The 55207-nt window shown below is 54.5% G+C and carries 64 protein-coding genes, 2 tRNA genes and 1 other annotated feature (2 of these 67 running past the window's edge); of the genes, 46 read left to right on the top strand and 20 right to left on the bottom strand.

Annotated elements, in window-relative coordinates:
- From FGQ86_RS02225 to FGQ86_RS02240, 4 genes are all read left to right on the top strand, one after another.
- Positions 1-551: the final stretch of a threonine/serine exporter family protein gene (locus FGQ86_RS02225; RefSeq protein WP_033125658.1), read on the top strand. The gene continues 688 nt to the left of window position 1, outside the view; only the last 551 of its 1239 coding nucleotides appear in the window; the start codon falls outside the window, past its left edge; the stop codon is at positions 549-551.
- 127 nt (positions 552-678) lie between these two features.
- On the top strand, positions 679-1413 hold the full coding sequence (gene truA / locus FGQ86_RS02230) for a tRNA pseudouridine(38-40) synthase TruA (RefSeq protein ID WP_033125659.1): 735 nt from the start codon (positions 679-681) through the stop codon (positions 1411-1413).
- A 21-nt stretch (positions 1414-1434) separates the two neighbouring features.
- Positions 1435-2187, top strand: a complete 753-nt coding sequence (xth, locus tag FGQ86_RS02235) for an exodeoxyribonuclease III (RefSeq protein ID WP_033125660.1) — start codon at positions 1435-1437, stop codon at positions 2185-2187.
- Positions 2188-2234: 47 nt separating this feature from the next.
- A complete protein-coding gene (locus tag FGQ86_RS02240; protein ID WP_138302848.1) occupies positions 2235-2774 on the top strand; it encodes an isochorismatase family protein in 540 nt (179 codons plus the stop codon).
- 43 nt (positions 2775-2817) lie between these two features.
- Here FGQ86_RS02240 and FGQ86_RS02245 read toward each other — a convergent pair whose 3' ends face one another.
- Genes FGQ86_RS02245 through FGQ86_RS02255 form a run of 3 tightly spaced genes read right to left on the bottom strand, consistent with a single transcriptional unit; the run spans position 2818 to position 5034 of the window.
- A complete protein-coding gene (locus tag FGQ86_RS02245) occupies positions 2818-3564 on the bottom strand; it encodes an SDR family oxidoreductase (protein ID WP_138302849.1) in 747 nt (248 codons plus the stop codon).
- 59 nt (positions 3565-3623) lie between these two features.
- Complete coding sequence (locus tag FGQ86_RS02250; RefSeq protein WP_138302850.1) at positions 3624-3824, bottom strand: hypothetical protein; 201 nt, start codon at positions 3822-3824, stop codon at positions 3624-3626.
- Positions 3811-5034 (bottom strand): MFS transporter, encoded by a 1224-nt coding sequence (locus FGQ86_RS02255; protein ID WP_207742237.1) that lies wholly within the window; start codon positions 5032-5034, stop codon positions 3811-3813. The genes FGQ86_RS02250 and FGQ86_RS02255 overlap by 14 nt, the downstream gene beginning before the upstream one ends.
- A gap of 115 nt (positions 5035-5149) precedes the next feature.
- On the opposite strand from FGQ86_RS02255, the gene FGQ86_RS02260 reads away from it, so the two are divergent.
- Both FGQ86_RS02260 and FGQ86_RS02265 read left to right on the top strand, forming a co-directional pair.
- Positions 5150-6040, top strand: coding sequence for an AraC family transcriptional regulator (locus FGQ86_RS02260; RefSeq protein ID WP_138302851.1), 891 nt, complete (start codon positions 5150-5152; stop codon positions 6038-6040).
- A gap of 174 nt (positions 6041-6214) precedes the next feature.
- Positions 6215-6751, top strand: coding sequence for an HD domain-containing protein (locus FGQ86_RS02265; RefSeq protein WP_033125665.1), 537 nt, complete (start codon positions 6215-6217; stop codon positions 6749-6751).
- 120 nt (positions 6752-6871) lie between these two features.
- On the opposite strand, the gene FGQ86_RS02270 is transcribed toward FGQ86_RS02265, so the two are convergent.
- From FGQ86_RS02270 to FGQ86_RS02310, 8 genes are all read right to left on the bottom strand, one after another.
- Positions 6872-7645 (bottom strand): ABC transporter permease, encoded by a 774-nt coding sequence (locus FGQ86_RS02270; protein ID WP_138302852.1) that lies wholly within the window; start codon positions 7643-7645, stop codon positions 6872-6874.
- On the bottom strand, positions 7620-8591 hold the full coding sequence (locus tag FGQ86_RS02275; protein ID WP_138302853.1) for an ATP-binding cassette domain-containing protein: 972 nt from the start codon (positions 8589-8591) through the stop codon (positions 7620-7622). The genes FGQ86_RS02270 and FGQ86_RS02275 overlap by 26 nt, the downstream gene beginning before the upstream one ends.
- Before the next feature lie 109 nt (positions 8592-8700).
- Complete coding sequence (locus FGQ86_RS02280) at positions 8701-9342, bottom strand: TetR/AcrR family transcriptional regulator (protein ID WP_138302854.1); 642 nt, start codon at positions 9340-9342, stop codon at positions 8701-8703.
- Between the two features lie 113 nt (positions 9343-9455).
- The gene (locus FGQ86_RS02285) at positions 9456-9788 is read right to left on the bottom strand and encodes a hypothetical protein (RefSeq protein WP_138302855.1); all 333 of its coding nucleotides are present in this window, start codon (positions 9786-9788) and stop codon (positions 9456-9458) included.
- 31 nt (positions 9789-9819) lie between these two features.
- A complete protein-coding gene (gene bcp, locus FGQ86_RS02290; RefSeq protein ID WP_033125667.1) occupies positions 9820-10272 on the bottom strand; it encodes a thioredoxin-dependent thiol peroxidase in 453 nt (150 codons plus the stop codon).
- An 84-nt stretch (positions 10273-10356) separates the two neighbouring features.
- Positions 10357-10965: a helix-turn-helix transcriptional regulator gene (locus FGQ86_RS02295; protein WP_052084008.1), complete on the bottom strand. Its 609-nt coding sequence runs from the start codon at positions 10963-10965 to the stop codon at positions 10357-10359.
- A 313-nt stretch (positions 10966-11278) separates the two neighbouring features.
- A complete protein-coding gene (locus FGQ86_RS02305; protein ID WP_138302856.1) occupies positions 11279-11644 on the bottom strand; it encodes a helix-turn-helix transcriptional regulator in 366 nt (121 codons plus the stop codon).
- 113 nt (positions 11645-11757) lie between these two features.
- Positions 11758-12573, bottom strand: coding sequence for a DUF3658 domain-containing protein (locus FGQ86_RS02310; protein ID WP_243127123.1), 816 nt, complete (start codon positions 12571-12573; stop codon positions 11758-11760).
- Between the two features lie 362 nt (positions 12574-12935).
- Between FGQ86_RS02310 and FGQ86_RS02315 the strand changes: the two genes are divergently transcribed.
- Positions 12936-13745 (top strand): hypothetical protein, encoded by an 810-nt coding sequence (locus tag FGQ86_RS02315; protein WP_138302858.1) that lies wholly within the window; start codon positions 12936-12938, stop codon positions 13743-13745.
- Here the strand turns inward: FGQ86_RS02315 and FGQ86_RS02320 are convergent.
- From FGQ86_RS02320 to FGQ86_RS02330, 3 genes are all read right to left on the bottom strand, one after another.
- Positions 13714-14190 (bottom strand): GNAT family N-acetyltransferase, encoded by a 477-nt coding sequence (locus FGQ86_RS02320; RefSeq protein WP_138302859.1) that lies wholly within the window; start codon positions 14188-14190, stop codon positions 13714-13716. The genes FGQ86_RS02315 and FGQ86_RS02320 overlap by 32 nt on opposite strands.
- The gene (locus FGQ86_RS02325) at positions 14187-14516 is read right to left on the bottom strand and encodes a hypothetical protein (RefSeq protein ID WP_033125671.1); all 330 of its coding nucleotides are present in this window, start codon (positions 14514-14516) and stop codon (positions 14187-14189) included. Before FGQ86_RS02325 ends, FGQ86_RS02320 begins: the two co-directional genes overlap by 4 nt.
- A 240-nt stretch (positions 14517-14756) precedes the next feature.
- On the bottom strand, positions 14757-15101 hold the full coding sequence (locus FGQ86_RS02330; protein WP_033125721.1) for a TIGR04076 family protein: 345 nt from the start codon (positions 15099-15101) through the stop codon (positions 14757-14759).
- A gap of 145 nt (positions 15102-15246) precedes the next feature.
- On the opposite strand from FGQ86_RS02330, the gene FGQ86_RS02335 reads away from it, so the two are divergent.
- The 21 genes from FGQ86_RS02335 to FGQ86_RS02425 all read left to right on the top strand — a co-directional run bounded on the left by FGQ86_RS02335 (position 15247) and on the right by FGQ86_RS02425 (position 34974).
- The gene (locus tag FGQ86_RS02335) at positions 15247-15798 is read left to right on the top strand and encodes a Crp/Fnr family transcriptional regulator (RefSeq protein ID WP_243127124.1); all 552 of its coding nucleotides are present in this window, start codon (positions 15247-15249) and stop codon (positions 15796-15798) included.
- Entirely contained in the window at positions 15767-15916 is a 150-nt protein-coding gene (locus tag FGQ86_RS16390; protein ID WP_243127126.1) for a helix-turn-helix domain-containing protein, read from the top strand. The genes FGQ86_RS02335 and FGQ86_RS16390 overlap by 32 nt, the downstream gene beginning before the upstream one ends.
- A 257-nt stretch (positions 15917-16173) precedes the next feature.
- Positions 16174-17100 carry a DUF1848 domain-containing protein gene (locus FGQ86_RS02340; protein WP_033125674.1) on the top strand — a complete coding sequence of 309 codons (927 nt, stop codon included), beginning with the start codon at positions 16174-16176 and terminating at the stop codon, positions 17098-17100.
- Between the two features lie 23 nt (positions 17101-17123).
- Complete coding sequence (locus tag FGQ86_RS02345) at positions 17124-17927, top strand: protein-ADP-ribose hydrolase (protein WP_138302860.1); 804 nt, start codon at positions 17124-17126, stop codon at positions 17925-17927.
- A 157-nt stretch (positions 17928-18084) separates the two neighbouring features.
- Positions 18085-18342: a binding site (T-box leader), on the top strand.
- 100 nt (positions 18343-18442) lie between these two features.
- Positions 18443-21106, top strand: a complete 2664-nt coding sequence (locus FGQ86_RS02350) for a valine--tRNA ligase (RefSeq protein ID WP_138302861.1) — start codon at positions 18443-18445, stop codon at positions 21104-21106.
- A gap of 72 nt (positions 21107-21178) precedes the next feature.
- The gene (locus tag FGQ86_RS02355) at positions 21179-23392 is read left to right on the top strand and encodes an LTA synthase family protein (protein ID WP_138302862.1); all 2214 of its coding nucleotides are present in this window, start codon (positions 21179-21181) and stop codon (positions 23390-23392) included.
- A 2-nt stretch (positions 23393-23394) separates the two neighbouring features.
- A complete protein-coding gene (locus tag FGQ86_RS02360; protein WP_138302863.1) occupies positions 23395-24756 on the top strand; it encodes a folylpolyglutamate synthase/dihydrofolate synthase family protein in 1362 nt (453 codons plus the stop codon).
- Positions 24750-24893 carry a hypothetical protein gene (locus FGQ86_RS16190; protein ID WP_164488608.1) on the top strand — a complete coding sequence of 48 codons (144 nt, stop codon included), beginning with the start codon at positions 24750-24752 and terminating at the stop codon, positions 24891-24893. The genes FGQ86_RS02360 and FGQ86_RS16190 overlap by 7 nt, the downstream gene beginning before the upstream one ends.
- A 44-nt stretch (positions 24894-24937) precedes the next feature.
- The gene (locus FGQ86_RS02365; RefSeq protein ID WP_052084011.1) at positions 24938-26266 is read left to right on the top strand and encodes a hypothetical protein; all 1329 of its coding nucleotides are present in this window, start codon (positions 24938-24940) and stop codon (positions 26264-26266) included.
- A gap of 107 nt (positions 26267-26373) precedes the next feature.
- On the top strand, positions 26374-26685 hold the full coding sequence (locus FGQ86_RS02370; RefSeq protein WP_033125678.1) for an anti-sigma factor antagonist: 312 nt from the start codon (positions 26374-26376) through the stop codon (positions 26683-26685).
- Position 26686: 1 nt separating this feature from the next.
- Positions 26687-27154 (top strand): anti-sigma F factor, encoded by a 468-nt coding sequence (gene spoIIAB, locus FGQ86_RS02375; protein ID WP_138302864.1) that lies wholly within the window; start codon positions 26687-26689, stop codon positions 27152-27154.
- On the top strand, positions 27133-27846 hold the full coding sequence (gene sigF / locus FGQ86_RS02380; RefSeq protein ID WP_033125680.1) for an RNA polymerase sporulation sigma factor SigF: 714 nt from the start codon (positions 27133-27135) through the stop codon (positions 27844-27846). The genes spoIIAB and sigF overlap by 22 nt, the downstream gene beginning before the upstream one ends.
- A 79-nt stretch (positions 27847-27925) precedes the next feature.
- Positions 27926-28126 (top strand): hypothetical protein, encoded by a 201-nt coding sequence (locus FGQ86_RS02385; RefSeq protein WP_033125681.1) that lies wholly within the window; start codon positions 27926-27928, stop codon positions 28124-28126.
- Positions 28096-28782 carry a stage V sporulation protein AA gene (locus tag FGQ86_RS02390; protein WP_138302865.1) on the top strand — a complete coding sequence of 229 codons (687 nt, stop codon included), beginning with the start codon at positions 28096-28098 and terminating at the stop codon, positions 28780-28782. The genes FGQ86_RS02385 and FGQ86_RS02390 overlap by 31 nt, the downstream gene beginning before the upstream one ends.
- Positions 28742-29164, top strand: a complete 423-nt coding sequence (locus tag FGQ86_RS02395; protein WP_138302866.1) for a stage V sporulation protein AB — start codon at positions 28742-28744, stop codon at positions 29162-29164. The genes FGQ86_RS02390 and FGQ86_RS02395 overlap by 41 nt, the downstream gene beginning before the upstream one ends.
- A gap of 94 nt (positions 29165-29258) precedes the next feature.
- Entirely contained in the window at positions 29259-29732 is a 474-nt protein-coding gene (locus tag FGQ86_RS02400; RefSeq protein ID WP_033125684.1) for a SpoVA/SpoVAEb family sporulation membrane protein, read from the top strand.
- The gene (locus tag FGQ86_RS02405) at positions 29729-30763 is read left to right on the top strand and encodes a stage V sporulation protein AD (protein ID WP_207742238.1); all 1035 of its coding nucleotides are present in this window, start codon (positions 29729-29731) and stop codon (positions 30761-30763) included. The genes FGQ86_RS02400 and FGQ86_RS02405 overlap by 4 nt, the downstream gene beginning before the upstream one ends.
- A gap of 1 nt (position 30764) precedes the next feature.
- The gene (spoVAE, locus tag FGQ86_RS02410) at positions 30765-31121 is read left to right on the top strand and encodes a stage V sporulation protein AE (RefSeq protein WP_033125685.1); all 357 of its coding nucleotides are present in this window, start codon (positions 30765-30767) and stop codon (positions 31119-31121) included.
- Between the two features lie 161 nt (positions 31122-31282).
- Positions 31283-32002, top strand: a complete 720-nt coding sequence (locus FGQ86_RS02415; protein ID WP_138302867.1) for an ABC transporter ATP-binding protein — start codon at positions 31283-31285, stop codon at positions 32000-32002.
- Positions 31986-33530, top strand: a complete 1545-nt coding sequence (locus FGQ86_RS02420; protein ID WP_138302868.1) for an NEW3 domain-containing protein — start codon at positions 31986-31988, stop codon at positions 33528-33530. Before FGQ86_RS02415 ends, FGQ86_RS02420 begins: the two co-directional genes overlap by 17 nt.
- Complete coding sequence (locus FGQ86_RS02425) at positions 33499-34974, top strand: ABC transporter permease (protein ID WP_138302869.1); 1476 nt, start codon at positions 33499-33501, stop codon at positions 34972-34974. The genes FGQ86_RS02420 and FGQ86_RS02425 overlap by 32 nt, the downstream gene beginning before the upstream one ends.
- A gap of 37 nt (positions 34975-35011) precedes the next feature.
- On the opposite strand, the gene FGQ86_RS02430 is transcribed toward FGQ86_RS02425, so the two are convergent.
- The gene (locus FGQ86_RS02430) at positions 35012-35278 is read right to left on the bottom strand and encodes a hypothetical protein (RefSeq protein ID WP_033125689.1); all 267 of its coding nucleotides are present in this window, start codon (positions 35276-35278) and stop codon (positions 35012-35014) included.
- A 394-nt stretch (positions 35279-35672) separates the two neighbouring features.
- Here FGQ86_RS02430 and FGQ86_RS02435 point away from each other — a divergent pair, with 394 nt between their 5' ends.
- The 15 genes from FGQ86_RS02435 (at position 35673) to FGQ86_RS02505 (ending at position 49250) form a co-directional block, all read left to right on the top strand.
- Positions 35673-36188 (top strand): isochorismatase family cysteine hydrolase, encoded by a 516-nt coding sequence (locus tag FGQ86_RS02435; protein WP_033125690.1) that lies wholly within the window; start codon positions 35673-35675, stop codon positions 36186-36188.
- Positions 36189-36281: 93 nt separating this feature from the next.
- Positions 36282-36806, top strand: a complete 525-nt coding sequence (locus tag FGQ86_RS02440; RefSeq protein WP_033125691.1) for a cob(I)yrinic acid a,c-diamide adenosyltransferase — start codon at positions 36282-36284, stop codon at positions 36804-36806.
- Positions 36807-36969: 163 nt separating this feature from the next.
- Positions 36970-37620, top strand: a complete 651-nt coding sequence (locus tag FGQ86_RS02445) for a GTP pyrophosphokinase family protein (protein ID WP_033125692.1) — start codon at positions 36970-36972, stop codon at positions 37618-37620.
- 87 nt (positions 37621-37707) lie between these two features.
- Complete coding sequence (locus tag FGQ86_RS02450; RefSeq protein WP_033125724.1) at positions 37708-38595, top strand: YitT family protein; 888 nt, start codon at positions 37708-37710, stop codon at positions 38593-38595.
- A 285-nt stretch (positions 38596-38880) separates the two neighbouring features.
- The gene (locus FGQ86_RS02455; protein ID WP_138302870.1) at positions 38881-39798 is read left to right on the top strand and encodes a substrate-binding domain-containing protein; all 918 of its coding nucleotides are present in this window, start codon (positions 38881-38883) and stop codon (positions 39796-39798) included.
- 33 nt (positions 39799-39831) lie between these two features.
- The gene (gene pstC / locus FGQ86_RS02460; protein ID WP_138302871.1) at positions 39832-40725 is read left to right on the top strand and encodes a phosphate ABC transporter permease subunit PstC; all 894 of its coding nucleotides are present in this window, start codon (positions 39832-39834) and stop codon (positions 40723-40725) included.
- Positions 40718-41578: a phosphate ABC transporter permease PstA gene (gene pstA / locus FGQ86_RS02465; protein WP_138302872.1), complete on the top strand. Its 861-nt coding sequence runs from the start codon at positions 40718-40720 to the stop codon at positions 41576-41578. Before pstC ends, pstA begins: the two co-directional genes overlap by 8 nt.
- A 14-nt stretch (positions 41579-41592) precedes the next feature.
- Entirely contained in the window at positions 41593-42342 is a 750-nt protein-coding gene (gene pstB, locus FGQ86_RS02470; RefSeq protein ID WP_138302873.1) for a phosphate ABC transporter ATP-binding protein PstB, read from the top strand.
- A gap of 3 nt (positions 42343-42345) precedes the next feature.
- Complete coding sequence (gene phoU, locus FGQ86_RS02475) at positions 42346-43002, top strand: phosphate signaling complex protein PhoU (RefSeq protein WP_138302874.1); 657 nt, start codon at positions 42346-42348, stop codon at positions 43000-43002.
- A gap of 23 nt (positions 43003-43025) precedes the next feature.
- Complete coding sequence (locus FGQ86_RS02480; RefSeq protein ID WP_033125698.1) at positions 43026-43700, top strand: response regulator transcription factor; 675 nt, start codon at positions 43026-43028, stop codon at positions 43698-43700.
- Positions 43701-43708: 8 nt separating this feature from the next.
- Positions 43709-45019: an ATP-binding protein gene (locus FGQ86_RS02485; RefSeq protein WP_138302875.1), complete on the top strand. Its 1311-nt coding sequence runs from the start codon at positions 43709-43711 to the stop codon at positions 45017-45019.
- Positions 45020-45505: 486 nt separating this feature from the next.
- On the top strand, positions 45506-46726 hold the full coding sequence (locus tag FGQ86_RS02490; RefSeq protein ID WP_138302876.1) for an FprA family A-type flavoprotein: 1221 nt from the start codon (positions 45506-45508) through the stop codon (positions 46724-46726).
- Positions 46716-46961 (top strand): TM1266 family iron-only hydrogenase system putative regulator, encoded by a 246-nt coding sequence (locus FGQ86_RS02495; RefSeq protein WP_138302877.1) that lies wholly within the window; start codon positions 46716-46718, stop codon positions 46959-46961. The genes FGQ86_RS02490 and FGQ86_RS02495 overlap by 11 nt, the downstream gene beginning before the upstream one ends.
- A 200-nt stretch (positions 46962-47161) precedes the next feature.
- A complete protein-coding gene (dapF, locus tag FGQ86_RS02500) occupies positions 47162-48004 on the top strand; it encodes a diaminopimelate epimerase (protein WP_033125702.1) in 843 nt (280 codons plus the stop codon).
- Positions 48005-48035: 31 nt separating this feature from the next.
- Entirely contained in the window at positions 48036-49250 is a 1215-nt protein-coding gene (locus FGQ86_RS02505) for an LL-diaminopimelate aminotransferase (RefSeq protein WP_138302878.1), read from the top strand.
- Between the two features lie 39 nt (positions 49251-49289).
- Here the strand turns inward: FGQ86_RS02505 and FGQ86_RS02510 are convergent, their stop codons facing one another.
- The 5 genes from FGQ86_RS02510 to FGQ86_RS02530 form a co-directional block, all read right to left on the bottom strand.
- Positions 49290-49868 (bottom strand): hypothetical protein, encoded by a 579-nt coding sequence (locus FGQ86_RS02510; protein WP_191493329.1) that lies wholly within the window; start codon positions 49866-49868, stop codon positions 49290-49292.
- A 241-nt stretch (positions 49869-50109) separates the two neighbouring features.
- A tRNA-Pro gene (locus tag FGQ86_RS02515) sits at positions 50110-50183 on the bottom strand.
- Between the two features lie 54 nt (positions 50184-50237).
- Positions 50238-50308: transfer RNA gene (locus FGQ86_RS02520), tRNA-Gln, on the bottom strand.
- 360 nt (positions 50309-50668) lie between these two features.
- Positions 50669-51772 carry an aldo/keto reductase gene (locus tag FGQ86_RS02525; protein ID WP_138302879.1) on the bottom strand — a complete coding sequence of 368 codons (1104 nt, stop codon included), beginning with the start codon at positions 51770-51772 and terminating at the stop codon, positions 50669-50671.
- 18 nt (positions 51773-51790) lie between these two features.
- Positions 51791-52408, bottom strand: coding sequence for a TetR/AcrR family transcriptional regulator (locus tag FGQ86_RS02530; protein WP_033126292.1), 618 nt, complete (start codon positions 52406-52408; stop codon positions 51791-51793).
- A 265-nt stretch (positions 52409-52673) separates the two neighbouring features.
- On the opposite strand from FGQ86_RS02530, the gene FGQ86_RS02535 reads away from it, so the two are divergent.
- The 3 genes in view from FGQ86_RS02535 to FGQ86_RS02545 are tightly spaced (at most 5 nt apart) and all read left to right on the top strand, a layout consistent with a single transcriptional unit that may run on beyond the window.
- A complete protein-coding gene (locus tag FGQ86_RS02535) occupies positions 52674-53012 on the top strand; it encodes an SCP2 sterol-binding domain-containing protein (RefSeq protein ID WP_033126293.1) in 339 nt (112 codons plus the stop codon).
- A gap of 5 nt (positions 53013-53017) precedes the next feature.
- Positions 53018-53962, top strand: a complete 945-nt coding sequence (locus FGQ86_RS02540; RefSeq protein WP_138302880.1) for an alpha/beta hydrolase — start codon at positions 53018-53020, stop codon at positions 53960-53962.
- Positions 53959-55207, top strand: the 5' portion of a protein-coding gene (locus FGQ86_RS02545; RefSeq protein ID WP_347562468.1) for a condensation domain-containing protein. The gene runs 158 nt beyond the window's last position; only the first 1249 of its 1407 coding nucleotides appear in the window; the start codon lies at positions 53959-53961; its stop codon lies beyond the right edge, outside the window. Before FGQ86_RS02540 ends, FGQ86_RS02545 begins: the two co-directional genes overlap by 4 nt.

Below are 55207 nucleotides of genomic sequence, written 5' to 3' on the forward strand. Positions count from 1 at the left end.
CTGTCCTGGGAGCGGCGGGCATTGCCTTTGGCATCGCCATCGCCATGCAGCTTCTTGGGGAGGGCGCCTACGACGGCTTCACGCTGAACCACAGCGTGCCCATCCAGCTCATCTCCTGTACCGTAGCCTGCGTGGGATTTGCCATGTGGTTCAAGATCCAGGGGAAGCAGGTGCTCTTTTCCGGCATCGGTGCTTTTTTCACCTGGGCTATCTACTGCCTGGTGTATGCGGTCTGGCCCAGCAACTTTGTGGCCACTATGGCAGGAGCTGTCTTTGTAGCGGCGTTTGCCTTCATCATGGCCAGGGTCAACAAGGCGCCGGCGACTATTTTCCTGACTGCGTCAGCCTTTCCGCTCATTCCCGGACCGAATCTCTACTATATGATGTACGGCTGGGTGAGCGGCGACAGTGTCCTGGCAAGCCAGGAGACAAGCGTGCTGCTTGAGACCTGCCTTGGCATTGCCCTGGGTTTCCTGATCGTGGACGTGGTGTCCAGGTGTGTCCTTTACGCGGTGAAGCGAGAGGGCTTCCGGGGAGAAAATATCATCTGACCCGGTGAGAAATAAATTGCGCATCCTACTGGAAAGTGCTATGATAAAAGAGGAAGCATATACAGCTTCTTCTTTTTTGATATGCAAATTTATTTTCAAGTTTTACAGATAGATCGGGTGTGTGTATATGAGAAACTATAAATTGACCATTGCCTATGACGGAAGCCGCTACCAGGGGTGGCAGCGGCAGGCCACGACGGACAATACGATCCAGTATATTATAGAGTGGAGCCTTGGAAGAATTGTGGGCTACCGGGTGCAGGTGGACGGCTCCGGACGGACGGACAGCGGCGTCCACGCCAGAGGGCAGGTGGCCAGCGTGAAGCTGTCCGGCCTCTACGACCCGGAGGAGCTGAAGGCTGCGCTAAACCGCTACCTCCCGGAGGATATCCGCATTCTCAAGGTGGAGCTGGTAAAGAATAATTTTCATGCGAGAAAAAGCGCCAAGGGAAAGAAATACGAGTACTATATAGACTGCAGGGAGAAGCCGGATGTGTTTTCCCGGCGCTACTGCTACCACTATCCGGAGAAGCTGGATATAGAGGCCATGCGGGATGCGGTGAAATACCTCATCGGCGTCAAGAATTTTGCCAGCTTCACGGACAACAAAGAGACAAACGATACAGTCCGCAGGATCTACAATATCAAGATCGTGCGTTCCGGGGAGAAGGTCAGGATCACCTACTACGGGTCCGGCTTCCTCTACCACATGGTCCGCATCCTGACAGGGACTCTGATCGAGATCGGGACAGGCAGGCGGGACGCCAGCAAGCTGCCGGTGGTCATCGCAGCGGAGGACCGCAGCCTGGCGGGATTTCTGGCGCCGGCCAGAGGGCTGTTCCTGCGGAAAGTGTATTATTAGACGACAAGGAGAACAGAGTATATGAAATTCATTTCCTGGAATGTGAACGGCCTGCGGGCCTGTGTGCAGAAGGGCTTTACAGACTTTTTCAAAGAGGTGGATGCGGATATTTTCTGCATCCAGGAGACAAAGCTGCAGGAGGGGCAGATCGACCTGGAGACGCCGGGCTACCATCAGTACTGGAACTATGCGGTGAAAAAGGGCTACTCCGGCACGGCTGTGTTTACAAAGGAGGAGCCTCTTAGCGTGTCCTGCGGCATCGGTATGGAGGAGCACGACCAGGAGGGGCGGGTCATCACCCTGGAGTACCCGGAATTTTACTTTGTCACTGTGTACACGCCCAACTCCCAGAACGAGCTGGCCAGGCTTTCCTACCGGATGCAGTGGGAGAGCGATTTCCTGGCCTACCTTAAGAGGCTGGAGGAGAAAAAGCCGGTGATCTTCTGCGGGGACCTGAATGTGGCCCACAGGGAGATCGACCTGAAAAATCCCAAGACGAACAGAAAGAACGCGGGATTTACAGACGAGGAGAGACAGAAATTTACGGAGCTTCTGGAGGCTGGGTTTATCGACACCTTCCGGTACTTCTACCCCGACAGGGAGGGGATTTATTCCTGGTGGTCCTACCGGTTCAAGGCCAGGGAGAAGAACGCAGGGTGGCGTATCGACTATTTCTGTGTGTCCAGATGTCTGGAGGACAGGCTGGAGGACGCCAAAATACTGACCGATGTGATGGGATCCGACCACTGTCCCGTGGAGCTGGATCTGAAATAGCAGGGAAAAGAGAGAAAAAGAAAAGTAAGGGAAAGAGGCGGGCGAATATGAGGATTGAGAGAGAACACGCGGCGGCAGTTGTCATTGATTACCAGGAGAAGCTGATTCCTGCCATGGACAGGAAGGAGACGCTCATAGAGAACTCCTCCATCCTGCTGGCGGGTCTTCGCGCGCTGGGCATCCCCATGGTGTTCACCCAGCAGTACACAAAGGGGCTGGGCAGTACAGTGAGGGAGCTGACCCAGGCTGCGGGGACGGAAGAATTTGTGGAGAAGATCCGCTTCAGCGCCTGGCAGGATGTGGTCAGCAGCCATCCCTGGATACAGGGGAAAAAGTACATTATCCTCTGCGGCGTGGAGTCCCATATCTGCGTGCTGCAGACCCTGATAGATCTGCGTGCCGCAGACTTTGTGCCCGTGCTGGTGACAGACTGCGTTTCCAGCAGGAAGAGGACAGACTATGAGACGGCTCTGATCCGGGCCAGGCAGGAGGGGGCTATCCTCACCACATACGAGGCGCTGCTCTTTGAGCTGCTTGAGAAGGCCGGTACAGAGGAGAGCAAGAAGATCCAGCGGCTTGTGAAATAGGAAAGACAAAAGAAAAGGGAGGGTATATCTGATCTGTTCCGGATCAGATATACCCTCCGTCTATTCCGATGATTTGCCCGGTCATGTAGGCCGGGGCATGGGCGGTCTGCCACACAAGGTCCGCTGCCTCCCGGGGCGTCCCGAACCTTCCGGCGGGGATCTCCTCCTCCAGCGCCTCCCGCTCCACGGGGGAGAGCCAGGAGTTCATAGATGTGTCGATGACCCCGCAGGCGATGGCGTTGACCTGGATGTTGCTGGGGGCCAGCTCCTTTGCCAGGGCCCGGGTCAGGCCGTGGATCCCGGACTTGGCGGCCGAGTAGGCGGCCTCGCAGGAGGCGCCCACTGTCCCCCACATGGAGGAGATGTTGATGATCCGCCCTTTTTTGCGCGTCACCATGGGCGGGACGGCGCTGCGGCAGCAGTAGAAGACAGAGGACAGGTTGGTGTCCAGCATTCTCTGCCACTCCAGGTCCGTCATGTCGGTGAGGAGCCCGGTGTGGGAAATGCCGGCATTGTTCACCAGCACGTCCAGACAGGGACAGAGCTGATAAATTTTCTTAAAGATCTGCCGGACCTCCTCCGGGTTTCCCACGTCCCCGGGGACAAGCGTGCACTGGCCGGGGAGCTGCTCCTGGATTTCCTGCCAGACCTTCTCCAGCTCCTCCAGCGAGGAGCGGCAGTTGAGAAAGACGTGCCACCCCTCCTCGGCAAAGCGGAGGGCGCAGGCGCGGCCGATGCCCCTGGAGGCTCCTGTGACGAGTACGTATTTTACAGACTGTGTTGCAGACATGAACATTCTCCTTTTGTCTTTATCGTTTCTCCCATTTTACACCAGAGTATATCTGCTGTCTACCTGTCCGGGCAGGCGCGTATTTTCAGTCCGCTTTCTTCTGTGCATACAAAGCAGCTCTCGTACATGCCGCCAATGTTTTTAGGTTCATAGAGAACGTCCAGACCTGTTTCTATCATGTCAATGGTCAGCGCATTTACCTCCTCTGTGCTTTCTACAGAAAATACGATAAAAATAAATCCATCCTTACGCTTTTCCAAGGACAGCATCCCTTTCATTGCTGCATTTCACCTCCGGCCTTTTTGCAAGCACGATCCCTGCTGACAGAAGGAGCGGGAACAGTACGCCTGCTAAAATACCTATTTTCAGATCGTTATCCATAGCGTCTGAGACAAGGCCCACCAGCGTGGGGCCTCCTGAGCATCCGATATCCCCGCCAAGGGCCAGCAGCGCAAACATAGCTGTCCCGCCTTTTGGAAGAGAGGCGGCCGCCTTGCTGAAGGTACCCGGCCACATGATCCCCACAGACAGGCCGCAGACAGCGCAGGCGGCCAGACTGAGCTGGGGAACCGGAAGGAGGGAGATCCCCAGGTAGGATACAATACACAGAAGCCCGCTTGCGGCCATAAAGCGCTCCAGGTTGATCCGGTGTCCGTATTTTCCGTAAAACAGACGTGACAGCCCCATCAGCAGGGCAAATGCCATCGGGCCGGCCAGGTCCCCGGCGCTTTTGGAGATGCCTAGGCCCTTCTCGGCAAATACGGATGCCCACTGGCTCACCGCCTGTTCACTTGCCCCGGCGCACACCATCATGACAAGCAGGACCCAGAACAGCTTGTTTTTAAAAAGTGAGCCCGGCGTCATTTCGCTTTCACCGTCCTCAAGCAGGGGAGCCATGGGAACCCTTGTAAAGGCGAAAGCGTTGCAGATGGGCAGAAAAGCCCAGGCCAGCGCCAGGAACTTCCAGTTTTCCATGCCCGCCAGATGGAAAAAGAGGGTGGATACGAGCACGACTCCCGCATAGCCCCAGCAGTAGAAGGAATGCAGCATACTCATGGTTTTTTCTTTGTGGCCGGTGGGGCAGGCTTCCACGACTGGGCTGACAAGTACTTCCAGCAGCCCGCCGCCGACTGCGTAGACCATGACGGAGATCAGTATGCCGGCAAACGGTACCGGCAGCAGGTCCGGCAGAACGGTGAGAAGGATCAGGCCTGCGGCTGAAAAAATGTGTGCCGCAACCATGGAGGCCCGGTATCCTATCCTGTCTGCGAATCTGACGGACAGAAGATCGACCAGGAGCTGTATCCCGAAATTAAAAGTTACAAGCAGCGTGATCTGAGAGAGGGGGATATGATAGGTTTCCTGAAACAGTAAAAAAAGAAGCGGCGCGAAATTATTGACAACAGCCTGGACGATGTAGCCCGTGAAGCAGGCTGCAATGGTTTTGTTATACTGATTTTTTATTCTCATTTTGTCTCCTCCTGTTCTGAATATGGATTATATCATATAGAGAATGCCAAATCATTGAATATAATTGCTTTTATATGGTACAATATCACAAAATGAGATGAATCGGAGGATGAGTATGGATCATTGCGTGACAGTTACGGACGAAACGCTCCGGGAAACGGCAGTCCATGGAAGCAGCGGTTATCCGTTTGCCTATTATCCGGAAAATATCTGGCAGTTTGACTTCCACCGGATAGACTGGCACTGGCACCATGAGGTGGAATTTATATATTTTTCTGAAGGAAGTGTATTCTGTTTTGCCGGGGAAGACCGGATAGAGATGCGGCAGGGAAGCGGGATCTTTATCAACAGCGGCGTGCTGCACCGATTTGAAGCGCAGGAGAGCGCATGGGCGCCCAACATCGTCTTTTCCCCGTATCTTCTTGCGGCAGAAGACACTTTTGTCTACCATAAGTACATCATGCCTGTCATCAGCTCATCTGTCCCTTACCAGGTTCTGGAGCCGCAGACAGGCTGGCAGGAACAGATCCTGCAGATCCTCCTGCAGATTTTTGATCTTCAGGAGACAGGGGAGGACTGCGAATTGTCCACTGTGAGAATGCTTCTGGAAATATGGGAGCTGCTGGCAGGGAATATGGATCTGTCGGCGGGCGGTTCCCGGCTTCGCCGCCTGACCCACAAACAGGCTAAACTGCAGACCATGATGCAGTTCATCCACGATCACTATATGGAAGAAATAACGCTTGAACAGATTGCCGCGTCTGCCTCTTTGAGCAAAAGCGGCGCCCTGCACATTTTCCGGTCAGGAATACATATATCCCCGGTGGCTTATCTCATCCGCCACAGGCTGGCACAGGCGGCAGAGCAGCTTCAGGCAACCCAGAAGTCCATATCTTCCATTGCCGCGGATACGGGATTTTCGGATGCCGGCTATTTTTGCAGGAAATTCAGGCAGCAGTATCATATGAGCGCCAGTGCGTACCGACAGAAAAAATGGGGAAAATGACTGCGTCAGGGAAAATCTGGAGGAGGGGTTTAAATTTTACAAGGGAGTTGCTATTTCTGTCCACTGATGCTATGATGTAGGCATGATTCAGACAAGCGATATTTGCCGAGAGAGGAGATTTTAAAGGAAATTATCATTAGCGATGGAAGCAGAGGATGAAAAAGAGGTATGAATATGATCGACAGGGCAATTGAATTTGCGACGAAGGCTCATGAAGGGCAGTTCCGGAAGGGGACAAGGCGTCCCTATATCGTGCACCCCATTGAGGTGAAGGAGATCGTGTCCACTATGACCCGGGATGAGGAAGTGATCAGCGCCGCGGTACTCCACGACACAATTGAGGACTGTAAGGGAGTGACCAGGGAGGTGCTGGCGCTGGAGTTCAGTCCCAGGGTGGCGGCCATGGTGGCCGGAGAGAGCGAGGATAAGTCCAGGACCTGGATGGAGAGGAAGACCGCAACGATCCAGTCCATTGGGAACGCTCCCAGGGAAGTGCAGATGATCGGGCTTGCAGATAAATTGTCCAATATGCGTGATATCGACCGGGATTACCCCAAGGTGGGCGAGGAGCTCTGGAACCGCTTCCGGATGAAAGATAAGAAAATGATCGGCTGGTACTACAAGGGTGTCCGGGATGCCCTTGCGAAGGACTTTCAGAAGGAACCGGTATTCCAGGAGTACTGCCGGCTGATCCGGAAGAATTTCGATTAGAAGCATAGCAAGAGGGCCGGATATGCGGGATGTGACGCCTGCATATCCGGCCCTTTCGCTCTATCTGTGGAGTTCTGTCTGTCGGGCTCTATCTGTCAGGGTTTTCTATTCTCAGCTCCGCTATCCCAATAGCCTCCTTTTAAGGAAAAGTACAGAGGCGGCGCAAAAGACAGCCGTCAGAAGGGCGCACCACAGAAGGGCGGCACCGAGAGTCCCGGCGTCCGCAGGGCTGCCCGACAGGGCGTCTCGCATGGCGTCGATGACAGGTGTCATGGGCTGATAGCGGGCAAACGTCCGCAGCAGCGGCGGCAGATGCTCTGTGGGTACAAAGCCGGAGCTCAGGTAGGGCAGGACGATGGCCAGGGAGGAGAGAGAGCTGGCGCCCTGGGCGCTCTTTGACAGGATCCCTACAGCGACGGCCAGCCAGGACAGCGCCAGGATCATGCCTGACAGAAGAAGGAAGGTGATGCCAAGGCCGGTCAGGGTAAGGGCCGGGCGGAAGCCAAGGAGCAGCGCGATGACAAGGACCACAGCGGAGGTCACAAGGTTCCGCGCACAGGCCTCCAGCACATGGCCGTAAAGGAGCGCTCCCTGACGGATGGGGAGAGTGGAAAATCTGCTCAGGATCCCGCTGGTGATATCCTGATTGACCATGATGGCCGTGGTGGAGGAGCCCTGGGCCGCGCACTGGATGAGGACGCCGGGGACGATATAGGCTGTGTAGGAGGTGCCGTCCACGCGGATCAGGCTGCCAAAGAGGGAGACAAAGAGCAGCATCATGAGGGCGGGCAGCAGGATGCTGGTGAGAAAGGTCTCCGGGTTCCGGCAGGACAGGAGCAGGCAGCGCCAGGCGATGGTGAAGGTGTCGCTATAGCTTTGTTTTGTTGTTTCCATATGATTTTTCCTCCTTGATCATAGTTAAGAACACATCCTCCAGGGAGGGGGACTCCTCTGAGAATTCCCGGACAGAAACAGAGCCATCCCGGAGACAGCAGAAGAGCTCCCCCAGGGTGTCTGCCCTCCCGTCTGTAAACACAGTCAGAGCGCACTCCTCCGGCAGGCAGCTGGTCCGCCATTTTCCCGCAGGGGCTCCCAGAAGAGAGGCGGCCTGCTCCAGATCCTCCGGGCTGTGGAAGGCAAACCGCACGGCGCCCCGGGGAAGGAGGGACTTCAGCCGGGCGGGGGTCCCCTCTGCCAGGATTTTCCCTTCGCTCAGGATACCGATCTGGTCAGCCAGCTGCTCGGCCTCCTCCAGATACTGGGTGGTGAGGAGGACGGTCATGCCGCCGTCCCGTAGCCTTCGGACGATCTGCCACATGGCCAGGCGGCTCTGGGGGTCCAGTCCGGTGGTGGGCTCATCCAGGAATAGGACATCGGGACTTCCCACAAGGCTCATGGCGATGTCCAGCTTCCTCTTCATCCCTCCCGACCAGCCGGAGACCCTTCTGTGCGCATCGGGGGAGAGGCTAAAGGAAGCCAGGAGCCGGACCGCCGATTTCTCCGGGGCTGCCAGGTGCCGCAGCCGGCCCATGAGGAGAAGATTTTCCATTCCCGTCAGACTTTCATCCAGGGCGGAGAACTGTCCAGTCACGCTGATGACCTGGTGGACCTTCTCCGGCTCCCTGATCACATCAAAGCCCCGGATCCGGGCAGCTCCCCCGTCAGGGCAAAGCTGGGTGGTCAGTATGCGGACTGTGGTGGTCTTCCCGGCGCCGTTGGAGCCAAGAAGAGCGTAGATGGTCCCTGTGGGGACTGAAAAGGTGACGTTTCTTAGGACCTCTCTGTCTTTGTAGCGTTTCTTCAGCGAGGAAACGCAAATCGATACATTGTTTCCTTCCATGGGTTACCTCCTTTTTGTGAGCTGTGGCGCATGTTTTCTTTTTTTTGATTATTAATACCGAACGAAGGTATGTATATGTTTAATATAAAATTGCCTCTGAAAGGCAATTTTATGAGTCCTGCTGCAGGGCAGGGTGGTTTCTGATCAGGTCAGCCGCCTTTTCATCATAGATGGGAAGCCCCATCCTGGCGAGCACCTCGCAGCTGCACTGGTACCTGCGAATAATCTCCTCAGAGCTGCCGGGAAAGACAGATGGGATCAGCCAGACATCCAGGAGGATCAAAAGCTCGGACAGCTCCTTTGGATAGTCTGTCTGGATGGAGCCGTCCCGCCTGCCCTCCTCGATGAGCTCCAGCCAGCGGGGGCACAGAGTGCGGCGGTTTGTCTCCAGCATCCCTGCCAGGATCCGGGGATTTTTAAGGAGGGGGACAGCCTGAGCGGAAAAGGCTGTCTGCTCTTCGTTGGACTGGTTCAGCAGGATGGCCAGCTTCATCTTTTCCAGGCCACTCAGATCCGTCCGCTTTTTTACCTCCTCAAAGGGATTGTTCCTGGCAAAGAGCCTGTCCCCCAGGGCGTTCAGGATGTCCTCCTTTGACTTGAAGTGGTGGTAGATGGCGCCCTTGCTCAGGCCCCCCAGCTCGTCCACAATGTCCTGGATCGTTGTCTTGTCGTATCCCTTTTCCAGAAAAAGCCGCTGTGACACATCCAGTATCTTCTCCACAGTGACCTCCGGATATTTGTTTCTGGCCATGGTATCCTCCTACATACATTCGTTTGGTATGTATATAGTATAACGAGCAAAACGCAAGGTGTCAATGATTTTCATACTAAAAGGGTGAATGGCAGAGCTGGCTCCAGGCTTCCTTAATCCCGCCGCTTTTCATAGACAGCCCTGAAAACACACCCCAGTCCAAGCCCCATATATCCGTCCGCCAGGTACCAGAGGGCGTGGGAAAGGGCAGTGGCATTGTAGTGGATGGGAACTGTGGGCAGAAACAGGGCGCACACGAGAAGCGGATAGGCATACTTGAAAGGCGTCCGGGACAGAGCACCCAGAAGAAGAGACAGAAGAAAGGAGGAGAACAGCAGGACAACCACCAGTCCCATCATATCAGTGGGGCCGGCGGTCAGGGGAAACAGATAAAACATGACAGCCTGTATCGCAGTGATCACAAGCTCTTTCCTGTACTTTTTCATTGTCCTGCCCTCCTTTCCGGGACGGGGGAGACTACAGCTCTGCCAGCATCTGGGCCGGATTGTCGGCTGCCTTCACCTTTCCGAAGGCTTTGACGATGGTGCCCTCCTCATCGATCAGGTAGGTAGTGCGCACCACGCCCATGGTCTTCCTCCCGTACATATTTTTCTCCTTCCACACATCGTAGGCCTGGATGCAGGTGAGCTCCGGGTCAGAGAGCAGTGTGAAGGGAAGGCCGTATTTTTCCTCAAATTTCTTGTGGGAGGCCACGCTGTCCTTGCTGACGCCAAGGACGACAGCGCCCTTTTCGGCAAACTGGGGATAGAGATCCCCGAAGCCGCAGGCCTGCTTGGTACAGCCGGGAGTGTTGTCCTTGGGATAAAAATAGAGGATGACCTTCTTTCCCCTGTATTCCTCCAGCGTGTGCATGTCTCCGTTCTGGTCCGGCAGAGAAAATGCCGGCGCCTTTGTTCCGATTTCTAACATAGTGGTTCCTCCTTTAGTCTGAAATTTTATTCTGAAATGAAAGGAATCCCTCAGCTTGCGCAGGGAAGGTGTCCATGCGAAGCCTTATGATCCTATGTCTGTATCCCTTTCTTTTTCAGGAGCGGTGTTTTCCTCTCTGACGAGACTGACCCGCAGAAAGCTTTCTTTTACTTTGGCGGCATACTGCAGCTCATAGAACGTCTTTCCCTCCAGCATGGCCTGTGAGATAGCTTCTGTCTCCCTCTGGACATCCGCCCCGTGGGCATACCAGCCGAGCATGGTTCTGTTCTCGCCCCAGAAGGAGGAGCTGTCCACTCCGAAAAGGGCAAAATGAGGTACGTCCGGGCGGGTGGACACACGCATGGACATTACCTTATAGCAGTTGACCAGCTGTTTGCCGTCATGGCTGCGGATCATGATCTTGCCCGTGGACACTGGTGTGGGGGCGGGCTGTGACTGACCATCAGGAGCGGTGCCTGGATGCTCCGGGCTGTCAGACTGGTCTGAAACAAGATAGTCCAGGGAGACCTTCAGTATCCGGGAGAGGGATATCATTTTCTCCATCTCCGGGTATCCGTTTCCCTGCTCCCAGCGGGAAATAGCCTGCCTGCTGACGTGTAGCTGCTCGGCCAGCTCCTCCTGGGAAATCTTTCTTTCTTTTCTTACTGTGCGAAGATTTTCACCAAAGCTCATAGGGGTGCCTCCTTATATGTATGATATGCTGTCAGAGCCGGCCGCTTCCATGTGCGGCTGGCATTCGTGGTATGCCTGGATTATAGCGGAAATGCCCTGAGCAGGCCACCAACCCTGGCTTGCAGAAGCGCAACCTGGGGTTGCATCTTATATATCAGAGGCATATCAGAGGTATTTTGATCCCTCCCGGATGCTCAGACTGTCCATCTTCGCCTTATAGGTGCGGATAAAGTCTCTCACCCACTCAGGATCCGTCTGTCCTCCTGTCCCTCAAATTTCTTTTTGATGGCGAGATATTTTTCCGTGTTCCGGTTCATTTCTGCACCTCCCGCAGCAGATCCTCTGGCTCCACTCCAAACAGCTTTGCCAGGGCAATGAGGTTGGTGGTGGTGGGCTCTGAGGTTCCATTTTCCCATTTGGACACAGCCTGCCTGCTGATGCCCAGCGCCTGGGCCACGAATTCCTGGGTCATTCCCCTGTCCGTGCGGTGCTTCTTCAGCACTTCGCCAAGAGATTTTCTTGTCCTGGCCGTTTCCGGGTTCACATTGCCGGACCGGATGTATTTCCTCAGGGCCTTCACGACTAAAATAAAGAGATAGACGCCGCCCACAAAGCTCCCAAGGATAAAAATGAGATTAAAAAATGCAATGACAACAGATAATGAGGATAAAATTTCCATATATGCTCCCTCCTTTTGATAGAAACAGCATAGCATGTATGTGCAGTTGTCTCTATCAACCCGGGCGCAACTTTGCGGTTGCGCGCAAAATTTCTGTGTCCTTGGCCTCCGGGTCAGGCTCTGCAGATTGTCCTTGCGTACTTTTTTTCGGAGTCTTGGGTTACCCTTATCTTTCCCTGTTCTATGAATGTGTCAATCCTTTGGGCATACCACCAGTCGTAGGTCCCCACCGGGTATTTCCCCAGGATATTCCCGATGAGAAAGGCCTGCTTTAGGGGCTTGTCGGTGAGCTCCCTCCATATAAGAAAATCATAGAACTCTTCAGGGACGCTGAGCAGGTTCCCGTTGATGACAGCGCGAAGAGGGGCGTTTTCCCCTCGCAGGTCTTCCCACAGCAGCGCGTACATTTCCCGTTCTGAAGAGGAAAGCGGTCTTTCCAGAGGCAGAAAGTGCCGGAATTCATCGTGGGACACCTCAGCCCAGCTCCGGCAGGATACAATGCGGCTGCCGTTTGTCCTGTATCTTGGAAGCTCCACTGCGGAGACGGGATTTTTGTAAGACTTCATCCAAGCGCAGAGAAAGCAGAGACCGCAGAGGGAGTAGGGGCTGTGACTGTACCAGATCCTAACAGCCCGGCCCTGCCTTAGATATTCTTCCAGCCGGGCCAGCCCGCGGATGTAAGAGGCGCCGGCTTTCATTAGCTCCCGGCAGGCAGCCTCGTCATGCCCATCCTGGTCCTGGCTGTACATGGAGAAGATCAGCTCCTGCCGGTAGGAGCTGTCCATCGCTTCCTGGATATCGCCGATGTCCAGCATGAAGGCAAGGCATATGACCGTGTCCGGTTCGCCCTCCTCTGCCGGGAGTGCGCAGATGGTTTTGGCATATTTCATGCAGGCAGCCTCGCTCTCGCCAAACAAAATGTCAATCATGATCTGCCTCCTCTTTCGTATCCTTCTCATTGCCTGTAGTATTATCCATAGTGTATCATCTCTGCCCCTCAGTGTCTATTATTTCCACAAAATCGTTTTCATAAATTTGTGCAATGTGTCCTATTGCCATCCGCGTCTGTTTTTTATATAATGAAAACCATCTACAGAGAAAATCTTTTCTCTGAGGCTGCCTGGCAGCCATTCTTATTTATGATCATCCGGCGTTTGTCCGGGGCGGGTTCCGCCACATGAAATTCCTTTTTTGAAGTCTGCAGACAGGTGAAAAGGTTGCAGTCCGTTGTTTTTATGTCTATAATGGAGGTGTGACATCTTTATGTGCATGACGAAAAAAGTAAATATGGATGACTCAGAATATCCCACTGCTGACCGGGAGTACAAGAAATGTGCTCTATCTTTCCATGAAAAATGACATTTCCTTCCTTGTCAGCGGCACCCTGAACTTATATGAGCATCAGAGCACCTACAATCCCAATATGCCCATGCGGGGCGTGCTGTACTTTGCAAGGCTGTACGGGAAGATCATTGCCCGGGACAACATCAATATCTACAGCTCCAGCCCCAAAAAGTTCCCCCTTCCCCAGCACATCGTGTTTTACAATGGGACGAGAGACCAGCCGGACCGGACAGTCCTGCGGCTCTCCGACCTTTTTGAGAGGTGTGGGGAGGGAAAGACCCCGGCGCTGGAATGTACTACAGTGATGCTGAACATCAACTACGGCCACAACCGGGCTCTTATGGAGAAGTGCCGGCGGTTGGAGGAGTACGCCATCTTTGTGGATAGGGTGCGGAGGAACCTGGAGACAGCAGGGCCTCTGGAGGAGGCGCTCATGCAGACTATTGACGACTGCATCCAGGACGGAATTCTGAGGGACATCCTGATCCAGCAGAAGGCGGAGGTGATGCAAATGATACTGGAGACGTTTGACAAGGAAAGCTATGAAAAGGCTGTAAAGAGCGAGGCCTACGAGGACGGCTACCAGGCCGGAATGGATGAGGGCTACCAGGCCGGGAAAGAGTCTGTGCTGAAGGAACAGGTAAAGAAAAAGCTGTCCAGGGGAAAGACAGCACAGGAAATCGCGGAGGATTTAGAGGAGAGCCTTGAGACGGTGGAAGAGCTGATCACTCAGCTTTCCGACAAGGCTTCTCCATAGCGTAGTTCGTTAGCTGGATACCGCAGCGCTCCACGGTCTGTTCTTTTATAACGCGGTATCCTCTTTTTTCAAAAAAAGGCTTTGCGGTGATGGAAGCGTGGGTTGTAAACCGGGCACAGAGAAGCTCCGGGGAGAGGTAGGACTCCAGGCGGTCGCAGATGGCAGTGGCTATGCCCTGGCGCTGAAAATCCTTATGCACATAGAGGCGGTCCAGGTAGCCGGCGTTGTCCATATCGCCAAATCCGGTGATGATACCGGCTTCCTCCGCAATAATAGTGTGGTGGGCCAGGAGCGTGGCCTGCCACCTTTCCATATCCAGCTCCTGTGGAGCCCACGCATCCAGCTGCTTGGGGGTGTAATCCCGGGCGCAGACCGCGTGGACCGTATCATGGAACAGGCGGATGACGGCGGCAAGGTCGTTTGAGGTATATGCTCTGTAAATCATAGGTCTTTTCTCAGAACCTCCTTTGGCGGCTCGATCTCATTGGCCAGCGTGTGCTCGGTGAGCTCAGACAGGAGACGGAGCTTTTTGTTCAGCATGGGCCTCATGCAGTTGGGGACATGCTCCTGGTGTGCCCTGTGTATGGCCACGCATTCCTTGCAGTTGCCGTGATAGCGGCACGCCTTTTTGCAGGGGCAGTGGTCCTTATCTTTGTATTCCTCTCTGAACTGAGCGGCAAATTCTTCCTGGAGCTTCAGGCCTTCGGCCCGGTTTCCCCTGTGAAACTCTCTCATTGCTTCCAGCTCTTTTGGATTGTTTTCTATGATCATAGGTTCCTCCTGAAATAATGGGGCTTATTTGCGGCTGCTGTTATCTTACAGGGGACAGTGTATCACTGCCCCCTGGGAATGTCCACATTTTTCAGGAAATCACTGAAGGGAATTCACTACAGGTCGATCCTGTAGTACTGGGAAAGTCTTCCCTTTTCCTATCTGTCACACTCACAGACCAGCCTGCCGCCCTGCCTGCGTTTCCTGGCCGGTCATAGGGGTACCTCCCGTTCTACCTATCTACCTGACGGGCGTGTAGTCAATCTCTGACTCTTCTTCAGTGGCCTCCAGCTTGAAGATGACAGGACGCAGTCCGTCATTGCAGGAGACAATGGCGACGCCCGGTTTTCTGATCCAGTCTCCGTAGTAGAAGAGATCCTTCCCGGCACCGTGGGCCAGGGCGAATACATACTGGTAGATGGCCTTCCAGGCCTCATCGCACATGCCATCAGGCTTTGCGTAGTCCGCATAGAAGACCTGGCCTGCCTTCAGCATGGGACAGGGGGTCAGTCCCTCAATGCCGTACTCATCGGCCAGCTCCTTGTCAAGAGTGGTTTTCAGAACAGTGATCTTTACGCGTTTCATCATCAAATATTACCTCCGTTTTTATGCTTTTTTGATGGCCTCTGCCGCGGCGCCGGGAGCGGACAGGATCAGACCTTGCAGGCGGACGCCGGAATGTATTATTATGAAATTATCTTAAAACGCAGTCCAGAAAGGGGGAGCTGCCATGCAGACGCCCAGATATATTTTTGCAGATGATTTTTCTGCATTTGAAACCTTTTTTAAGTCTGTCCCGGGGAGACGGTGTTCCTTTAAAAAGGGAGACAGTCTGTGGGCACCGGGACAGCCCTTCTCGCCGGTCTATTACATCCTGTCCGGGCTGGCCCTGACCTGCATCCACCACGAGGAGGGGCACAGGAAGATCCTCTCCTTTCACGGAAAAGGAACCGTTTTCCCGGTCTATCACAGCAATCGGTTTAAAATAGAAAAATCCATTGTCACCCAGGCCCTGGAGGATGTGGAAGCGCTGGAATTTTCCCCGTCCCAGTTCCGCCGCATGATGGAAGAAAGCTTTCCTCTCACAGAGACGGTCATTGACTGGTATGCATCCTACGTCAATCTGCTCCTCTATGAGACGGCGCACCAGGAATACAACAGCGCCTTCATAAAGCTGTGCAACCTGCTCTATCTCCTGGCAGAGAGAGGAGATGGAGGCGGGCCCAGTGATTTATCTGAGCCAGGAGGAGTTGGCGGATATCCTTGCTGCCAACCGGGTTAATCTTTCCAGAAATCTCTCCCGTCTCCGGCAGGAGGGCATTATTGCCACAGGACGGAAGCAGATCCGCATCCTCCGGCCGGACCTGCTGGTAGCCCACTGCTCCAGCGAGACGCTGTGACAGCGGAACACAGCCGTCCGGCTCCCGCTGTTCCGGATATTACATTATTATTGCACATGATTATCATACACGAGATCAGAAGGATTGTCTGTAGTCCAGGCTACAGAGAGTACTCTGATTTTTCTGTCATTCAAAAACGGGATGTGCTATAATTGATGATGTATGATGCGGGGCAAAAATCCATGCATTTTTGGTGGTATGCAGACGGCATGTGACGATGCGGCTACGTGCGGACCCCGCAGTGCCAGGGAGGACTTATGATCATCAGCGCAAGCAGGAGGACCGACATTCCTGCCCTGTATCCGGAGTGGTTCATGAACCGGCTGCTGGCAGAGGAAGTCCTGGTCCCCAATCCCTACAACAGAAAAAAGGTGAGCCGTATCCGCCTTACGCCTGAGGTGGTGGACTGCTTTGTGTTCTGGACGAAAAATCCGGAGCCAATGCTGCCCTATCTGAGGATGATCGACAGGCTGGATTACCGGTATTATTTTCAGATGACGATCACGGACTATGAGAAGGACATTGAGCCCCATCTGCCGTCCACGGAGGAGTCCATTGCCACCTTTATCCTTCTGAGCCAGCGGCTGGGGAAAAACAGGGTGGATTTCCGCTTTGATCCCATCCTCCTGACGGAGAAATATACCATTGACTACCACCTGGAGAAATTCGACATGATGTGCGAGTGGCTGCATCCCTATACGACCCGTTGTATTTTCAGCTTTGTGGACTCCTACAGAGGAAGCCCTTTCCGTGAGCTGGAGGATGAAGAGAAGATCACGCTGGCGGAGGGGCTTGCAAAGATTGCCGACCGATACGGCCTGCCCCTGTACACCTGTGCGGAGAAGATCGATCTGGAGAAGTACGGCATCCGCCATGCTGCCTGTATTGACAAAGAAAAGATAAGGGAGATCATCGGATACAAGCTGGATTTGAAGAAGGACAGGGGACAGAGGAAGGAGTGCGGCTGCTGCGAGAGCATAGATATCGGCATGTACGACACCTGTGTCCACGGATGTCACTACTGCTACGCCACGGCCAGCCTTGCCAGCGCAAAGAGCAGGAGGGATGAGCACGATCCAAAGTCCCCCATTCTGATCGGGCATCTGCAGGGGGATGAGACGATCACAGACAGGGAAGTGGAGTCCAGCAGGGACATTCAGCTGTCGCTGTTTGATTTTATGTGAAAATGATTTTTTGGAGGAAGACCATGAACCGTTCTGAGAAAGTATCCTGGCTGATCCGGGAGCTGAAAAAAGAAAATCCAGGCTATGAGGTCATCCGGGAGCCGGTGAACGAGACAGAGAAGAGAAGGCTTCTGCGAAGCCTTATGAACGTGCGGTGGCCCGGTGGAGTGAGCCCTGAGTTCCTGCGGGTGCAGGATGAGCTGCTTCAGGAGGAGCTGGAGGAGAAAGGGATCACAGATGGAGGGGCGCTGCCGGTGATCCGGGAGCAGTATCCATGCACGGCTGTAAAGAACGACGACCGCATCGTGCTCTGGAGAGGAGACATTACCACTCTGGCTGTGGACGCTGTAGTCAACGCGGCCAACTCTCAGATGCTGGGATGCTTTGTGCCATGCCACGGCTGTATCGACAATGCCATCCACTCGGCGGCGGGCGTCCAGCTCCGGAACGAGTGCGCGGAGCTGATGGAGGCCCAGGGCCATGAAGAGCCTGTGGGAAGGGCAAAAATCACAGGAGGCTACAATCTGCCTGCCAGGTATGTGATCCACACGGTGGGGCCTGTGGTGGGCGTGGAGGTGACGGAGAAGCAGAAGGCGGAGCTGGCATCCTGCTACAGGAGCTGCCTGAAGCTGGCGGAGAAGAGCGGCCTCAAATCGGTGGCCTTCTGCTGCATCTCCACAGGGGAGTTCCATTTTCCAGGTAAGCTGGCAGCCCGGATCGCTGTGGAGGCGATCGACCGATATTTGTCCGGCTCCAGGCTTGAGCGAGTGATAATTGATGTGTTTAAGGAGGAGGATCTGCATATTTATCAGAAGATTTTCCGGTAATTGTGTGAAAAAACAGGTTACTTATCCCCCGGATTGAAATAAGTTATCCACATCTGTGGTGGATAAGTGGGTCATCCCAGTTCTTAAGAGTTTATGAAAATTCAGTGAATTCCTTGACAAAACTACACTGTCTGGCTATGATTATGAATAGTTTATGAAAAAGGCGGAGAAGAAGAGGAGTACGCAGGTGTTACCGCTCCATGAAAGAGAGGGCTGCTCGTGGGCTGAGAGGCGGCCTGGAGAAGGGACTGCGGAAGGTAGCTTTGGAGCCGGATGGCCGAATGGCGGGCAGATACAGGCAGCAGGTAAGTCATCCCGGAGTCGTTCACGTTACAGAATAAGAGAAGATGTATGGAGGAGTTTCTTCCATATTAAATAAAGGTGGTACCGCGGACAGATAGAATTCGCCCTTTACGTTTCAGTGAGGGGTGATTTTTTATTCAATAATAACCCTTCACCGCATCAGTTACATGAGCTGCGCAGCAGCCGGAAGAATGATTATGAGGAGGAAGAACATGAGTCAGAACCTGGAGAAGACCTACAATCCAAAAAAGATCGAACCAAAGCTATACGACAAGTGGTGCGAGAAAAAATATTTCCACGCGGAAGTGGACAGGAGCAGAAAGCCCTTTACAACGGTGATGCCGCCACCGAACATTACCGGAAAGCTGCACATGGGCCACGCTCTTGACAACACCCTGCAGGATATCCTGATCCGCTATAAGAGGATGCAGGGCTACAACGCCCTCTGGATCCCGGGAACAGATCACGCTGCTATCTCCACGGAGGTGAAGGTGACCAACCAGCTGAAAGAGGAAGGCATTGACAAGAAGGAGCTGGGACGGGAGAAGTTCCTGGAGCGCACCTGGCAGTGGAAGGAAGAATATGCGGGAACCATCGAGGCGCAGCTCAAGAAGCTGGGCGTCTCCTGCGACTGGGACAGAGAGCGGTTCACCATGGACGAGGGCTGTTCCAAGGCAGTGGAGGAGGTTTTCATCAGCCTGTATGAGAAAGGCTATATCTATAAAGGCTCCAGGATCATCAACTGGTGCCCGGTGTGCAAGACATCCCTCTCCGACGCGGAGGTAGAGCATGAGGAGCAGGAGGGACATTTCTGGCACATCAAGTATCCCATCGTGGGAACTGACGATTACCTGGAGATTGCGACCACACGTCCGGAGACCATGCTGGGAGACACAGCCATCGCGGTACATCCGGATGACGAGCGCTACAAAGACCTTGTGGGCAAAAAATGTCTGCTCCCTCTGACTGACAGGGAGATCCCCATTGTGGCGGACTACTATGTGGATAAGGAGTTCGGAACCGGAGCGGTGAAGATCACGCCGGCCCACGACCCCAACGACTTTGAGGTCGGAAAGCGCCACAATCTGCCTGAGATCAATATCATGAACGACGACGCCACCATCAATGAGCAGTATGGTGGAAAATACGCAGGCATGGACCGCTACGAGGCCAGAAAGGCCATGGTGAAGGATCTGGAGGAGCAGGGATACCTTGTGAAGGTAGAGCCCCATTCCCACAACGTGGGAACCCATGACCGCTGCCACACCACAGTGGAGCCTCTCATCAAGCAGCAGTGGTTTGTGAAGATGGACGAGCTGGCAAAGCCGGCCATCGAGGCGGTCAAGAACGGCGACCTGAAGTTTGTGCCGGAGCGGTTTGACAAGATCTATCTGCACTGGCTGGAAAATATCCGCGACTGGTGCATTTCCCGTCAGATCTGGTGGGGACACCGGATTCCGGCCTACTACTGCGACGAGTGCGGCGAGGTAGTGGTGTCAAGAGGCATGCCTGAAAAATGCCCGAAGTGCGGCTGCACCCATTTCACACAGGATGAGGACACGCTGGATACCTGGTTCAGCTCCGCCCTGTGGCCCTTCTCCACTCTGGGATGGCCCGAGAAGACCGAGGATCTGGACTACTTCTATCCGACAGACGTGCTCGTGACAGGCTACGATATTATTTTCTTCTGGGTGATCCGTATGGTATTTTCCGGGTATGCCCATACTGGAAAGTGCCCCTTCCACACTGTGTTTATCCACGGTCTTGTGCGGGACTCCCAGGGACGCAAGATGAGCAAGTCCTTAGGAAACGGTATTGACCCGCTGGAGATCATTGACCAGTACGGAGCCGACGCCCTGAGAATGACTCTTGTGACAGGAAATGCCCCCGGAAACGACATGCGCTTCTACAATGAGAGAGTGGAGGCCAGCCGTAACTTTGCCAATAAAGTGTGGAACGCTTCCAGGTTCATCCTCATGAATATGGAGGGCAAGGAAATCACAGAGCCGGATCTCCTTAAGCTGCTTCCCGCTGACCGCTGGATCCTTTCCAAGTGCAATAAGCTGATCCGGGAAGTGACGGAGAACATGGATAAATTCGAGCTGGGCATTGCCCTCCAGAAGGTGTACGACTTTATCTGGGATGAGTTCTGCGACTGGTATATCGAGTTTGTAAAACAGAGAATGTACAATGCCAAGGAAGATCCTGAGTCCGCGGGCATGGCTCTCTGGACTCTGAGAGAAGTGCTGAAGAACGCGCTGAAGCTGCTCCATCCCTTCATGCCCTTTGTGACAGAGGAGATCTACAGCAAGCTCATTCCCCAGGAGGAGTCTCTGATGATGTCCGACTGGCCGCAGTATAAAGAGGAGTGGGAGTTCCCCCAGGCGGAGAATGTGGTGGAGCACTTAAAGCTCCTGGCCAGCGGTGTGAGAAACATCCGGGCGGAGATGAACGTGCCTGCCGGCAGAAAGATCAAGATCTACGTGGTGAGCCAGGATCAGGAGCTGCTGACCGGCTTCCAGATGCTGAAGGACGCTGTGCAAAGGCTCACAAACGCATCGGAATTTATTGCGCAGCAGGACAAGTCGGGCATTGCGGAGGATGCCATCTCTGTGGTGGTTCCGGATGCGACTGCCTACCTTCCGCTTGAAGATATGATCGACTTTGACCAGGAGATTGAGCGCCTCACAAAAGAGGAGGCCCGCCTGACAAAGGAGATCGCCCGCTCTAACGGTATGCTGGGCAACGAGAAGTTTGTCAGCAAGGCGCCGGCTGCCAAAGTGCAGGAAGAAAGAGAAAAGCTGGAAAAATATGAGCAGATGATGGCTCAGGTAAAGGACCGTCTCGCCTCTCTGAAAGAGAAGATATCCAGGTAAGCGGCATCCAGGCGGCAATGCCGGGAGATTGCAGGGAGCAGATGAACCACAGGGAAAAGGAAAGGGATGACAATGAAAAAAATTCACTTGAAAAAGCCGGATATCAGAGGCACCCTTTATAAAATCAGACATTTGAAAAAAGAAGATATCAAGGCGTGGCACCGCGCGAGAAAGGAGCGCCGGGAGAGGATCCTGGAGGCCCGGCGCAACGGGCCCTTTGCCCGGAAAATGAAGCCGGTCTACGCGTTCATGAACCGCTTTTCGCTGGTGTTCCATGCCCTGCTGGCGTGTCTGATCAATTTTGTCATAGAAGCGATCTCCAGGCACTCTGCCTTTGAGGCCTGGGACTATATGGTGGGATCGCCCCTCGTATTTCTATACAATGCCTTTATGATTTTTATGACCTTCACGGTCGTGTACCTGGTGAGGAGGCGGGTCTTTGCCCGCATTGTCATCAGCGTGCTCTGGCTGGTGCTGGGTGTGGCCAACGGCTATATGCTGATGGTCCGGGTGACGCCCTTCAATGCCCAGGACCTGAAGGCCGCGGGAGAGGGACTGGCTCTGATCAACAACTATTTTGAACCAATGGAGCTGGTACTGGTGATCGTGGGCCTTGCGGCTGTCATCGTGTGGAGCGTGTCCATGTGGAGGCGGGGCGGCCAGTTTGAGGGAAAGATGCACCGCGTCCTGGCGCTCATTGGCGTGGTGGTGTGCTTCGGAGCCTACACGTTCATTTCCCAGGTGGCTCTGGACAAGAGGGTGGTGTCCAATTATTTTGGAAACATTGCCTTCGCCTATGAGGACTACGGACTCCCCTACTGCTTTATGGCCAGCCTTTTCAACACAGGCATTGACGAGCCCAACGGCTACAGCCGGGAGACCATGGAGGCCATCAGTAATAACGGGGAGATCACAAAGAACGAGACTGGCCGGTCCCAGGAGGATCTGCCGAACGTGATCTTCATTCAGCTGGAGTCCTACTTTGACGTGGCCGAGGCGGAGTTCTTTACCACCTCCGAGGATGCCACTCCCAATCTCCACGCCATGGCTCAGAAGTATTCATCCGGCTATTTCAAGGTGCCCTCTGTGGGTGCCGGGACGGCCAACACAGAGTTCGAGGTGCTTACGGGCATGAACATGCGGTACTTCGGACCGGGTGAGTATCCCTACAAGACGATTGTAAAGTTCCAGCCCACGGAGAGCGCGGCTACCGCCTTTTCCGCTCTGGGCTACGGGACTCATGCTCTTCACAACAACGGAGGCAATTTCTACAGCCGGGCCAGAGTGTACAATATGATGGGCTTTGACACCTTCACCAGCAAGGAGTTCATGAACATCCTCCAGACCACGGAAAACGGATGGGCCAAGGACGAGGTGCTCATCGATAACATCCTGGAAGCCATGGATACCACGGAGCAGGAGGACTTTGTGTTCGGAGTCAGTGTCCAGGGACATGGAGATTACCCGGAGGAGCAGGTCATCGAGAACCCGAAGATCAAGGTGGAGGGCATCGAGGACGAGGCCCTCAAGAATAAATGGGAGTACTATGTGAACCAGGTCTACGAGATGGACAAGTTTGCCGGGGATCTGGTGGCTGCCATCGAGAAGAGGGGAGAGCCCACAGTCATCGTGTTTTACGGGGACCATCTCCCCACTATGGGGCTGGAGGCGGAGGATCTAAAGAGCCGCTACCTCTACAATACAAACTATGTGATCTGGGACAATATCGGTCTTGCCAAGGAGGACAGGAATATTCCCTCCTATCAGATCATGGCGGATGTGATGGAGCGTCTGGACATCCATTCCGGAACAGTCTTCAACTATCATCAGGAGCGCCGCCAGACAAGGAATTATCTGGCCGACCTGGAGCTTCTCCAGTACGATATCATGTACGGAGAGCAGTATGTGTACGATGGCGAACCGCCCATCACCGAGGGACATATGCAGATGGGTGTGAAGGATGTGGAGATCACGGATCTGGTGCCCAAGCTGGACGAGGGCTACAGCCTCTATGGAGAGAATTTTACAAAGAACAGCAGAGTCTATGTGAACGGGGAGCGGCAGAAGAGCACCTTCCTGAACAACACAAGGATCGAGCTGCCGGAGACGACTCTGGAGAACGGGGACGTGGTGACAGTCAGCCAGGTGGGATCCAGCAACACTATTTTCCGCACCTCCTGCCAGTATATTTACCAGGATGGCACCCTGACGAAGGTGCCGGGGACGGGAAGCGCGGATCAGGAGGGTGTATCCTGGCTTGCGGCAAACGGAGAAGAGGAAGAGTAGACATGACCTATGAAGAGGCATCTGCGTATATAGAAGAGATACCGAAATTTACAGAGAAGCATTCCCTGGCCTACATCCGGGATTTCCTGGAAAGGCTGGGAAATCCCGGACTGGACAGAAAGATCATCCATGTGGCGGGGACCAACGGAAAGGGCTCTGTCTGCGCCTATATGCGGGCTGTGCTCCTGAAGATGGGGCGGCGGACAGGCTTTTTCACCTCCCCCCATCTGATTGCCTTAAATGAGCGGATCGTGATCGGCCGGGAACAGATAGATAACGGGAAATTCCTTGCCGTGTTTGAGCAGGTGAAAGCGACAGTGGATGGGATGGCGGCGGACGGCGTCTCCCATCCTTCTTATTTTGAGTTTCTTTTCGGGATGGCCATGGTGGCCTTTGAAAGGGCGGATGTGGAGTATATCATCCTGGAGACGGGCATGGGCGGCAGGCTGGACGCCACCAACGCGGTGGAGCGCCCGGCTGTCACTGTGATCACCTCCATTAGCCTGGATCACACAGCGTACCTGGGGGATACCGTGGAGCAGATCGCCGCGGAGAAGGCGGGAATTATCAAGGAGGGAGTGCCCGTCATCTTCGACGGGACGGATCCCAGGGCCGCCGCGGTCATAGAGGAGCGGGCACAGGCCCTGCACGCACCGTGTAGAAAGCTTGGGAAAAATGCGTTCGAAATCCGGGAAATTACAAGGAAACATATTGCATTTTCAAGGGCCAGTGCGTATGATAAAGATGAACTCTGGACGATACGGGGCTGCGGGACCTATCAGATGATGAACGTGTCCCTGGCTCTGGCAGCGCTGGAGACAGTGCTCCCGGAGAAATATATCGATTATGAGAGATGGAAAGAGGCGGTGGCCTCCGTTGTCTGGAAGGGACGGATGGAGGAGGTACGGCCCGGGATCTTCCTGGACGGAGCCCACAATCCGGGGGCTGTGGAGGCTTTTGCGGACACCCTGGAGGCCCTGGGCGAGAGGGAGCCGGTGATCCTGTTTTCCGCCGTGTCGGACAAGGAGTATGAGAAGATGGCATCCATCCTGTGTGACAGGGTGAAGGCCAGCCTGTATATTGTTACAGAAATCAGCGACGGCAGAAGAGTTCCCGCCGGGGAGCTGAAAGAGGTGTTCACGCGCTACACGGACAGGCCGGTGCTTGTCTGCCCTGAGCCGGCAGCGGCTCTTGGAACGGCTGCCAGCCGCAGGGAGGGCCGCAGCCTGTACTGCATCGGCTCTCTGTATCTGATCGGAGAGCTGCGCAGGCTCATTACAGAGGGAACTGCCTGTATATCAGAGGAGGCAGCCCGCACATCAGAAGGGCCGTCTGCACATAGAGGAGGTACAGATTTATGCTGAACTATGAAGAAGAACTGAAAAAATTCCAGCCAAGCGTGGAAGTGGAAGATATAGAGGACGCAGTATATCAGGAGGATCTGACAGATATGAGCGATATCCTGCGGGAGATGATCGAGCAGACAAACAACAGTAAGTAGAACAGACAAAGGAAGTCAGAAATAAGAAAGAATACGGGGATTATATGGAGTATACACAGAAACTGGTGTACCAGTCCAATTACTGGTACAATGACGGACTTAAGAGGGCCAGGATCAGGGATATGTCCGGGGCGGTCACATCCCTGAAGAAGAGCCTTCAGTACAACAGGGAAAACATTGCGGCGAGAAACCTTCTGGGGCTTGTCTATTATGGACGGGGAGAAGTCGGGGAGGCGCTTGTGGAGTGGATCCTCAGCAAGAATTTCCAGTCCCATGAGAACATCGCCAATTACTATATAAAGAAGCTGCAGGAAAATCCGACAGAGCTTGAGAAAGTAAACCAGGCTATCCGAAAATTCAACCAGAGCCTCTCCTACTGCTACCAGGACGGTGAGGATCTGGCCATCATACAGCTGAAGAAGGTGGTGGCAGACCACCCCTCCTTTCTGAAGGCCTATCAGCTCTTATCCCTGCTCTATCTCCACACCCAGCAGTACGGGAAGGCCAGGCACACGCTGAAGGAGGCCCACAGGCTGGACACCACCAACGATATCACCCTGCGCTACATGCACGAGCTGAACGAGCTGCGCAGGAACCGGGCCGTGCGCCAGGCGGAGAAGGAGGGGAAAAAGGAAAAGCCCCAGACCGTCACATACAACATCGGCAACGAGACCATCATCCAGCCTGCCTCAACGGGAGCCAAGGAAAATGCGGGTATCATGACGATCGTGAACATTGTCATCGGACTGGTGGTGGGAGTGGCTGTCATGTGGTTTCTCATCATGCCCGCCGTGAACAGCTCCACGGCGAAGAGAACCAACCACCAGGTGAAGGAGTTCAGCGACCAGATCGCAGAGCAGGACGCCCAGATCAGCGCGCTGCAGACAGAGCTGGAGCAGTACCGGGCCAACAGCGAAGCCACCCAGACGGCCCAGCAGACGGCGGCCTCCACCCAGGAGAGCTATGAGATCGTCCTGAATATGTACGATCACTACCGGTCGGAGGACATGAGCGACGCCGCCATGGTCACAGAGCTTCTGAAGGTCAACCCGGACTCGCTGGGCACGGTCGGAAGGGAGCAGTTCGACTCCATGACAGAGGACATTTACGGCCGGTACTGTGAGACCCTCTACTACACGGCCCAGCAGAACTATGAGGTGGCCAACTACGCGGACGCCATCACAAACCTGAACACAGTCATGCAGATGAACGCAGGCTATGACGACGGTCAGGCCATGTGGCTTTTGGCCCAGGCATACTCTGCCTCCGGGGACACAGAGAATGCGAACACATGGACAGAGCGGGTACAGACCGAGTATCCCAATATTGATACGTCCGGAGACGACAGCTCCGGGGATGAGTCCTCCCAGTAGAGGGCTTATGACAGAGAAAAAGCGGAATAAAAAGACACGAAAGAGAAGGATATACGAAAAGGTATATCCTTCTTTTTTGTAAAAAGAAAAGGATGGAGGAATGACAATTGAAGTATCAGGTACAGGAGAACTGTCTCACTATTTTTCTGCCGGAGGATGTGGATCACCACAACGCGGAGGAGATCAAGAGGGAGGCGGACAGGCTCATTGACAGGGAGCACATCCGCTATATCATTTTTGACTTTGCGGATACCGGCTTTATGGACAGCTCCGGCATAGGAGTCATCATGGGGCGCTATAAGAAGGTGTACATGATGGGCGGCGAGGTGTGGGCTGTCCACACCAATGAGAGGATGAAAAAGATCCTCACCATGTCCGGCGTTATGAAAATCATGCAGATCTATGAGGAGGATAAATAAGATGGAGCGTATAGGGGATATTACAAATGAGATGGAGCTTTCTTTTGACAGTCACTCGTCCAACGAGGCCTTTGCCAGAGTGACGGTGGCGGCCTTTATGACCCAGTTAAACCCTACGGTGGAGGAGGTGTCGGACGTGAAGACAGCGGTGTCGGAGGCGGTCACCAACGCCATCATACACGGCTATGAGAACACCCTCCACAAGGTACATATCCGGGCCTGGATCCAGGGGAAGAGCCTGTTCCTGGAGGTGTCCGACGAGGGTGTGGGAATACCGGATGTGAAAAAAGCCATGGAGCCCCTCTTTACCACCAAGCCGGAGATGGAGCGGTCCGGCATGGGCTTTTCCTTTATGGAGGCATTCATGGACGAGCTGGAAGTGGAGTCGGAGCCGGGCAGAGGGACCACGGTGAAAATGAGAAAGGAGATCGGAAGAGGAAGGGAGCTATGGACCACACAATCGCTTTGATACAGAAGTCTCACGAAGGGGATGAAGAGGCGAAGGCACAGATTGTGGAGGAAAACACAGGACTTATATGGTGCATTGTAAAGCGTTTCCGTGGACGGGGAGCGGAGGTGGAGGATCTGTTCCAGATCGGAAGTATCGGCCTTCTGAAGGCCATCGACAAGTTCGACCTGTCCTACGATGTGAAATTTTCCACCTACGCGGTGCCCATGATCTCCGGGGAGATCAAGCGGTTTCTGAGGGATGACGGCATGATCAAGGTGAGCCGCTCCCTGAAGGAGACCGCCGGCAGGGCCAATGCGTGCAGGGAGAAGCTGCGGGAGAGGACCGGGAGGGAGCCGACAGTGGAGGAGGTGGCCCGGGAGGCCGGGGTGGAGACCGAAGAGCTGGTGCTGGCCATGGAGGCCGGGGCGGAGGTGGAGTCTCTCCACAAGACCATCTACCAGAAGGATGGGAGGGAGATCCAGCTTCTGGACAAGCTGGAGGAGAGGGAGGCAAGGGAGGAGAGGCTTCTGGACCACATGCTCCTCTCTCAGCTTCTTGAACAGCTTGAGCCTCAGGAGAGAAGGCTTATCTACCTGCGCTATTTTGCGGACAAGACCCAGACGGAGGTGGGGAAGCTGATGGGGATCTCCCAGGTCCAGGTCTCACGGATGGAGAAAAAAATACTGGAGAGGATGAGAGAAAAAATTTAAAAAAGGCATACCCTGACGTATATTTTCCTTTGGGCTTATCCATACTATTTCCAGAAACGGCAGTGAAGGAGGAGTGGATATGGAGAAAGCCAGGAAAAAGATAAGGGTATGCCTTCTCTGTGTAGTGGCTCTGGCCGTTATCCTGGGTGTGGTCTGGTATTTCCAGGAGATGAAGAAAAATACAAGTGTGACAGAAGGAACCCTGGTGGAGCGGCAGGAGGCCATGCCGGGGGCAGGTGGAGAGCAGCTATGGCGGACAGGACAGATACAGTCTATTTAAAGGCAGACGGCAATGTGGAAGTGGATAAGACGGCTGTGACTGTGGGGGATGTATTTCAGATAGAGTGCGCCGGCGCCCTCCAGAAGGCGAAGATAAAGACCATACGCCTGTTCCGGTTCCGGGATGGGGAGAGACCGGCCGGGAACAAGAAGATTATGAGAAAAGCCGTCTCTGCCCTGAAGGCGATTGAGGCCATACATGGGGAATTCCCAAAGGCCGATGTGGTGTGCCTTGGAAGTCCGGATGTGATCGTCACCTACAGGGAACCCGGGTCGGGAGGAAAGCTGCTGCACGCGGTAAAGACAGCCGGAGTGGCTGCGCTGACATTTGCGGGGGCGGCCTTCTCCATTATGGCCTTCAACAATGATGTGGATGTGACAAGGCTTTTCGGCCAGGTCTACGAGTTGATGACAGGGACGAAGGAGCAGGGCTTTACCATTTTGGAGCTGAGCTACAGCCTCGGGCTTGTGGCAGGCATACTGGTTTTCTTCAATCACTTTGGGAAAAAGCGCTTCTCCGAGGATCCCACGCCCATCGAGGTGCAGATGCGCACCTACGAGGGAGAGATACAGAACGCGCTCATCGAGACTTACTCCAGAAAGGGGAAGGAGCTGGATGTGGATACAGCAGATCGTCCTGGGAATTCTGGGACTTAGCGCCGGGATCACCGTGGCGGGGGGACTGTTTTCCTTTATCATAGAGCTTGGCATCCTGGCCGACTTTGCGGACAGAACCCACACGGGGGACAACATTCTCCTCTACGAGGACGCGGCGGCCCTGGGAGGGGCGCTGGGCAATCTGTTTTTCGTCTACCAGATCCCGCTGCCCGGGGGAGCCCCCCTGCTGGCGGCCTTCGGACTGCTGGCGGGGATTTTTACCGGGTGCTGGGCCATGGCCCTGGCGGAGGTGCTGAATGTATTCCCGGTTTTCATCCGCAGGATCAATCTGACAAAGTGCGTGTCATTGGCAATCCTGGGCATGGCCCTGGGAAAGGGAGTGGGAGCGTTGCTCTTCTTCTGGAACCAGTGGGGAGGATAGGCCTTTTTGTGCCGGGGAGTGGCAAAGGACAGCGGCGGGAGGCAGCGGCAGCAGCGGCAGGGAGGCAGCAGCAGGAAAAGACAGGCAGGAGGAGATGGATATGGCAAACAGGACAGAAACGGAAGCGCAGGCGTACAGGGACTATGTGAAAAAGAAGACTCCCGTGCACTGCCTGCCTCTGAATATGGCAAAGGCTTTCTTCACAGGGGGCGTGATCTGCACCCTGGGGGAATTCATTTTAAATTACGGTGAAAGGCTGGGGCTGGACAAGGATGTGAGCGGAGGCTGGTGCTGCGTCCTCTTGATCTTTTTGAGCGTGCTCCTGACAGGCCTTAACCTGTACGGAAGGATCGCCAAGTGGGGCGGCGCGGGAGCCCTTGTTCCCATCACAGGATTTGCCAACTCCGTGGCGGCTCCCGCCATTGAGTACAAGAAGGAGGGGCAGGTCATGGGGATTGGCTGCAAGATCTTTACCATCGCCGGTCCTGTGATCCTTTACGGGATCTTTACCAGCTCTCTTCTGGGGCTGGCCTGGTGGATTGCGGAAGAAATGGGGGTGATCCAATGATCCAGCGGACAAAGGGAGCTCAGAGTCTCGCCTTTGCCGAGGCGCCCTGCATCATAAGCAGCGCTTCGGTGGTGGGGAAGAAGGAGAGCGAGGGGCCCCTGGGGGAGCTCTTTGACATGGCCGGGGAGGATGACCTCTTTGGGGAAAGGACATGGGAGGAGGCGGAGAGCCGCATCCAGAAGGAGGCCTGTGTGCTGGCTTTGGGGAAGGCCCATCTGACCCCGGACAGGGTGCGCTGCCTGTACGGCGGGGATCTTCTCCGCCAGGGGATCGCCACCTCCATGGGGGCGGAGAAGCTCCAGATCCCTCTGTTCGGCCTCTTTGGCGCCTGCTCTACATCCGGGGAGGCGCTGGCGCTGGCGGCCATGAGTGCAGCGGCAGGGTACGGGGAGTACATGCTGGCAGTCACCTCCAGCCACTTCGGGACGGCGGAAAAGGAGTTCCGCTTTCCTTTGAGCTACGCCAGCCAGCGGCCTCTGTCGGCCCAGTGGACAGTGACAGGCAGCGCCGCCTTCCTGGTGGGAGGCAGGCCCGGCCCGGTTCGGATCGCCGGCGTGACGGTAGGGAAGATCGTGGATTTCGGTCTCAAGGACTCCCAGAATATGGGAGCCTGCATGGCCCCCGCGGCGGCGGACACCATTGCCTGCAATCTGGAGGATTTCGGGCGGGAGGCGCAGGAGTACGACCGGATCATCACCGGAGACCTGGGGTATGTGGGCCAGAGCATCCTTCTGGACCTGATGCGGGAGAAGGGCATCGACATCAGCGGACTCCATCTGGACTGCGGCAAGCTCATCTTTGACCAGCAGTCCCAGGATACCCATGCGGGAGGAAGCGGCTGCGGATGCGCGGCAGTGACCCTCTCCGCCTACATCCTGCCCAAAATCATATCCGGGGAGTGGAGGCGGGTCCTCTTTGTACCCACAGGGGCTCTCATGTCCACAGTCAGCTACAACGAGGGGGCCAGCGTCCCGGGAATCGCCCACGGTATTGTGCTGGAGCAGTGCCCGGACTGGAAGGAGGATGAATAGGATGGAGTATATCAACGCGTTCTGGGTGGGCGGCGCCATCTGCGCCCTTGTCCAGATCCTGCTGGACCGGACAAAGCTCATGCCGGGGAGGGTCATGGTCCTTCTCGTGTGCACCGGGGCGGTGCTGGGCTTTCTGGGCATCTATCAGCCCTTTGTGGAGTTCGCCGGAGGCGGCGCATCAGTCCCGCTGCTTGGATTTGGAAACACTCTCTGGAACGGAGTGAAGGAGGCGGTGGAAAAGGAGGGCTTTATCGGTATTTTCCTGGGTGGCTTCAAGGCCAGCGCCGCCGGAATTTCGGCTGCCCTCATTTTCGGGTATCTGGCCTCCCTCGTGTTTGAGCCCAAGATGAAAAAGTAATGGAAAATGCGGTTCGCTTATCTTCATAAAATCTTAAATAAATTGCCAGCAAAGCCTTAGGATTTATGTGATACCCTCACCTTGTCGTGCACTCATTCCTGACCGGGATATGGGAGGCGGACACAGAAGAATAAAACAGAAGGATAAAAGGAGGGTTGAACGTGCAGAGCGTGATCAGAGTCAGAAATCTGTATAAGCTGTACCACCTGGGAGAGGAGACGGTGAGGGCCCTGGATGGCGTGGATTTTGAGATCCAGAAGGGTGAGTTCTGCGCCATCGTAGGAACATCCGGATCCGGGAAATCCACACTCCTGAATATGCTGGCGGGGCTTGAGAAGCCTACCAAGGGGGAGGTGGTCATCAGCGGGTGCCACCTGGAGAGGATGAACGAAGAGCAGCTTGTCAGCTTCCGCAGGCGCCGCGTGGGCTTTATCTTTCAGGCCTACCAGCTCATCGCGTCCATGGACGCGGAGGAAAATGTGGCGCTCCCCTTAAGCTTCCGGGGGATGAAGAAAAGCGAGAGAACGCTGAGGGCCCGGCGGATGCTGGATAGGGTCATGCTGGGGAAGTACAGAAAGCACTTTCCCAATCAGATGTCAGGAGGCCAGCAGCAGAGGGTAGGCGTGGCCCGGGCTCTTGTGTCTGACCCGGAGATCATCTTCGCGGACGAGCCCACGGGCAATCTGGACTCCCGCACATCCAGGGAGATCATGTCCCTGATGCAGAAGGTGGTAAGGGAGCAGGGATGCACCCTGGTGATGGTGACCCACGACCCCCAGCTCGCGTCCTGGGCAGACAGGATCATCAAAGTCATTGACGGGAAGATCGTGAGTATTGAAGTAAAGAAAAAGGAGAGTACAGAAGATGAAGAAATGGTTTAAGAGGATCACAGCGGGAGCTGTGGCGGCAGTTGTGTTTGGAATGGCGCTGATGCCCCAGGGAGAGGCCAGGGCGGCATCCGCCAGGATACAGGTATCTGTTCCGGAGAACAAAGTCACTACATACAGGCAGGGAGAGACGAAGAGCTTTGTCCTGGAGCTGAAGAACAGCGGAACGGAGGAGCTGAAGAATGTAAAGGCAGTCCCGAGGCTGGAGGGAGAGGAAGGACAGTGGCCCTTTGCGACAGAATACCAGAGCTATGAGGCGGAGAAGGAAAGCATGGCGCCCGGGGAGACGTGGCAGGCGTCCTTCGGGTTTACGGCCAGACCGGACGCCGCCCCGGGACGGTACAGGGTGGTTTTTGACGTGTCCGCTGTGGGAGACGGACAGGAGGACATCGGCGGCAGCAGCTCCTTCTATGTAAATGTGGCCGCACAGGAGAGCGGAAAGACGCCGGACAGCTCCCAGCCTCAGGGAAGCGCCGGGGAGAGCTGGCAGGGATCCGGAGGGGAACAGGACGGATCCGGGGGATGGATGCCGGCGGCCGCAGTGGCGCAGGCTGATGACGGGTCCATGCCGGCCCTGGCGGGAGGCTTTGAGAACGGTCCTGTGACAGGCGGCGGACAGTCTGCGTCAGGCACAGTGCCCAGGGTGATCGTCACCGGATTTGACACAGACCCGGGAGAGGTGAAGGCGGGAACGGATTTCAAGCTGACGATCCACCTGAAGAACACGTCCAAATCCTCCAGGGTGAGCAACATTCTCTTTGAGCTTGCAGCCCCCACGGAGGGGAGGGACGAGCAGACAACGGCCCCCGCCTTTCTGCCGGCATCAGGCGCCAGCTCCCTCTATCTGGACCAGATCGGGGCAGGAGGCACCGCGGATATTTCCATACAGCTGAACGCCAAGGCGGATCTGGTGCAGAAGCCCTACAGCATCAATCTTGCCATGAAATATGAGGACCAGAACGCGTCTCAGATCGAGGCTCAGTCCAGCATCTCCATCCCGGTCAGGCAGGAGGCAAGGTTCGAGTTCAGTGATTTTGAGGTGACGCCGGCTGTCATCAGTCCCGGCGAAGAGTCCAACGTGTCCTGCAGCCTCTACAATCTGGGGAGAGTGAAGCTCTACAATGTAAAGGCTGTGTTTGAGGGAAAGGGCATCAAGAAGGAAGAGCTCTTTGTGGGCAGTGTGGAGCCGGGGGCGAGCGCTGCTATAGACGCCATGCTGGAGGGCGAGAAGGAGACCAAGGGGCCGGAGAAGGTGAAGATGACCCTGACCTATGAGGATGAGGCGGGAAAGGTCTCTAAGGCGGAGAAGGAGCTGCAGCTGGAGGTGGCGGCGGCTGTGGAGACTGTAGAGTGGAACCAGACAGATATGGAAGCGGCCCGCCCGTTTCCCGTTCTGCCCGCGGCGGCAGCGGTGCTGGCGGTCGCGGCTGGGACAGCTGCAGCGCTGGTGTGGAGAAGAAAGAAAAGGGCAGCGGAAGAGGAGGTGCAGTATGAGCTGGATGGACCTTCTGAGGATGAGTAGCAGCAGTCTGCTGAAGAGAAAGCTGCGAACCTTCCTGACTGTGCTGGGAGTCATCATCGGCACCACCTCCATTGTGGTCATGTTCTCTCTCGGGCTGGGGATGCAGAGAGCCATGTACAGGCAGATCGAGAAGACAGGGGGGCTAAACACCATCACCGTCACCGGAAGGGAGGCGGGAGAGAGAGCTCCTGCCAGCTCCGGCGGAAAGACAGGGCAGGAGCAGAAGCAGGTGACAGATCAGCTCGTAACCCAGCTGGCCGGAATGGAGCACGTGCAGAGCGTGCAGCCTGTCTACACTGTGTCGGCTGTCCTCCTGAAAGGCGGCTATGAGGCGATGGTCCAGCTCACCGGCATGACGCCGGAGGGACTGGAGGGCAGGAACATAAAGCTGGCCCCCGGCGGGCGTCTTCCGCAGACCGGGGCGGGAAAGCTGGAGCTTGTCTATGGGAACGGCGTCCTCACCTCATTTACGGACAGCAGGGGCGGCAGCTTCTACGATGGATCCGGGGGACAGCCGGATATCGATCTGGCCCGTGATACTCTGTTTCTTGTGCTGGACGAGAGCGGCTACAGCCGGAGCCGGGAAGGTGGTATGTCCCCGGCCGGCCTCTCCGGAGAGAACGGAGGAGGCGAGGGAGCGCAGGTGTCGGTTCAGGGGAGCGGCTCCGGACAGAGCGGCGCCGGCGCGGACAGTGGCGTAGGAGCGGGGAGCCCAGTGCGCAAGTACGCGGTGCAGGCCAGTGGCGTGGTAGAGGGCAGCCTGGAGGATTACGGCGAGCATTTCTCCAGCGTATACTGTGATCTGGACACGCTGAAGCAAATGCTGAAAAAGGAATTCGCGGGCCGCCCTCTGCCGGGGCAGCCGGTCACAAAGTCAGGAAAGCCCTACAGGGAATTCTGCTACACCCAGGCCCTTGTGCGGGTGGACGACATCCACCAGGCGGACAGCGTGGCGGCCGCCATCCGGCAGATGGGATACAACGCAGAGACGAACGCCGAGTTCATGAAGAGCATGAAAAGCCAGCTGGCCATCATCCAGGCGGTGCTGGGAGGCATTGGCGCAGTGTCTCTCCTGGTGGCGGCCATCGGTATCGCCAACACTATGATGATGTCGATTTACGAGAGGACAAAGGAGATCGGCGTCATCAAGGTGTTGGGCTGCAGCCTGAAAAATATCCGCCAGATGTTTCTCCTGGAGGCGGCCTTCATCGGACTGATGGGAGGCGCGGCGGGATGCGTGCTGAGCTTTGCCGTGTCCGCTGTCATCAATGCCCTGACGGCGGCAAAGAACGTCATGGGGGCGGACGGAGGGATCTCCTTCATTCCCCCCTGGCTGGTTCTGGCGGCAGTGGGATTTTCCATGCTGGTGGGGATGGGAGCAGGCTATGCCCCGGCCCTGCGGGCCATGAAGCTGAGCCCGCTGGCGGCCATACAGAACGGGTGAGATAAAAAAGACAAAAAGAAGACTGGCCCCTTGGGGATCAGTCTTCTTCTATTACCTGGATTTCCAGATAGTCAAACTCAATGGAGTCCACAAAATTGTCCTGATAAAACCTTGTCTTGCTGTGTCTCTTGAACTCGGCGATGGTGGAGTCCAGCCAGATCGGCTTGCTGAGGTCAAAGGCATAGCATATCTCATCCAGCGCGCGGAAAATTTTGTGAGTGCGGGTGTCCTCTCTGTCATCGCAGATTACCGTATCCTGCACCATCCGGCCCCCTTTAAACTCTTTTGCCCATAAACGAAACATGTGCTCCATCCTTTCTGAGGTATTTGTCTAACCATTATAGCACCGGGGCGGGACAAAAGGAAGAGGCAGCCGCTTCCGGCTGCCTCAGAAAAAAGGAAATAAGAGAAAAAAGGTAAATCTATCTAAATATAACTTAATGTCTTTAGGCGAAGCTGGCGAAAATCCAAGAACCAATATCTATGTACTCCCGTCAACTTCATTTCTTTGATGGTTCTTAGTATATAGGGGAAATATGTCCAATCTGTGACAGTCATCTAAAGAAAAAATGAAGATATGATTATTAAGTTCTAAAATTTCTGAAGAAAATCTAAAACAGGAATATCCGGACAAGGCACTTGCAAATTTATCCGGGATAGTGTATCTATTAAAGAAAGAGGAAAGAGGTGTACAGAGCATGAAAAAGCTTTTGATCGTGGTAGATATGCAGAAGGATTTTGTGGACGGGAGCCTGGGGACAAAGGAGGCGCAGGCCATCGTTCCCCTGGTGAGGGACCGCATCCTTCAGGCTGTGGAGGCGGGCTGGGAGGTTCTCTTTACCCGGGATACCCACCCGGCGGACTATCTTCAGACCCAGGAGGGCAGGAAGCTCCCGGTGGAGCATTGCATCCGGGGCACGGAGGGCTGGGAGATCGTCGGCGAGCTGAGAGAATTTGCCGGGCGCGTGATAGACAAGCCCTCCTTCGGGAGCCTGGAGCTGATGGGGTATGTGGCAAAGGGAGGCTACGATGAGGTGGAGCTGACAGGGCTGTGCACGGACATCTGCGTGGTGTCCAACGCCCTTCTCATCAAGGCGGCTGCCCCGGAGCTGCCAGTGAAGGTGAGAAGCTCCTGCTGCGCGGGCGTCACCCCTGCCAGCCACGAGGCGGCCCTCCAGACCATGGCCATGTGCCAGGTGGAGATCCTGTCTTGACTTCCCGGGCGATAGATTTTAAAATAGCTTACAGAGTGCCTTGAGGAGGAAAACAGTAAGGGAATACAGAAGAACTGTCAAGGGGGTATAGAAATGAAAGGTACCGGACTGATACACATCTATTACGGAGACGGAAAAGGGAAGACCACGGCGGCCATGGGGCAGGCGATCCGGGCAGCGGGCAGCGGGCTGAAGGTCCTTGTCTTCCAGTTTATGAAAAATAATACTTCAAATGAGCGGAAGATCCTGGAGCAGATCCCCAATGTGACCTGCCTGCCGGGAAAACGGCATGTGAAGTTCTACAACCAGATGAACAGGGAGGAGAAGGCAGAGTACAGGCATTACAACACAAAGGCACTGGACGAGATCGCCAAATTCTGCATCAATTTTGACGTCCTTGTTCTGGATGAGGCGGTCTGCGCGGCGGACTTAGGGCTCCTGAGCGAGGAGAAGCTGATCCATTTCCTGCAGCACAAGCCCAGAGGGCTGGAGGTGGTCATGACAGGCCACCACGTGTCAGACGAGCTGATGCAGCTTGCCAATTACGCCACAGAGATGCGGAAGGTGAAGCATCCCTACGATGAGGGCAGGAGCGCCAGGGCGGGGATAGAGTTTTAAACTTTGTCCCTGCCCGGAGCGAATATAATTACTTTCTTAAATAAGTGTGAAGTCTATGACATTGTTTCCGGATTGTGATATACTATTATGTAAGCAGTCTGCCATAGGGATAAAAGAAATATACATACGGCCCGTGGCATAGTAAGGAGTACAGATAGCAGCTATGGAAACACCAATCAAGATTTACGAGGATGTAGACAGCTGGAAGACGATCATGTTCCTCTATTCTTCGGCGTTGAAGGAGGTAGGGACGAAGCTGGAGATCCTCAATGATGAATTCCAGCATGTCCATCAGTACAATCCCATCGAACACATCAAGACGAGGATCAAGACGGCAGAGAGCATTGTCAAGAAGCTGAAGAGGTACGGCTACGAGACATCCATTGAGAATATGGTAAAGTACGTCAATGACATCGCCGGGGTGCGGCTGATCTGCTCATTTACGTCAGATATCTACAAGCTGGCTGAGATGATCGGCAATCAGAGCGACCTGAAGGTGCTGTCCATCAAGGACTACATCAAAAATCCAAAGCCCAGCGGGTACAAGAGCTACCACATGCTGGTGTCCGTACCTATCTTCCTCTCAGACAGTGTGGTGGACACAAAGGTGGAGATCCAGATCCGGACCATCGCGATGGATTTCTGGGCCAGTCTTGAGCATAAGATCTATTATAAATTCGAGGGAAATGCGCCGGAATATATCAGCCGTGACCTCCGCGAATGTGCGGAGATGGTATCTACACTGGACGAGAAAATGCTCTCGCTCAACGAGGCGATACAGGCGTGTCTGGAAGAACAGCAGTCAGGGACTTAAGCAGGAGGCTTAAGTCCCTTTTGCTCTAAAGGAAGAAAAGGGAACTACAAAGACACAGGAATGAGAAAAAATACGGGGGTAGGAGAAATGAACGGTAAGTTGGATGCGAGAAAAAAAGAACTGATCACCCAGGGGGTCTACGCGGTGGGAGGCAGCTTTCTGTTTGCCTTTGGCGTCAATGTGCTGATCACTCCGCTGGGCCTGTACAACGGCGGTTTTATGGGTATTGCCCAGCTGCTTAGGACCTTCATCGTCCAGGGGCTGCACGTGCCGGTGCCGGCGGGGGTGGATCTTTCGGGCTTTATCTACTTTATTATGAACATACCGCTTTTTTACATGGGCTACCGGGTTCTGGGGCGGGGCTTTGCCGTAAAGACGCTGATCACGGTCGGCATACAGAGTGTGTTCCTCACCATTGTCCCCATACCTGCCGCCCCGCTTGTGGACGACTACCTGACATCCTGCATCATCGGCGGCATCGTGGCGGGCACCGGGACAGGGCTTGTGCTCCGGGGCAGGAGCTCCGGCGGCGGGCAGGATATCATCGGCCTGTGCTGTACGAAGAAGTATCCTGGCTTCAGCGTGGGCAGGATCAATATCCTGATGAACATCTTTGTGTACGCCATCTGTCTTTTCATGTTCAACATAGAGATCGTCATCTACTCGCTGATCTACACTACGATCCTGTCTGTGGCCATCGACCATGTCCACATCCAGAACATCAATATGAGCGTCATGATCTTTACGAAGAAGACAGGCATTTCCCGGGCCATCATGGAGCAGCTGGGCCGGGGCGTCACCAACTGGGACGGAGAGGGGGCCTACACCAACAAGACCTCCTACATCCTGTTCGTCATGATCTCCAAGTATGAGATGGGGCAGATCAAGCAGATCGTGCACAGCATTGACCCCAATGCGTTTATGATATTTACAGAGGGATGTGCGGTGGATGGAAACTTCGAGAAGAGACTCTGATACGCTGGATCTGACAGTGGGCAGCGTGCGAAAAAGGGAATTCCTGTAAAATAGCTGAAAATGTGTAATATGCGGAAAAATTGGATATCCTTTCCATATGGGGACACCGGGTGTGCCCTGTGTGGGAAGGGTATTTTTTTGACAGTATAATTTCTACAAGGCTTTCAAAATTTTACGTAGATTTAACATTTGGCTGATTTCAGATTTAACATTGCTCTTATAAGATAGCTACTGTCAAGAAAATACATAGAAAATTTCGCAGGAAACAAAAGGAGATTAAAAACCATGAAAATGAAAAAGTTTATGGCAGTACTGGCAGTAGCAGGAATGATGACAGGCATGCTCGCAGGATGCGGCAGCAGCTCTTCTGACGACACATCCTCAGACAGCGGCAGCGCAGACGCGGCAAGCGAGTGGGATGCCTCCAATGATATCACCATCGTATCCCGTGAGGAGGGATCAGGTACAAGAGGAGCTTTTGTGGAGCTCTTTGGAATCGAGGAGGAAGTAGATGGCGAGAAGGTCGACATGACAACAGCAGACGCCCAGATCACAAACAACACCTCCGTTATGATGACAACCGTAGCTGAGAACGAATATGCCATCGGATATATCTCTCTTGGCTCTCTCGACGACAGCGTGAAGGCTCTTTCTATTGACGGGGCAGAGGCCACAGCAGAGAACATTGAGAACGGATCCTACAAGGTATCCAGACCCTTTAACGTGGCGGTGAAGCCGGACAGCACAAACGAGGTTGCCAAAGACTTCATGAGCTTCATCATGAGCACAGAGGGACAGCAGGTTGTATCTGACGAGGGCTACATCCCGGTAGCTGACGTGGAGGCATATGCGGGAACATCACCGGCAGGCGACTGCGTGGTAGGCGGATCTTCTTCTGTATCTCCTCTGATGGAGAAGCTGATCGAGGCCTACAAGGAAGTGAACCCGAACGCAAACATTGAGCTTCAGACATCTGACTCCACAACAGGTATGACATCCACTATCGAGGGAAGCTACGACATCGGTATGGCATCCAGAGAGCTGAAGGACGACGAGGCCGCTGAGCTTGAGCCCACAGTGATCGCTACAGACGGTATCGCGGTGATCGTAAACAACGACAATCCGACAGATGAGATGACATCTGATCAGGTAAAGGCTATCTACACAGGTGAAGTGTACTCCTGGGATGAGATCGCTGAGTAATCCTACAAGTGAGATAAGAGGAAAATGTAAAAAATGAAATCAAAAGCATGGACTGAAAAATTCATGCAGGGAGTGTTCTTAGTTGCCGCCTGCGCTTCGGTGCTGGCGGTAGCACTCATTTGTATCTTTCTTTTTGCAAATGGTATCCCTGCAATTGGTGAAATTGGCTTTGTAAAATTTATTACGGGAGATATCTGGCGTCCCAACAACAACCTGTACGGTATCTTCCCGATGATCATCGGCAGTCTCTATGTGACAGCAGGCGCCATCATCTTCGGTGTGCCCATCGGAATTCTCACCTCTGTCTTCATGGCTATGTACTGTCCGAAGCAGATCTATAAACCGCTGAAGGCAGCCACAGAGCTGCTGGCAGGTATTCCCTCCGTTGTGTACGGCTTCTTCGGCCTGGTAGTCGTGGTGCCGCTGATCCGCGAGTTCGGACGGACATTAAAGAGCCTGGGACTGGTGGACCGGGCGGGCGACGGAAACAGTATCCTGACTACCTCCCTGATCCTTGGCATGATGATCCTCCCGACCATCATCGGAACAACGGAGAGCGCCATGAGGGCGGTTCCGAGCCACTACTATGAAGGCTCTCTTGCCCTGGGAGCGACAAAAGAAAGAAGCATCTTCCGGGTCATCATCCCGGCCGCGAAATCAGGCGTGATCGCGGGCATTGTCCTGGGAATCGGCCGCGCCATCGGCGAGACCATGGCAGTCATCATGATCGTGGGCAACCAGCCCCGTCTGACAGCCAGCATCCTCCAGGGGATCCGTACTCTGACAGGAAACATCGTCCTGGAGATGGGCTATGCCACAGGCCTGCACAGGGAGGCGCTGATCGCCACAGGCGTTGTGCTCTTTGTTTTCATCCTGATTATCAACTTCAGCGTGGCATTACTTAAGAGGGGGGCGGATCATGAGTAATAAAGTGACATTAAAGGATAAGCTGGGCACCTATCTGAAGCATCCGGGATCCTTCGTGGTATTCCTTCTCGTTATGCTGGCGGCGATCATTACCTTTGCGGTGCTGATCTTCCTCATCATTTACATCCTTGTAAACGGCGTGCCCCACATTACCCCTTCCCTGTTCTCGCTACACTATTCGTCCGAGAACGCGTCGGTGGTGCCGGCTCTGATCAACACAGTGATCATGACGCTGCTCTCCCTGATCATTGCCATCCCCTTCGGGATCTTTTCCGCTATCTTCCTTGTGGAGTACGCGGGAAAGGGCAATAAGTTCGTGGAGGTCATCCGTCTGACGACAGAGACGCTTTCCGGTATTCCCTCTATCGTGTACGGCCTGTTCGGTATGCTCTTCTTCGTAAATACGCTGGGATGGGGCTTCTCCCTTCTGGCCGGCGCGTTTACCCTGTCCATCATGATCCTTCCGCTGATCATGAGGACCACAGAGGAGGCCCTAAAGGCGGTTCCGGACTCCTACAGGGAGGGAAGCTTTGGGCTGGGCGCGGGGAAGCTGCGGACCGTGTTCCGCATTGTGCTCCCGTCAGCCGTTCCCGGCATCCTGGCAGGTATCATCCTGGCCATCGGACGTATCGTAGGCGAGACGGCGGCCTTGATCTACACCGCCGGAACAGTGGCCCAGGTGCCAACCAGTGTGTTCGGATCCGGACGTACACTGGCTGTGCATATGTACAACCTGTCCAGTGAGGGTCTCTACATGGATCAGGCGTACGCGACAGCGGTCATCCTGCTTGTCCTCGTGGTAGGCATCAACGCGCTCTCGAGCGTGATCGCAAGAAAACTGACTAAAGCATAGGAAAGGTAAAGGAAATGTCGAAGATAAGTATTAAGAACCTTGATCTGTACTACGGTGACTTCAAGGCTCTGAAAAATGTAAATCTTGAAATAGAAGCCAATAAGATTACCGCTTTTATCGGACCTTCCGGATGCGGAAAATCTACCCTGTTAAAATCCATCAACCGCATGAATGATCTGGTGGAGGGCTGCCGGATCGAGGGAAGCATCGAGCTGGATGGACAGAATATCTTCAAGGGGATGGATGTCAACCTTCTGAGAAAGCGTGTGGGAATGGTGTTTCAGAAGCCCAATCCCTTCCCCATGAGCATTTACGACAACATCGCCTACGGTCCCAGGACCCACGGCATCCACTCCAAGTCAAAGCTGGACGACATTGTGGAGAAATCCCTGCGCAACGCGGCTATCTGGGACGAGTGCAAGGACCGCCTGAAGACAAGCGCCCTTGGCATGTCCGGCGGACAGCAGCAGAGGCTGTGCATCGCCAGAGCCCTGGCTGTGGAGCCGGAGGTGCTCCTCATGGATGAGCCCACATCCGCCCTGGATCCCATCTCCACATCCAAGATCGAGGACCTTGCGATGGAGCTGAAAAAGGACTATACTATTGTCATGGTTACACACAACATGCAGCAGGCTGTGCGTGTGTCTGACAACACGGCGTTCTTCCTTCTGGGAGAGGTAATTGAGTACAATGACACAGAGAAGCTGTTCTCCATTCCTTCAGACAAGAGAACAGAGGATTATATCACAGGGAGGTTTGGTTAGAATATGCGTAATAAATTTGATATGCAGCTTGAGCTGCTCAACGAACAGCTGACACGTATGGGAGAGCTCTGCGAACTGGCCATCAACCGGGTGACAAAGGCTCTCGTGGACGGAAACCTGGATCAGGCGAAGAAGGTCATGTCGGCCGATGAGGAGATCGATCAGATGGAGAAGGACATCGAGCGACTCTGCCTGAAGCTTCTCCTCCAGCAGCAGCCGGTGGCAAAGGATCTGCGCCAGATCTCCGCCGCCCTGAAAATGATCACGGACATGGAGCGCATCGGCGACCAGACGGCCGACATCGCTGAGATCATCATCTCTGCCGGCATGTCCGAGGCGGGAGATGTGAAAAAGATCGAGGAGATGTCCTCAGGTGTTGCCAGGATGGTGAACGACAGCGTGACTGCCTATGTGGAGCGGGATCTGGAGCTGGCAAGAAAGGTCATGGAGGCGGACGACAACATTGACAAGCTCTTTGATGAGATCCGCGCCAGCATTATCAAGCTGATCGCAGAGGGAAATAAAGGAGAGCAGGGCGTGGATCTTGTCATGATCTCCAAGTACCTGGAGCGTATCGGCGACCATGCCACCAACATTGCCGAGTGGGTGGAGTTCTCCATCACAGGCGTCCACAAGGGTGCCCAGGCAGTCGAGGCATAATATATAAACAAGGGAGAAAACTGATGATTTTTTGTGTGGAGGATGACAACAACATCCGGGAACTGGTTGTATATACATTGGAGACAACAGGATTTAAGGCCCGTGGATTTGAGGACGGGAGCAGTTTTCTTGAGGCTCTGGCGCTGGATACGCCAGAGCTTATTCTTCTTGATATCATGCTCCCGGGGGAGGACGGCATCTCCCTGCTCAAACAGCTCAAGGCCTCGGTGAAGACGCAGGATATCCCGGTGATCATGATGACCGCCAAGGGGACGGAGTACGACAAGGTCATGGGGCTGGATCTGGGAGCGGACGACTATGTGACAAAGCCCTTCGGCATGATGGAGCTGATCTCCCGGATCAAGGCAGTGCTGCGAAGGAGCAAGAAGAATGCTGTGAAGATCGACGACAAGATTGCCCTGGGCCGCATTGTCATGGATGTAAAAAAACATGAGGTGCAGGCGGACGGACAGGTAGTCACCCTGACCCTAAAGGAGTTTGAGCTTTTAAAGCGGATGATGAAAAACCCGGATATCGTGCTGACAAGGGATCAGCTCCTGGAGGATATCTGGGGATACGATTTTGACGGTGAGACAAGGACGGTGGATGTCCACGTCCGTACCTTAAGACAGAAACTTGGAAGTGCGGGAGAACAGATCCAGACTGTACGGGGCGTCGGCTACCGCATGAGCGAATAGGAGATTTTATGAGACGAAAAATACAGCGAAGCATGATCCTTGTCATATCGGTGACGCTTCTCATCTCCCTGCTCCTCCTCACATTTGTGGTCTACAGGCAGAGCGTGGGGATGATGGAGGATGAGGCAGAGCAGGAAGCAGGCTATGTCTGCGCGGCTATAGAGACCTCAGGGGCCGAATATTTCGATAGGATGGACCGGCTGCCGGAGGGAACCCGGCTGACATGGATAGGCGAAGACGGCGATGTCCTCTACGACTCCGCAGAGGGGCAGGCGGGCATGGAGAACCATGCAGACCGGCCGGAAGTGAAAAAGGCATTTCGAAGCGGGGAAGGACAGGATATCCGCAGATCCGACACGCTGGACCGGGAGATGTTCTACTATGCGAGGCGCCTCTCCGACGGGTCAGTGCTGCGCGTCTCAAAGACTATATCCAGCGCTCTTGGCTCCGCTATGAAGATCCTGCCTGGAATGGTGGCCATAGCGGTGCTGATGATGGCCTTTGCCTGGCTTCTGTCCAAGTGGCAGGTGGCAAGGCTGATTGAGCCTGTCAACAGGCTGGATCTGGAACATCCCCTGGAAAATGATGTGTATGAGGAATTGACTCCATTGTTAGAAAGTATGGACAAGCAAAATAAGGAAAAAGAAGCAATTGCAAATATGAGAAAGGAGTTTTCGGCAAATGTTTCTCATGAGCTGAAAACGCCGCTCACGTCCATTTCCGGATATGCGGAGATCATGATGAACGGGCTCGTCAGGCCCGAGGATGTGCGCGGATTTTCCGAGAGGATCTACAATGAGGCCAGCCGCCTTATCGTGCTCATTGAGGATATCATCCGGCTCTCCAAGCTGGATGAAGGCGGCGGTGAGGTCGAGAAGGAAGAGGTTGATCTCTATGCCCTCACAAGAGAGGTGTGCTCGCGTCTGGCCCACAAGGCGGAGAAGCACAGTGTACATGTGGAGGTGTCCGGGGAGCCGGTCAGCATCGTGGGTATACGCCAGGTTCTCAACGAGATGATCTACAATATCTGTGAGAACGCGATCAAGTACAATAAACCCGGCGGAAAGGTGGACGTCTGGGTGGGGAGCACTCTGAAGGGAGTGAAGGTGATCGTCACTGACACTGGTATAGGCATACCGGAGGACCAGCAGGAACGGATATTCGAGCGCTTCTACAGGGTGGACAAGAGCCACTCCAAGGAGACCGGAGGCACGGGACTGGGGCTTTCCATTGTCAAGCACGGAGCTATTCTCCACAATGCCTCCATCCATGTGGACAGCAGCCTGGGAAAGGGTACCAGGATGGAGCTTACATTCTGAACAGCCGGAAAAGTACGAGGGACAGGGAAAGGCCTGTCCCTTTTTGTGTAAATTGCCGCTATGCTGCGAAAAATACGTCAAAAATTCAGCATACACAGAAGGATAAGTATGGTATAATAACCACAGCGTGGTTATTATACCTGCGCATAGAGCGGTTTCTGCGGAACCGCAGAAATCCGCCGCGCATCTGCCAGAGGTCCATGGCCGCCGTGCGGCCATGGTATAATAACCACAGCGTGGTTATTATACCTGCGCATAGAGCGGTTTCTGCGGAACCGCAGAAATCCGCCGCGCATCTGCCAGAGGTCCATGGCCGCCGTGCGGCCATGGTATAATAACCACAGCGTGGTTATTATACCTGCGCATAGAGCGGTTTCTGCGGAACCGCAGAAATCCGCTGCGCATCTGCCAGAGGTCCATGGCGCCGTGCGGCCATGGTATAATAAAGTGGCAAAAAAACGGATAGATAAACAGGAGGTTTAGTATATGCAGATCACAAGAAAGGTAACAAACGACATTACATGGGTTGGCTGCAATGACAGAAGACTGGCTCTCTTTGAGAACCTGTTTCCCATTCCCCGCGGAGTCTCCTACAATTCTTATCTCATCCAGGATGAGAAGACTGTCCTGATGGATACAGTTGACAGCAGCGCATCCCAGCAGTTCCTTGAGAATGTGGCCTATGCCCTGAAGGGGCGAGACCTCGATTACCTTATCGTGCAGCACATGGAGCCGGACCACTGCGGGACGATCGTGGAGGTCATGAGGACCTATCCCCGGGCAAAGGTGGTGGGCAGTGTCAAGGCACTCCAGATGATCGGCCAGTTTTACGATGTCAGCGGTTTCGACGCTGAAGAGCGGATGATGGCTGTAAAGGAGGGCGATACATTGGCCACAGGGGAGCACACCCTCCATTTTCTCATGGCGCCCATGGTACACTGGCCGGAGGTCATGGTTACCTATGACGAGAAGGACAAGGCCCTCTTTTCGGCGGATGCCTTTGGCACCTTCGGTGCGCTGAACGGAAAGCTTTTCAGCGATGAGGTGGACTTTGAGGGGGAGTGGCTGCCGGATGCCAGGAGATATTACGCAAATATCGTGGGCAAATATGGTGTCCAGGTGCAGGCTCTCCTGAAGAAGGCGGCAGCTGTGGATATCCAGATGATCTGCCCCCTTCACGGACCGGTGTGGAGGAGCGGTCTGTCCTGGTTCATGGACAAGTATGACAAGTGGAGCCGGTATGAGCCGGAGGACAGGGCTGTGGTCATCATCTACGGCTCCATCTATGGCAATACAGAGAACGCGGCGGACGCGCTTGCCTCCCGCCTGACAGAAAAGGGCGTGAAGGACGTGAAGATGTACGATGTGTCCCAGACCCATGTGTCTGAGCTCATTGCGGAGATCTTCCGGTGCAGCCATTTGGTACTGGCCTGCTCCACCTACAACGGGGGCATCTACCCGCCTATGGCAGACCTGCTGGAGGACATGAAGGCCCTCTCTGTGCAGAACAAGACAGTGGCCCTCATGGAAAACGGAACCTGGGCGGCAGCCTCCGGGCGCCTGATCACAGCAAAGCTGGAGGAGATGAAGAATATCACTCTCCTGGACACAAAGATTTCCATCAGGTCCGCTCTCCAGAACGGCAGGGAGACAGAGCTGGACGCCTTTGCGCAGCAGATCGTGGAGGCCATGCAGGATGGAGAGTAAAGTGGTGGTGGTCAGCATCATTGTCAGGGACGAGGAGGCCGCTGCGGCGGTGAATGACCTGCTCCACGAGTACAGACAGTACATCGTGGGCAGGATGGGCATTCCCTACCGCCAGAGAAATGTGTCCATTATCAGCGTGGTGATGGATGCGCCGGGGGATGTGACCAGCGCCCTCTCGGGCAAGCTCGGCATGCAGCCGGGAGTGTCGGCAAAGACGCTGACAGCGAAGGTGTAAATCAAAGTTGTTTTCCAATGGCGGGAGCTTTTCAGGCGCCCCGGAGCGGTCTCCGGGGATGGCTGGCGGGCTTCCGCTTTTTCGTCTTCAGCGGCGCTTTTTGCCGAGGCTGGTTTTCATGGGCAGCGCGCTTCTAAAACAGGCAGTTACGGCCGTATATATGAAACGAGAAGGTCTGCGGCAGGAGGCAGAGGCGTGCTATGAGATTTTCGAAAATGCAGGGCACGGGAAATGACTATATCTATGTAAATTGTCTGGAGGAGACGGTCAATGAGCCGGATATCCTTGCCAGGCGACTGAGCGACCGGCATTTTGGGGTGGGGGCGGACGGCCTCATTCTGATCCGCCCTTCCAGAAGAGCGGATTTTGCTATGGAGATGTACAATGCGGATGGCTCCCGGGGAGAGATGTGCGGGAACGGGATCCGCTGTCTGGGGAAATACGTCTACGACAGAGGGCTGACAGATAAGAGAGAGCTGGACATCCAGACCGGGGCAGGCACCCGGCATCTGAGGCTGTTTGCGGAGGAGGAGGTTCCGGCAGGCGGGGAGATCCGCATGGTGGAGGTGAATATGGGGAAGCCGGTGCTGGAGGCGGACCAGGTGCCTGCCATCTCGGAGCACACCTGCATGATACGCGAGCCTGTGCGGGTTGGCGGCGTGGAGTACCCGATGACCGCCATCTCCATGGGAAATCCCCACGCGGTCATTTTTACAGGCCATGTGAGAGGGCTGGATCTGCAGCGTTTGGGTCCGCCCATAGAATATCACGGCCGCTTTCCCAGGCGGGTGAATGTGGAGTTTGCCCAGGTGGAGGATCGGGGGACTGTCAGGGTGCGGGTGTGGGAGAGGGGGAGCGGTGAGACCCTGTCCTGCGGCACCGGCGCCTGCGCGGTTCTTGCGGCAGGCGTATTAAATGACTTGACAGACCGCCAGGTTACGGTAAAATTAATAGGAGGAGACCTGTTGGCACAGTGGCGGGAGGATACCGGCGAAATTCTGCTGACAGGGCCCGCTGTCCACGTGTTTGACGGCGAGGTATAAAACATAGTAAAAGATAAGGAGAATACAAGAGATGTTCAAAGTAAATGAAGATTATCTGAAACTGCCCGGCAGCTATCTTTTCTCTACTATCGGGAAAAAAGTGGCGGCCTACCAGGAGGCAAATCCTGAGAAATCCATCATCCGCCTTGGTATCGGCGATGTGACCCAGCCTCTGGCTCCGGCCATCATCGACGCCCTCCACAGCGCGGTGGATGAGATGGCTCACGCAGAGACGTTCCACGGCTACGCGCCGGATCTTGGATATGAGTTCCTGCGCAGCGCCATGGCAAAAAATGACTATCAGGACAAGGGCTGCGATATAAGGGCAGACGAGATTTTTATCTCAGACGGAGCAAAGTGTGACTCCGGAAATATCCAGGAGATTTTTGCAAAGGACAACAAGATCGCTGTGTGCGATCCCGTGTATCCGGTGTATGTGGACACCAACGTCATGGCAGGCCGAACAGGCACCTACGATCCGAAGACGGAGACATGGAGTGATGTGATCTACATGCCCTGCACAAAGGAGACAAATTTCGCGCCGGAGCTTCCGAAGGAGACACCGGACATCATTTATCTGTGCTTCCCCAACAACCCTACAGGCTCCACCATCACAAAGGCACAGCTCCAGGAGTGGGTGGACTATGCCAATAAGGTGGGCGCTGTCATTATCTACGACGCGGCCTACGAGGCATATATCTCCGAGGAGGATGTTCCCCACACCATCTATGAGTGTGAGGGGGCAAGGACCTGCGCCATCGAGCTGCGCAGCTTCTCCAAAAACGCGGGATTTACCGGCGTGCGTCTGGGCGCCACCATCGTGCCCAAGGACATCAAGTCCGGTGATGTGATGCTCCACTCCCTTTGGGCAAGACGACACGGCACAAAGTACAACGGCGCGCCCTACATCGTGCAGAAGGCGGGCGAGGCAGTCTACTCAGAGGCAGGCAAGGCCCAGCTGAAGGGGCAGGTGGCATACTACATGAACAACGCCAAGGTTATCTATCAGGGGCTGAAGGACGCAGGCTACAATGTATCAGGCGGCGTCAACGCTCCCTACATCTGGCTGGAGACCCCCTCCGGAATGACCTCCTGGCAGTTCTTCGACTACCTTCTGGAGAATGCCGGCGTGGTGGGCACCCCCGGTTCAGGCTTCGGCCCCAGCGGGGAAGGATATTTCCGGCTGACAGCCTTCGGCTCCTACGAGAATACAGTGGCAGCGATCGAGAGAATAAAGAAGATGTAATTTAATTTGAGACGTAATACTTTTTAAAAGTATTACGTCTCAAATTAATGGTACTGGTGGGGAATTGTGTAAATTGTAACCTGGAAGGACACACTTTCGCAATGGTTTTGCTGGGATAAAGGGGAAAAGCCTGCCGATAGTGGCCCAATAGTTTGCTTTTTTCATCTCGTCCTCGATTTCGGCTTCATCCATCGGTTTTTTGTCCGCAATGGCTTCCGCGATCAGATCCTCCACATCTTGGGGAACGGAGGGGCGATATACTCCAACGCTGATATTCAGAAACCCATAAGAATACCCGTCTTCGCTATCGTCAATCTCTCCCTGATTTTCTTTGCTGAGTACATTGTACAAGGTATCTGCTGGGGTCCGGAAGGCAGAGACGCCATAGATGACCGGCTGCAGCTTCCCGTCAAATCCTCCTAAAAACTCAATGAATTCTATGCTTCCGTCATCGTCAAAATCAAATCGCAATTCGTTGTTAAAATAGAACAGGGAATGATTCCGTGTACTATAAGGTTCTCCAAACAGGTTTTTCACATCTTTTTGCGAAGAGGCCAACGCAATTTTTGCATCACTAAATTCCATACCCACTAAGGGGATGAGCTTTATTTTTTCCATAATTTCCACCTCGCCTAAATGCTCGAATATTTTTGATCATTTATCTTTTGCTTAGCAGTTGCTGTTCACAGTATAATTCTGTTTTTAGAACTGTGCAATAAAAAAGATATGCAGCTTTTTTGTCTCTGCATACCTTTGAAAGCGGATGTATGGCGGTTGTATTCACAGAATTGAAAATGAAAAGGCAACCGGTTTTCTGATTTTAGAAAAAAGAAAATCCCTCGTAAAAACGAGGGATAGATCGGAGTGACAGGATTTGAACCTGCGACCTCTACGTCCCGAACGTAGCGCTCTACCAAGCTGAGCCACACTCCGTTAATGTTGACCGAAACTTCCTTTTACAGAAGTTCCGGTGCCCCTGCCAAGGAACTACGGATAGAGGACTCGAACCTCTACTAACAGAGTCAGAGTCTGCTGTGCTGCCATTACACCAATCCGCATTACTAAGCTTCTGTGTTCGTTTTGTTCAGCGAACAAATATTATTATAGCAGGCTTTTCCAAAAATGCAAGCACTTTTTTAAATTTTTTTTCTTTCTTTTGAGGATGCAAATCTGTTGACTTAAATATTGCCTGAAATTGGATGAGGAGTCCTATGTCTCTGTCGAAGACGAGAGTATACTGGGGACTGTGATACCATAGAAGAACGTTTTAATCCGGATCGAACAATCTTATCGCTTGAATTTGCGGAAAAGCAGACAAGGAAAGCAAGCGAAGAAAATAGAAATGAGAGAGGAGAGACCAATTTCGGCCTCTCCTTTTTCGGCTTCTGCCAACGACAGATCACTCCGGCGGTCTCAGATCAGCGCAGCGCCGCATACTGTTTCATGACAGCGGGAATGTCGATCCTCTGGGGACACCTCTTCGCGCAGGCACCGCACTGGAGACAGGCCATGGGGCCTTTGATCTGCGTCAGATGGAACAGCTTCCACGGCTCCCCGCCGACAGTGAGCTCATTGTAGCCCTGGATCAGAGCCGGGATATCCAGATCAGCCGGGCAGACGGGGCAGCAGTAGCGGCAGGAGGAGCAGGGGACGCCAAAGGAATCCCGGAAAGCATTTACCGCCCTGTCCAGCGCTGTGTGCTCCGCTGGGGAGAGAGTGTTGCCCTCCCGGAATACCTCTGCATTTGCGTGAACCTCCTGGGGAGAGGACATGCCGCTGAGAACGCACTGCACATTGTCCAGCCCCATCAGATAGCGGAAGGACCAGGAGGGAATTGACTGCTCCGGGGCGGCGGCCCGCAGGATGTCCTCCGCCTCCTGGCTTAAGTGTACAAGGCGGCCGCCCTTCAGGGGCTCCATGACCCAGACCGGAATGTTGTGTTCAGTCAGGATCTCGTATTGACGTCTGCCGTCCAGCATTGTCCAGTCCAGGTAATTGAGCTGGATCAGAGCCATGTCAAAGCCAGGATACCACTGAAGAAATTTTTCCAGCCCCTCCGGCGCCGCATGGGAGGAAAAGCCGAGATAGCGGATGCGGCCGGCTTCCTTCTGCCTGAGCAGATAGCCGATATAATCCCGCGCCGGATCCGTATAGTCGTCGAGAAACTGTTCCTGCACGCTGTGCAGCATGTAAAAGTCAAAATACTCTGTCTGGCAGCGGGCAAGCTGTTCCTCAAAGACATGATCCAGATCAGTCCGGGCTCCCACATAAAACTTGGAGGACAGATAGTAGCTGTCTCGGGGATAGCGGGACAATGCCTCTCCGAGAAATGTCTCGGAGTCAGTCTTGTGGTAGGTAAAGGCAGTGTCAAAAAAGTTGATCCCTTCAGTGAAAGCCTGATCGATCACCTCCATTGCCTTTGCGCGGTCAATGGAGGAGGTGTTCCCGGACACGGTGGGGAGCCGCAGACTTCCCAGACCCAGTGCGGAAATCCTGTTTCCCCGGAATTCTTTGTAATACATAATAAGGCAGCTCCTTTCCTATGACAGCGGGCTCTTCAAAAAATTCAGCGATCCCGCCGGATTTTCCGTCCCCTTCTCCAGCAGCAGGATGAGGGCGTCGATGGTCCGCTCGATGTCCTCCTTTGAGGAGGGGACGAGGGAGTTGTCGAACTTGACCGCCAGGACGATCAACACGATCTCCGCCAGGGCGTCGGGATCGCTGAAGTGGATATCACCGCTCTCCACGCCCTGCCGGATGATCTCCGCCAGGACGGGCTTCAGCTCTGTGATGATGTGATTGACGTACTTCTGGCGGAGGAAGATTTTCTCCTGGGTGTCGGAGCCCGCCCGCTCCTCAGACTTGAGGAACTCGGATGAGGAGCTTCGGCAGGCCTGGAAGATCATGGCCATCCTTGTGAATGGGGAGATCTCCGTCCTGTCTGCCAGGTCCTTGGCGGTCTGGAGAGGCTTCTCGTAATTCCGCTCCACCAGGGCGTCCAGGATAGCGTCCTTGGAGGGAAAGTAGTAGTAGATGCTCCCCTTTCCGATGCCCGCGGTCTGGGCGATGTCGCTGACAGAGATAGTCTGCATGTTCCGATTTTCCAAAAGCTCCTGGAGAGCGTCCAGAATTCTGTTGTACTTCAGCTGATTTGGCATATGTGTCACCTTTCCTTGCGGTCTTTCCTGCTGGTATGCGCTGTATCCGCTTATATAAATTCATTCTACTTATACAATACAAGTCCAATATACCACAGACCGGGGATTTCGGCCAACTGTAAAAGCGCACAAAAAACAGAAAAAACCCGGCTGTATTTTTAGGGGAACGATAGTTGACCGGCGGCCGAAAAGGTGTTAATCTAACAGAGAAAAGGACATGACCGTTGGTCGAAAAAACCAGAAAACGGTCGAGAAGGAGGATGCTATGACCTACGCAGATATGTTTTCAAAGGTAAAGGGCATGCTGATGGACGCGGATGTCAGCGATATCCACGAGCATCTGGCATACCAGTTCAACATCACCGGAGAGGCGGAAGGGATTTTTTACGCTGAGGTGAAGGACGGACAGCTGTTTGTGGAGCCCTACGAGTATTTTGACCGGGACGCCATGTTTACCTGCTCCGCGGAGACCCTGTTCAAGATCGCGGACGGGAAGACAGATCCCATTCTTGCGGTGACGCTGGGGAAACTGAAGGTGGAAGGCAATATCGATAAAGCATTAAAACTGAAGGATTTGATCAACAGCAAAAAGAAAAGCAGGTGAGAAGGATGGGTAAATTGCTGAAGGGGGCAGCCCTGCTCCTGGGAGCCGCAGCGGCGGCGGAAGCAGGCGGGACGGCCTATTTTTACAGAAGGACCATGAAGAGGTACAACGCAAAGGTAGAGCGGACCATGAAGATGTCCGGTGTGGACTGGGAGAGCCATTTTCCCATTATGCATGAGCGCCATGACTGGATGATGGGGCAGCCTCACGAGGATGTGTGGATCAGGTCAAAGGACGGTCTGAAGCTGCACGGTACATATTTCCCGGGAGACGGGGGGACAAAGGCTGTCATCTGTTTCCACGGCTACACCAGCAGAGGGCTGAACGACTACGGGAGCCTTTCTTATTATTACCTGAACCACGGCTTCCGGATGCTCCTGATCGATGAGAGGGCTCACGGCGACAGCGAGGGCACCTACATCGGCTTTGGCACTATGGACCGGCTGGATGGACTGGAGTGGGTCAAATGGATGATCGAAAAGATCGGCGATGACGCCCAGATCCTGCTCCACGGCAATTCCATGGGAGGCGCCACTGTCTGCATGATGGGCGGCATGGAGCTCCCGGAGCAGGTGAAGGGGATTGTGTCCGACTGCGCTTTCACATCCGCCAAGGACGTGTTTACCCATGTGCTCCACAGCATGTACCACCTGCCGGCATTTCCCATGATCCAGATCGCGGATAGGGTGAATCGAAAAAACGCGGGCTACGGCCTGGATGACTGCAATGCGGCCAGGGAAGTGAGAAAGGCGAAGGTGCCCTTCCTCTTCATACACGGCGAAGACGACATTTTCGTGCCCTGCTGGATGTGCGAGGAGATCTACAAAAACTGCGCGTCGCCCAAGACAAAGCTGATCGTCAAGGGCGCGGGCCACGGAGAGAGCTACTATAAAGATACCAAGGCGTACGAGGAAGCCCTGGATGTATTTATCGGAGGAATAATGAAATGATGAGAACAAGAAAAGGTCACAAAGTGTATCCGCTGACTGTAGCCCAGAAATTCCACATGTACTATGCGCCCCACTGTCCCAGCATGGCGGTGCTGAATATCGGGACAAGCCTGACTATCGAAGTGGAGCTTGACTGGGATCAGCTGAAAAAGTCCATCAACGAGGCCTACGCAAGGAGCGAGGCCATGCGTGTCCGCTTTGCCAGGGATAAAGAGGGGATCTGGTACCAGTATGTGACAGACCCGGAGGAGATGGATATCGAGTTCGCGGATTTCTCCGGCGGGACTGTGGAGGAGGCGGAGGCCCAGATGCAGAAGTGGACTACCGTGCCCTTTAAGATGTTTGACTCTCCCCTGACAAGGATCGTCATGATCAAGATGCCGGACGGATTTAACGGCGTGTACTTCCTGGGAAATCACATGATCGTGGACGCCCAGTCCCTCATCTGCTTCCTGAAGGACATCATCGAGCTGTACTGCAACGCCAAGTACGAGGGTGTTCCCTACCCCAAGGATATGGCCTCTTACATTGAACAGATCGAGCGGGATTTCGCCTACGAGGCGGGCAGCAAGGCACAGCAAAGAGACATCGACTATTTCCAGAAGGAGATCGAAAAGTCCGAGCCCATCTACAATGATCTCCACGGCACGGCCAAGCTGGAGTCCATGCGGGAGATGTTTAAAAATCCTAAGTTGCGATCCGCCTTCTGCGTCACAGACGACACCACCTCTGCCCTGGATATCTTCCACCTGGAGGCAGAGCCCACAAAGAGGCTGATGGATTTCTGCGAGAAATATCACGTGTCCCTGGCATGCCTGCTTCTCATGGGGCTTCGCACCTACTACCAGAAAATGAACGGATTTGAGGATGTGTCCCTGACCACCACCATCGCCAGGAGGGCCACCCTGAAGGAGAAGAAGTCTGGCGGCACCAGGATCCACTCCTTCCCCTTCCGGACTATTTTCCCGGAGGATATGAAATTCATCGACGGCGCCTACGCCATCCGGGACAAGCAGAACGAGTACTTCCGCCACGCGAATTACGACCCCACAGCCTACTTTGCCTACCGGGCCAAGACCTATCCGCAGCCTCAGCCGGGACTGGGATACGAGCCCATCTCTCTGACCTACCAGCCGCTGACCCTGAAGGAGAAGGGACTGGATCAGCTGGGAGACATCCGGTACAAGACAAAATGGTATCCCAACGGCATCTGTCCCCAGGGCATGTACCTGACCGTCATGCACC

The organism is Clostridium sp. BSD2780061688st1 H5 (genome assembly GCF_005845155.1).
In the GTDB taxonomy this organism is placed as follows: Bacteria; Bacillota; Clostridia; order Lachnospirales; family Lachnospiraceae; genus Claveliimonas; species Claveliimonas intestinigallinarum.

Coding starts and splice junctions, on each gene's coding strand:
- FGQ86_RS02345 (WP_138302860.1), top strand. CDS start 17,124: ATGAACCGTTCTGAGAAAGTATCCTGGCTGATCCGGGAGCTGAAAAAA.
- FGQ86_RS02485 (WP_138302875.1), top strand. CDS start 43,709: ATGAGACGAAAAATACAGCGAAGCATGATCCTTGTCATATCGGTGACG.
- FGQ86_RS02295 (WP_052084008.1), bottom strand. CDS start 10,965: ATGAGCTTTGGTGAAAATCTTCGCACAGTAAGAAAAGAAAGAAAGATT.
- pstB (WP_138302873.1), top strand. CDS start 41,593: ATGTCGAAGATAAGTATTAAGAACCTTGATCTGTACTACGGTGACTTC.
- spoVAE (WP_033125685.1), top strand. CDS start 30,765: ATGGAGTATATCAACGCGTTCTGGGTGGGCGGCGCCATCTGCGCCCTT.
- xth (WP_033125660.1), top strand. CDS start 1,435: ATGAAATTCATTTCCTGGAATGTGAACGGCCTGCGGGCCTGTGTGCAG.
- FGQ86_RS02330 (WP_033125721.1), bottom strand. CDS start 15,101: ATGAAACGCGTAAAGATCACTGTTCTGAAAACCACTCTTGACAAGGAG.
- FGQ86_RS02430 (WP_033125689.1), bottom strand. CDS start 35,278: ATGTTTCGTTTATGGGCAAAAGAGTTTAAAGGGGGCCGGATGGTGCAG.
- FGQ86_RS02445 (WP_033125692.1), top strand. CDS start 36,970: ATGGAAACACCAATCAAGATTTACGAGGATGTAGACAGCTGGAAGACG.
- FGQ86_RS02280 (WP_138302854.1), bottom strand. CDS start 9,342: ATGGCCAGAAACAAATATCCGGAGGTCACTGTGGAGAAGATACTGGAT.
- FGQ86_RS02530 (WP_033126292.1), bottom strand. CDS start 52,408: ATGCCAAATCAGCTGAAGTACAACAGAATTCTGGACGCTCTCCAGGAG.
- sigF (WP_033125680.1), top strand. CDS start 27,133: ATGGACCACACAATCGCTTTGATACAGAAGTCTCACGAAGGGGATGAA.
- truA (WP_033125659.1), top strand. CDS start 679: ATGAGAAACTATAAATTGACCATTGCCTATGACGGAAGCCGCTACCAG.
- FGQ86_RS02255 (WP_207742237.1), bottom strand. CDS start 5,034: ATGAGAATAAAAAATCAGTATAACAAAACCATTGCAGCCTGCTTCACG.
- FGQ86_RS02350 (WP_138302861.1), top strand. CDS start 18,443: ATGAGTCAGAACCTGGAGAAGACCTACAATCCAAAAAAGATCGAACCA.
- FGQ86_RS16190 (WP_164488608.1), top strand. CDS start 24,750: ATGCTGAACTATGAAGAAGAACTGAAAAAATTCCAGCCAAGCGTGGAA.
- FGQ86_RS02405 (WP_207742238.1), top strand. CDS start 29,729: ATGATCCAGCGGACAAAGGGAGCTCAGAGTCTCGCCTTTGCCGAGGCG.
- FGQ86_RS02320 (WP_138302859.1), bottom strand. CDS start 14,190: ATGATTTACAGAGCATATACCTCAAACGACCTTGCCGCCGTCATCCGC.
- FGQ86_RS02360 (WP_138302863.1), top strand. CDS start 23,395: ATGACCTATGAAGAGGCATCTGCGTATATAGAAGAGATACCGAAATTT.
- FGQ86_RS02540 (WP_138302880.1), top strand. CDS start 53,018: ATGGGTAAATTGCTGAAGGGGGCAGCCCTGCTCCTGGGAGCCGCAGCG.
- FGQ86_RS02505 (WP_138302878.1), top strand. CDS start 48,036: ATGTTCAAAGTAAATGAAGATTATCTGAAACTGCCCGGCAGCTATCTT.
- FGQ86_RS02305 (WP_138302856.1), bottom strand. CDS start 11,644: ATGGAAATTTTATCCTCATTATCTGTTGTCATTGCATTTTTTAATCTC.
- FGQ86_RS02495 (WP_138302877.1), top strand. CDS start 46,716: ATGGAGAGTAAAGTGGTGGTGGTCAGCATCATTGTCAGGGACGAGGAG.
- FGQ86_RS02425 (WP_138302869.1), top strand. CDS start 33,499: ATGAGCTGGATGGACCTTCTGAGGATGAGTAGCAGCAGTCTGCTGAAG.
- FGQ86_RS02245 (WP_138302849.1), bottom strand. CDS start 3,564: ATGTCTGCAACACAGTCTGTAAAATACGTACTCGTCACAGGAGCCTCC.
- FGQ86_RS02440 (WP_033125691.1), top strand. CDS start 36,282: ATGAAAGGTACCGGACTGATACACATCTATTACGGAGACGGAAAAGGG.
- phoU (WP_138302874.1), top strand. CDS start 42,346: ATGCGTAATAAATTTGATATGCAGCTTGAGCTGCTCAACGAACAGCTG.
- FGQ86_RS02525 (WP_138302879.1), bottom strand. CDS start 51,772: ATGTATTACAAAGAATTCCGGGGAAACAGGATTTCCGCACTGGGTCTG.
- FGQ86_RS02385 (WP_033125681.1), top strand. CDS start 27,926: ATGGAGAAAGCCAGGAAAAAGATAAGGGTATGCCTTCTCTGTGTAGTG.
- FGQ86_RS02450 (WP_033125724.1), top strand. CDS start 37,708: ATGAACGGTAAGTTGGATGCGAGAAAAAAAGAACTGATCACCCAGGGG.
- FGQ86_RS02285 (WP_138302855.1), bottom strand. CDS start 9,788: ATGAAAAAGTACAGGAAAGAGCTTGTGATCACTGCGATACAGGCTGTC.
- FGQ86_RS02400 (WP_033125684.1), top strand. CDS start 29,259: ATGGATATGGCAAACAGGACAGAAACGGAAGCGCAGGCGTACAGGGAC.
- FGQ86_RS02535 (WP_033126293.1), top strand. CDS start 52,674: ATGACCTACGCAGATATGTTTTCAAAGGTAAAGGGCATGCTGATGGAC.
- FGQ86_RS02435 (WP_033125690.1), top strand. CDS start 35,673: ATGAAAAAGCTTTTGATCGTGGTAGATATGCAGAAGGATTTTGTGGAC.
- spoIIAB (WP_138302864.1), top strand. CDS start 26,687: ATGGAGCGTATAGGGGATATTACAAATGAGATGGAGCTTTCTTTTGAC.
- FGQ86_RS02335 (WP_243127124.1), top strand. CDS start 15,247: ATGCAGACGCCCAGATATATTTTTGCAGATGATTTTTCTGCATTTGAA.
- FGQ86_RS02270 (WP_138302852.1), bottom strand. CDS start 7,645: ATGGAAACAACAAAACAAAGCTATAGCGACACCTTCACCATCGCCTGG.
- FGQ86_RS02510 (WP_191493329.1), bottom strand. CDS start 49,868: ATGGAAAAAATAAAGCTCATCCCCTTAGTGGGTATGGAATTTAGTGAT.
- pstA (WP_138302872.1), top strand. CDS start 40,718: ATGAGTAATAAAGTGACATTAAAGGATAAGCTGGGCACCTATCTGAAG.
- FGQ86_RS02480 (WP_033125698.1), top strand. CDS start 43,026: ATGATTTTTTGTGTGGAGGATGACAACAACATCCGGGAACTGGTTGTA.
- FGQ86_RS02340 (WP_033125674.1), top strand. CDS start 16,174: ATGATCATCAGCGCAAGCAGGAGGACCGACATTCCTGCCCTGTATCCG.
- FGQ86_RS02260 (WP_138302851.1), top strand. CDS start 5,150: ATGGATCATTGCGTGACAGTTACGGACGAAACGCTCCGGGAAACGGCA.
- FGQ86_RS02240 (WP_138302848.1), top strand. CDS start 2,235: ATGAGGATTGAGAGAGAACACGCGGCGGCAGTTGTCATTGATTACCAG.
- pstC (WP_138302871.1), top strand. CDS start 39,832: ATGAAATCAAAAGCATGGACTGAAAAATTCATGCAGGGAGTGTTCTTA.
- FGQ86_RS02265 (WP_033125665.1), top strand. CDS start 6,215: ATGATCGACAGGGCAATTGAATTTGCGACGAAGGCTCATGAAGGGCAG.
- FGQ86_RS02490 (WP_138302876.1), top strand. CDS start 45,506: ATGCAGATCACAAGAAAGGTAACAAACGACATTACATGGGTTGGCTGC.
- FGQ86_RS02395 (WP_138302866.1), top strand. CDS start 28,742: ATGTGGATACAGCAGATCGTCCTGGGAATTCTGGGACTTAGCGCCGGG.
- FGQ86_RS02275 (WP_138302853.1), bottom strand. CDS start 8,591: ATGGAAGGAAACAATGTATCGATTTGCGTTTCCTCGCTGAAGAAACGC.
- dapF (WP_033125702.1), top strand. CDS start 47,162: ATGAGATTTTCGAAAATGCAGGGCACGGGAAATGACTATATCTATGTA.
- FGQ86_RS02455 (WP_138302870.1), top strand. CDS start 38,881: ATGAAAATGAAAAAGTTTATGGCAGTACTGGCAGTAGCAGGAATGATG.
- FGQ86_RS02420 (WP_138302868.1), top strand. CDS start 31,986: ATGAAGAAATGGTTTAAGAGGATCACAGCGGGAGCTGTGGCGGCAGTT.
- FGQ86_RS02390 (WP_138302865.1), top strand. CDS start 28,096: ATGGCGGACAGGACAGATACAGTCTATTTAAAGGCAGACGGCAATGTG.
- FGQ86_RS02315 (WP_138302858.1), top strand. CDS start 12,936: ATGACTCAGAATATCCCACTGCTGACCGGGAGTACAAGAAATGTGCTC.
- FGQ86_RS02325 (WP_033125671.1), bottom strand. CDS start 14,516: ATGATCATAGAAAACAATCCAAAAGAGCTGGAAGCAATGAGAGAGTTT.
- bcp (WP_033125667.1), bottom strand. CDS start 10,272: ATGTTAGAAATCGGAACAAAGGCGCCGGCATTTTCTCTGCCGGACCAG.
- FGQ86_RS02355 (WP_138302862.1), top strand. CDS start 21,179: ATGAAAAAAATTCACTTGAAAAAGCCGGATATCAGAGGCACCCTTTAT.
- FGQ86_RS02365 (WP_052084011.1), top strand. CDS start 24,938: ATGGAGTATACACAGAAACTGGTGTACCAGTCCAATTACTGGTACAAT.
- FGQ86_RS02310 (WP_243127123.1), bottom strand. CDS start 12,573: ATGATTGACATTTTGTTTGGCGAGAGCGAGGCTGCCTGCATGAAATAT.